The sequence below is a fragment of the Spirosoma terrae genome (genome assembly GCF_010435915.1).
GTDB lineage: Bacteria > Bacteroidota > Bacteroidia > Cytophagales > Spirosomataceae > Spirosoma > Spirosoma terrae.
The window spans coordinates 1-57,671 of the sequence record NZ_JAAFZH010000012.1 but is presented as its reverse complement, the minus strand read 5'-3'; the positions used below and the strand labels follow the sequence as shown (position 1 = coordinate 57,671).

Genomic DNA, 57,671 nt, shown 5'->3' with positions numbered 1-57,671 from the left:
CCCGGCGAGTGGAACAAAGGCCGTATTGTTGTCAATAACAATCACGTTGAGCATTACCTGAATGGTAAAAAACTGGTCGACTATCAGTATGGCTCCGACGAATGGAAGCAACTGGTCGCGAAAAGCAAGTTTGCGAATTGGCCGTATGCAACGCCCCACGCGAAAGGAAAAATCGCACTGCAAAACCACAGTCCTAAAGAACAGGTTTGGTACCGGAATATCCAGATTCGGGAATTATAAGCAGAAATAACGTATCGGAATAGCCGCGTTGGAGAACCACTTCGACGCGGCTATTCTGTTTTCGTATTATTGGGCGGCATGGCCGCAAAAGTGAGCTGCATTTTCGCTTGCAGGTAGTGAAGACTTTCCGACTCGGCTTTATCCCAGTAATGCGTATGCGATGCAAAAGGCAACGTATTGTGAGCCTGAGAAATCAGTTTTTTGTTTTCCACACCTGGCCCAAAACACGTAACAGGGCCACCAACGTAGTCATTGGTAAAAAACATATTCGTCCAGCGCGTCATAGCAAACGGAGCCGCCTGGTGTAAGGTCCGCTTGGAGCCATCGTCGGAGGCCGGATAGGAAAACCACGCTGTTTTATCTTTATTGATCAGCTTTTTCAGCTGCTTTGCCGTTGGGAGCTCAGTGCGGGGCGGATTGGTGGCAAATTCGCGTTCGCGTTGCTTCTGGGCTAGTTCTGCCGGATTGTTGGCCAGATGCAGGTCGGCAAAGGCCAGCGGGCTACCTACCGTAATGAGGTCACTAATTCGCCACGAGTGGTTGGTTTTATACTGCGATGCCCAGCAGGTAAACTGAGCTTGCCGATACGTAGCAAGACTTATTTCCTGTTTTTCTAAGGCGCTGGCAGCGGCTTCGATCGTATCGATGTCGGTAGGCTGTACATCAAGTTTGGGGCTGATTTCATTCCAGAACAGGCGGAGTATATCGTAGGCAATCACCGACCCGAGACTATGACCTACCAGGATAATTCGATCGTATAGATTACTGCCGTCAGGCGCGCGGGCATCGTGTAATTGCCTGAGCAGCGCCACCCCGGCTTTTCTGATTTTCTGACGTTCAGGGACATTGCGGGGGCGGGGAGTAAAGTACCGGACAGCATCCCCTAAATACGTCAGTAATATAATATTAACGGACAGGGAAAGAACGGCGAACAGAACCGATACGGTAGGTTTGAACCATGTCGTCTGAAAAAGACAACGTAGCGAAGTTGGTAAACAGGCTTCCCGGTAGTTGAATAAAATGATGAGACTACAAGCCAACACAATAAGCCCCCAGAAGAGCCAGAACAACCAGCGGAGCCGTTTTGGAATGCTCGACGGTCGCCGAAAGAACATAGCCCGTGCCCACCAGACAATATCCAGCAGTTCCGTTCCGGTCATCAGATGGGCCCAGTATAACTCAAAATAGTCTGTTTTGAACGTATTACGTTGCCGATGAGCGGTTAATCGACGTAGCTCAAAGGTGTCGGAAAAGTGATCCGGCTTGCTGAAAAAAGCGGGTTTGTCCGGATTTTGATTGGGAGGAGCAACGGCTTCGGCAAAACCACGTAGCGTATCCATGGGGTGTTGTTCGCCAATACCGTGGATAACGATGACCGCCTGGCGCGAAATGGCAGGTTTGGAAGGCATAGCAAGGTTTACGGATAGAAAGTCAGTAATCGATACGTTTGCGGCTGGCTTTTACGTCACTTTTGCGTTTTTTTCCGGCAATTCGTTCTTCTATGGATGCTTTCGACGGCTTGGTAGCCTTGCGCGGCTTTGTTGGTTCAAAGGCTTTTTCAATGAGCCGATAAAATTTAAGCGTCACCTTTTCCTTATTAGCCAGTTGCGTTCGCTCGGTTTGATGAGTGAGCACTAACTCGCCATCGGTGGTCAGCTTATTGGCCAATTTCTCTTCCAGAACGTTACGTTCTTCGTCGGTCAGCAGCGTTGACTGACGAACATTAAAACGTAGTTCGGCCTTTGTGGCTACTTTATTGACGTGCTGGCCACCGGCACCTCCGCTTCGGGCGAATTGAAAGTGGAGATCGGGTTGCAGACGGGTGGCATCCATAGGTGATTAATTTGGATTATATCGTTACTCGAAAAACTATCGACCAGTTGAACAATACGCAGGTGGATCGGTTCTCTTTGTCAAAACTAATCGATTCAATTCATCAACAAAGTGAATAAACAACAAAACCATGATTACTCAGGATCAACATCAGGCGTCACTTATTGAACAAACCGTGACTATGTTCGATGGCGCTATTACGGAAACGACAGCTGTTGACGGTCTGTTTATTATTGACCAGTGGCTAAACCGGCTAGATCTAACGGGTGATGAAGATACCGACGATATTGCGGATACACTGGAGCGTTTACGAGCCGAAGTACACGTAGCACTGCACAGCAAACAGCCCGATAACCAGCGCATTGCGACCATTCTTCAGGATCTGATTGAGCAGACTCAGAAAGTGGCCTCGCTGGCCGAAGCAAGTGCCGAACAGCAAGAATTAGCGCAGTTAATAGCCATGCTTCAACACCTGCATAGACAGGCGAACCAGACAATCGATTAACCCTAAACTTACTCATTATGGCCCTTAATCAGCATGCAGCAACATTGGTAGATATTACTGTTAATGCATTCAACGGCGATTCGTCGGCTATTGCCGACATGGATGGAATCTCGCTCGTTAACAGCTGGATCACTACGTTACGTAGCGGAGACTATAACACGATGGCCGTAGCGAACGGTCTGAGCGCCCTACGGGACGAGTTGCAGAGTGGAAATCCGAATGGATGGCACGTTCGTGGCATTCTGGAAAATCTGGTCAATCTGGTGAAACAGATGGCTACCTCAGAAGAGATGGATGTAAAAGCGAAATTGGCTCCTTTGGTCGATGCGCTGGAAGAGTTTAGCCATCAGCTGGGTGGTTCGGCAAAACCAGCCCATACCGCAGGAAACCGGGTGGTTAATATGGACGACACAACGGGTAGCAACGGTGATGTACATAGTCCATTCATACAGGGCGATGATTATTCGCCGGTGACTGGAACCTATTCATCGGGCGTATCGAGCGAACGAGCCCCTGATCATATTGGTAGGAGCGGATCAGGAAGTAACGAAACATACTCCGGTCCGAGCAAAGGCCGATCACAGTATTAACGATCTGACTAACAGGAGGGCTCCGCCGACAGGGGAGCCCTCCTGCCTTATTAGCCCAAACAAAGCACCAGCGAACGTGTTTTACCTAATAGAACCAGGTTGGTTTTCAGGACTGGTACTTGTCTGTGAGGCAGACACCGGCGTATGCCCAGAAAACGAAACCAGGAAACTACGACAACTAAACACATGGCTGGATCAAACATATTAGAAGAGCGGATGCTTCAGGATACGCTCGGCTTATTTCGGGATGGCAATCTGAAGGCTGTTTCTCCCGGTCAGGGCGTAATGCTGATCGATGGCTGGCTGCAGGCTTTGCAGGGTGATACCAATCTTGGCTCGCTTGAAACGAATCTGACGGACCTACGCACTGAATTACAGGCGCATCAGCCTAACCAGGAGCGGGTTAGCGCGTTGCTGACGATACTTGCCGACGAAACGCAGCGTATTGCCGAAGGACCAAGCGCCGAAGGAACCTGGACAGGGGGGCTGGAAAGTCTGTCGAAATTCCTTCGTGATTTAGCCAATCAATCTTAACCTATTTCTTGTAATAGTATATACATTAGTATCCAACAAATAAAATTTCACTACACACATGGAAGGGACACAAACATCACTGGAACGTAGAATGCTAACGGATACGCTGGGCGCTTTTGGCGAAGGCAGTGCTACGGTTTTAGAACCGGAACGGGGTATTCTTTTGCTGGAAGGCTGGATTAATGCGCTACGTGGCGATGTTGGCGCCGAGCGTATTTTAGCGGAAGCTGAAAAGCTACGCGATCTTCTCAAAGCCGATGATTTTGATACAGAAAAAATACGGCGCCTGCTGCTGAGTATGGCTAGTCATACGTCGACGTTATCCCATGAACCGTCTGTGGATGAGGCAACGGCAGGCCAGTTAAAAACGCTAGTAAATGCACTAAGAAACTTTAGTAGCCAACTCTGATTATTTATGCTATCACACGAAGAATCAACAGATCTGCTCGACTCCACCATGAACGTAGTGAGTGGAGATCTGACAAACGCGACTCCGCAAAGCGGAACGGGTGTTATTGACGAATGGCTGGTTGAACTTCGGAAAGCCGAAAATGCCAGTGAACTAACCGACACACTGGAACAGATAAAAACAGAGCTGGAAAGTGGTCAGGTTAATGCACCGGAATTGAGTCAGTTGTTCGATACACTGGCAACGCAAACGTTAGAATTCAGTACCCGAATGGGCTCGGAGGGCGATATTGCGCCCCGGCTCGAAGGGCTATCCTCGGCGCTACGTTCGCTGGCCGGGCAGATGAAATGAGTTTATAGTTTTTGGTTTATAGTGGCTGATGCAAAACACCTGCTGACGCGTCAGCCACTATAAACTGAAAACTATAAACTACTTAACCTGATTCCAGTAGATCAGTACGTTCAGCGTAGCGCGGCCGGAAGCAATCAGATCGAGGTCGCCATCGCCATCCAGGTCGGCAGCCTGTAGGTCTTCGCAGGCCATTCGAACGCTATCGTCTATCGAATAGCCCGATACGCGATCCATCTCCTGTGGCTTAAAAAGCCGAATGCCCACTTTGCCTTCAGCGTTCGGATTCCGCCAGCCTGCTACAATCTGATCGCTGCCTATTCCCAGAAAATCACCACACACCAGGGCGTGCCCCTGATTGAAGGTATCAGTCAGTACATTGATCTCTTTGTCTTCAGCTTTCGATTTTTTGATCCTGTACGACCCATTTTCTACCTGTAGTAAATTGCCGTGCATCGGTTGAATGGTAGCAATGAAAGCTCCACCGTCCAACCGACGTATTTCGCCGATTCCTTCTGCGCCTTTAGTCAGTAGGGGTAAAGAGTTTCTGGCCATTTCGTCATCGAATGGTTGCCATTTTTTCTTACGCCATTCGAAGATGTTGCCTCCTTCTTTCCCCGCAATAATAACGCCGGTCGATGTGCCGTTGGGTCCGTCTTCCCAAATTTCGAAATTGTGGGTCAGGTGCATGGTCGAATCGACCAGATGCCGTTTCCAGTTGCTGCGTGGGTCTTTCGGGAATTCATAACCCCAGATACGAACGCCCCGGCCTTCGCCATTTTTATTGCCTAAACCATGCAGAGGCACCACAATTAGTTGGTACATATCTTTGCCGGTTTTAGCCCATCGCATCCGGTGCGTGGTCACTTCGTGGGGCAAACGAACGGCTTCCCAGCGCTGGGTGGGATCCTGCGGACGGATCAGGTAAAAAACGGCCCCCGACTTGGTGCTATCGCTGGTTTCGGCCGGATTCCAGCCAGCGCCCACAGCTACCTCTACTTTACCATCGCCATCCAGGTCGCGGGCGGCAATGCAGACATTATCCTGCGGAGTCAGGTTAGCGGCCATAACGTAGCGTTTCCACGGGCTGGTTTTATCACCAGGGTTTTTATACCAGACAAATTCTTTCTGGTCGGCAAGGAGAATGTCCGGTTTTTTGTCGCCGTTTACATCGCCAATTGCCAGTCCATAGCCAATATTGATCTGATTATCGACCACCTGGACCGTGAATTTAGGTTCACTGAGCTGAGCATTGACACGTATTCCTACAAGGGATAACAGGGCAAATACTAAAACAGAAGTTTTCATGACGTTGTCTGATCTACAAGGGTTAATACAACTCGTATCGGGCGGCTCGATACATTATACATGGATACTGATGCGTTCGCCCAACTGCATCACGCGGTAAGGCGTATCATAGTGTTTACAGGCTTCAGCAAAGTCGGCTGGATCGGCTGTGTTAAAGTCAAACAGGTCATAATGATGCGGAATAACGAGCTTGGCGTCAATGTCGCGGCCTAACCGGGCGGCTTCGTCTGGATTGAGATTACCAGCCACCCGGCGTTCTGGTTTATTGCCGTTAATCGGAAGAAATGCTACGTCGACCGCGAACGGTTTCAGTACGTCGACCATTCCTTCGTACCACAACGTATCGCCGGAATGATAGATCCGAAACGGCTTTTGTTCATCCCTGACCAGTTCCACTACGTAGCCCATGAATTTACAGCGGCCTTCAGCATCGCGCTCAAGATCATTGTGCGCAGCCGGAACACCATGAAAAATAAAACTGTCGACTGTTTCGGTCTCATTATCCGTCAGGCCGATAGGTTTGCCTCGATCCATCATGTGGCCGAGCCGATCATACACAAAGTCGCGGTTAGCTTCTGGAATAACGAATTTTATGTTCCTGTTAGCCAGCAATAACGGTGCTAGGGTGTGATAATCCAGATGGTCGGTATGGTTATGGCTGGAGGTTACCACATCAACCATACCCAGGTGGCCAGGAAAAATAACCCGCTCGGACAGGCGAACGTGTGGCTTGTCGGTATGCGCGTATTTTTCGGTTAATGAATCAGACAGATACGGGTCAAAAAGCAGATGCTTCCCATGGTACTGAATCAGAAATCCACTTTGCCCAAGCCACCAGATATGCACCGTATCGGTTTGATGGCGAGCGACTTCGATATCCGCCAGCAGTACGTCGTCTTTTTGGGAAGCGGGTTTAAGCATAGGTGTCTTCGTTACGTAGTATAAACGGACAACATTCCCTTCTAAAAGCGGCATTTCACGGTTTATACCGTAAACCGCTGAGTCGCTCCAGGATTCGGTCGAACAGGCGATCGGGTAGTAAACGGGGTAAAATCCAGCTTGTCAGTTTATTCGGGACCAGGGCGTAGCGGATTTTCGGATTGGGGGTTTCATGAATATGAACGATCCGTTCGCCAAGGTAATCGATGGATAACCCACGCTCCTCGGCGGCCCGTGTTTGCTTAAGAAACCACTGCATAGCCGGGTAATAGGCCGTGTTTTCGTATGGGCTAATGTCGACACCTTTTTGCCAGATTGGTGTTTTAACCGAACCCGGTCCAACAATAACTACGTCGATGCCATACAGGCGTAATTCCCGGCGAAGGCTATGCGACATACCTTCCAGCGCATGTTTCGACCCAACATAAGCGCCCATAAACGGAATGGCTACCTTGCCATTAACGGAGCTGATGTTCTGTATGCGTCCGGGCTGAACGGAATGACCAGACCGGGCACCCAGTAGGGGCAAGAAAGCCTGAGTTACCCGAAAGAGCCCAAATACGTTTACGTCAAAATGATGCTGTATCGTTTCTATGGGCTGGTGCTGTAATGGGCCCCCAAAAGCAATGCCCGCGTTGTTGATCAGACCACCTAGTCCTTCATCTTTCAGTTGCTTCGTCAGCTGGCTGGCGGCTGCGTTAACGGCCTTTTCATCGGTTACGTCGAAGAGGAGCGGTGTGAAATTTTTACCGAATTCGGCCTGCAACCGATGGGCGTCTGCCTGATTGCGAACACTGCCAAATACGGTATAGCCGCGCTGAATAAACTGACGCGCAGCGCCATAACCTATGCCGGTCGATGCACCAGTAATGAGAATGTTTCTGCTGACGGGTTTCATCCTGTAAACATACCCATAATCTGGCTTAACAAACCGTCAAAAATTGTCGTTATGAATCCAAAAATGGACTAAATTGATCGGGGAGTTGTTTCAAAAATGGATTCACTCACGAACACCATCAAGCACTAGTCAATCATTATTATGCAGGATTTAGAACCCTTTTACGGCTGGGAAAAATATTATACATCGGCTGACGATGAACGGTCGCCGTTTCATGAACGGGAGTATAATATGCAGCAGTATGAAAATACCATTTACGGCTACTACATTCATCCACTCTGGGATGAAATTGGTTCGGAGACGCTCTATTGCAAAATTCTGTTCGCTAATTACGACCGGCAATTTGTGGTGATTGAGCTATTCGGCGAGTGGAACGATACGTTGCATAACGACATCATGTACCTGAAGCGCCAGGTTATTGATCCGTTGGTCAATGAAGGCATCAAGTATTTTGTTTTAGTCTGCGAAAACATTCTCAATTTTCATGGATCGGATGACAGCTACTATGAAGAATGGTTTGAGGACGTAGAAGATGGGTGGATTGCAGCTATTCATTCGCCCGAGTTTATTGAGCAGGAGTGGAAGAAGTACCACCTCGATTATTACATCAATTTTGGCGGAACGCTCGACATTGCCAACTGGCGAACACTCAAACCTGTTGCCTTGTTTGATCTGGTGAATGGGTTAATTGTCAGGCGGCTGGGGTAGCAACCGCACATGGATTCGTAGATGGTTTTGTCCTGATTTGACTCCGTTCGGCCTTTTCTGCTTGCCCGCTTTTTCTACTTTCTTACTTTTACTGCCAAACCAATACCGTACCATGGATAACAACGAAAAAAAGATTGCTGCCGAAGAGGTAAATGCAGCCAAAACAACAGCTGCCGAAAAATTTGAATCATTTAAAACCGAAGCCAGTCAGCATCTCGATGCGGCTGCGACCCAGTTGGATGAGCTAAAAGATAAACTGGTTGCGCAGGCGCAGGAATTCGGAAAAGATATTGATATTGACGGGGTCAAAGCGAAGGCATCCGAGCATTTTGAAGCCGCCAAGGCCTCTACAGCCGCCAATCTGGCCAATTTGCAGGCACAGGCCGAAAGCATCTTTTCGGCAGCGTCGGCTAAAGCGGATGCGTTGTCGGATGTGGCTGAGGATAAGTTCGATGAGCTAAAAGCCGAAGCGTCAGTACAGCTCGAAGCCGCACAGGTTAAACTCGATGAGCTGAAAGCCGAAGCTGCTTTGCAGATTGAAGAAGCCAAAGAAAAGGCCAAAAGCGTCTGGAGTCAGTTGTTCGGTAAAGAATAAACCTTTTCGTTCGGGAAGGCGAGAACATAGAAACGGCACGATAGTGAAGAGAAATTTCTCTGAAGACGTTGTGTCGATTCTGTGTTCTCTGCGTTTAGACGTAATTTTGTCTGTATGAGGCTACAACTGCGTAAACCGTTTCAGGTGCTCAATAAAGCATACGCCCGGCAAGCTCTTACGGAGTCGCAGCTTGACGCGTTCCGGGGGGCATTGTTACGTATGATTTCGCGGGTAGACGAAAAAGAATCCGAGGCCTATCAGCAAACGATTGTTGCCGGATTCCTGAAAGAAACGTTCTACGCTGATGGATTTAGCATAGACACGAACGGGGTCGTTGATTTAGTTATTCAGCCAGAATCGACTGACACACGTAGTGCTACGTCGGTTTGGATTGAAACCCGCAAAGTGTATGCGGGCGAAATGATAACCCCGCTCAAAAACAACGTAAAATCGCTGCATGAGCTGATCCTACGGTATTTTGAAGCCTGTGAAGAAGCCGCTCAACATGCTGTTTGCCAGCTGGTGATTACGGATGTCTACAACTGGTTTATATTCGAAGAGGCTGATTTCAGACGTTTTTTTATCGATAATCCTCGCCTAAAAAAACTGTATCAGATTAAGCTGCAGCAACAGAAAGACGATACGTTCTTTTACTCGGAAACGGCTCGTATTCTGCGGGAGTTGAATGCTACGGTCCCTGTTACGTATCTGAACCTTCGCGAAGCCGCTGATGCCCTCAAACGACCGTCGGAGCAAGGGAATCGGCTCCTGATTCCGCTCGTTAAGCTGTTTCGTCCGGCTCACTTTTTACATCTTCCGCCCGACAATACATTCCGTTCAGATTTTTATAGCGAACTGCTTCATATTATCGGAGTTCAGGAAACGGCTGTCAAAAAAGAAGCGATCCGATTGGAGCGACTTCCCGACGAGACGCGAAACCCGGCAGCGTTGCTGGAACAAACGATTGGTTTGTTAGAAAAAAGAAACCTGCTGGCGGCCATACGGGATGTTGATACATATGGCACTACGGATGAGGAGCAGCTGTTTACCGTCGCGTTTACGTTATGCGTTACGTGGATCAGTAGGGCGCTGTTTCTGAAGCTGCTGGAACGAAAGAATGAGGATGCTTCCCTAAGCTCGTCAGACGTAGCGCGGATGAGTCTGTCGGCTCTGCAGAATGTTAGCCATTCAGGCGATGCGTTTCGGAGTCAGCCATACGCCGACTTGCTTGACGAGACAGACCTCGAGCGCCAGACACTACGATTAGCCGATCTTTCCGATCCTGTTGAATTGCCCTTGTTTGGGCAAACAGTTTTATCTGGGGCCCAGCCAGATTCGATGTCAGCACCTTCTTATCTGTCGGCTTTTCTCAACGCCTATACGTTCTTGTTTGATAAGCCCGCTGCGATTTTATCCGCTGCTACGCCGTTCGTTACGTGTGCTGACGTAACGGATATGCTCACGAGACTCAGTTGTTACGATGGTCGATCGGCGGGACCGCAATCTGTTACGTCCTATCTGGTTCGTGTGGCACTTGGGCGCGTTGTGGTTGAGCGATTCAATGCGCATTTTGGCTGGCAGTGCGACGACTTGGACGCCCTACGTAGTGAAATCGATCATGTAGATCGCCTGGAGGCTAACAGGGTTTTCAATTCACTACGTATTGTCGACCCGGCGGCTGGTGGCGGCCAGGTTCTGACTACAGCCCTCAACGAATTGATCGCTATCAAAGCCAGACTGGGTATCCTGCTGGATGCGGGTGGTAGACGTTTACAGGCCTACGATGTTGCGGTTGTTAATGACGAATTAGTGGTTACCAATGACCTGGGTGAGCCATTTGATTTGGCCGATGCCGACAATAGCGAAAGCTGGACGTCAGGCCTTTCGGAAAAACAGCGAATTCAGACCGCTCTTTTTCTGGAGAAGCAAATCCTGCTGAAACATTGTCTGTTCGGCGCTGAAAGTAATCCGGCTGCGATTCGTATTGGTCAGATGCGGCTCCATATAGAGCAGTTGAGAAATAGCCCTTGGCCGATTGAGTCGGACCTGGAGTGTCCGGTAATTCCCGGTAATGCGTTGCTATCGAGGTTTAGTCTGGATTTTCGGATCGATAGCCTGAAAAAAAACGTTCGCGACAAGTTTCTGATCGATTTCAGGGAGTATACACAAGCCATTTCTGACGCTAATGAAGGCTTTGTACCAGAGCAGGTTAATCAGTATCAGCGCATGCTGGAGCAGATTGACAGCGGTCATCAGAAAGAACAATCGGCCATTCGCACGCTGGAAGCCAAATTAGCCCAATCGGTTCTTACGTTCGATGCTGAGGAGCAAAGTCAGCCGCAACAACTACAGAACGAGCTAGACGGCGCAAAGCGAGTGATGGCGAACAGGCAGCGTTTGTTTGCGCAGGCTGTTGAATGGCGGTTTGTTTTTCCCGACGTACTGGATAGCCATTATGCGTATGTTGGCTTCGATGTTGTTATGAGTCAGCCGCCGTCGATTTGGTCCGTTGATCGCACTACGTATCAGGGGCTTTTGCGGAGAGCGTTTCCGGGTACCTATTCGCGCCGGTCGAATCGCTACGCATTACAGGTGGAATTAGGATTGAATCTGCTCAAACCGGGCGGCCTGTTAGCCTATCTGCTGCCCCAGAAGTGGACGAAAGCCAGCGAGGATGCAAAGCTTCGCAACTGGCTCGACACAAAAGTCATCGAGCAGATAGCCGACTTTAGTGGCGCACCACTAACAGGAGAACAGGCCGGATGGCCCACTGCACTGATTGTACGTAACGCAGAAAAAGAAACGGAGAGCCACGTAACACCGAGTGATCAGGTGAATGTTACGTTGTCTGAACGGGTAGAAGGCGTTACGTCATCAATGCCCGTATCGGTCGGCTTCGTATCGCCGACAGCCTGGGGTTTCTCGGGTACGCATGATGAATAAAACGATTCTATCGATCAGTCTTACAGGGCTTTATTGCGACATATTGTCGACAAAATGTGTGTTGATATAAACATACTGGCTCTACAAACGATTAATGATTGGTAGATGACAGGTGGGCCAACAGAATAATTCTATCAATAAATTGAAGCTTATCAATAAAAAGTAAAACAAATCGGCCAATCTGCAATCTAATTGCATTCGCGGGAACACGTTCTGCGTATGACTGGTTATATTTGTAGACCTACCAATCAGAATTGGATGTATGGGTAAGCTTAAGCATCGGACTTTACTTCATCAGTTGATGGGCTTGTTGATGGCGCTACACGTCATCAATGTAAGTATCGATGCGCCAGGTCCATACGACGTTCCTACATACTTTGGTCAGCAGCATAAGGATTTAAGTATCAACGAAATAGAAAGCTTTAGTGAGCTTCTATTCGAAGAGTGTCTGGGGCTCGACGATGCTTTCCCCGAACATGATGACACGACCAATAATCATTCTGGCGTAGCCAGTGCTGAACAGGATTATTTCTTTCCCCAGCCCTTTGTATTTAGCGCACCACCTGTTAGCTATTGGTATTTAAGTAGGCAAGCCGTGCCGTTTAAGCCCGCACATGCGCCCATGCACGTGCCTGAAATTTCATCTCCTCCTCCCCAACGTCTGGTTTAAATAGACTTGTTGGTATTTTTTATACGTAGAAGCCTGGTAGGGCTTTATTGGTCTGGTTCTAAAGTGCCCGGCGACTGTGTCATAAGCAGCCGTTGAGGTAGCCGTACGGAACGACCTGCTTCGTTTTGGAATACTCTGTAATCGCCTGGAGGGCTGTCTTCGTAAGAAGAGAGTTCGCCATGATTACGCATATATATATCTACCTGAAATATGAGAAATTACACAATTTTATCCGCACTTCTGATTAGTGCGATGCTGTTTGGTTGTAACAAACAGGACGAACAAACCGACCAGCAGGAGAAGCTGAAGCTTCCCGTTGTTAAACTGGCTCGTCAATCCGCAACCCTTAAGAAAGAATATATAGGTACGCTGGAAGCGGTCCGTAACGTTGAAATTCGTGCACGCGTATCCGGTTTTCTGGAAAAAATCTTCGTCGATGAAGGGCAGCCCGTTCGGCAGGGACAGCTGTTGTTCAAGCTGAACGAAGCCGAGTATCGCTCTGAACTCGATAAAGCCAAAGCCAATTTTAAAAGTGCCGTTGCCACCGCTAAAACGGCTGAAGTTGAGCTGGGTCGCGTGAAATTGCTGGTCGATAAAAAAGTGGTGTCGTCGTCGGAGCTTGAGCTGGCTAAAGCAAAGCTGGACGTAGCGCGTGCTGCCATCGACGAAGCCAAATCCGCCGAAGACAAAGCCGCACTACGTTTGGCACAGGCTAACATCAGAGCCCCATTCGACGGCGTCATTAACCGTATTCCCTATAAAATGGGCAGTCTGATTGAGGAGGGTGCCTTATTAACAACCGTGTCGGATACCCGCGAAGTGTATGCGTATTTCGACGTATCGGAGAAGGAATATCTGGCTTATATCAAGAAAAATCGGAAAGATCCGAACAGTAACGTCCAAACCGTAGAAATGCTGCTGGCCGATGATACCAAGTATCCGCACAAAGGTAAAATCGAGACTATGGAAAGCGTATTTGAAGAAGGGTCGGGGACTATTGCGTTCCGGGCTCGCTTTCCGAATCCCGAAAAGCTATTACGGCATGGTTCGTCGGGGAAAGTACGGCTGGCAAACGATGTAGGCGATGCGCTGCTGGTACCGCAGAAGGCGGTGTTTGAAGTGCAGGACAAGAACTACGTGTATGTTGTTGATAGCGCCAACAAAGTGAAATCACGGAGTTTTGTGCCGCAAGGTCGAGTTGATCATTACTATCTGGTTCAGTCGGGTTTACAGCCTGGTGAGCGGGTCGTTTACGAGGGCATTCAGAATGTCCGCGACGGAATGCAGATCATTCCGGAAGCTGTCGTTACTGATAGCATACCTACCCAAAATGCACTCGCTCAACAATAACCTCAACCAAGTCGAGGGGGGAGTTTATAGTTTTTGGTTTATGGTTTATAGTGGCTGACGCAGAATCTTGCTGACGCGTCAGCCACTATAAACCATAAACTATAAACTATCCTCCCTGGCTACCAGCTAGAAATATGTTCGATCTATTTATCAAGCGACCGCTGCTATCGGCGGTTATATCGGTATTGATTACACTGCTGGGTGGGCTTGCTTTGATTGGTTTGCCGATCACCCAGTTTCCGGATATTGTGCCGCCTTCCGTAACGGTAACGGCGAAGTACACTGGTGCCAACGCCGAAGTGGCTACCAAAGCCGTCGCCATGCCTCTGGAACGAGCCATCAATGGTGTTCCAAATATGGAATACATGAACTCGACGTCTGGCAACGATGGGACAACGCTCGTTCAGGTTGTTTTTAAGGTAGGTACTGACCCCGACCTGGCGGCTATGAGCGTTCAGAACCGCGTAACAACCGTTCTGGACGAACTACCCCAGGAAGTGATCAAAGCGGGGGTGTCTACCGAAAAGGAGGTGAACAGTATGCTGCTCTACCTCAACATCTTCAGTGACGATCCGGCCGTAGACGAGAAGTTTATTTACAACTTTGCTGACATCAACGTACTGGCCGAGCTAAAGCGTATTGATGGCGTAGGGGTGGCTATGATTATGGGTTCCCGCGAATACTCCATGCGCGTATGGCTTAAACCCGACCGAATGACGGCCTACGGCGTTTCGGCCGATGAGGTAATCGAAGCGATTCGGTCTCAAAACGTCGAAGCGGCTCCCGGTAAAGCTGGCGAAAGCGCCGACAGAGCCCCGCAGATGCTACAGTACGTATTGCGCTACAGCGGTAAATTCTTCGAACCCAAACAATACGAAAATCTGGTATTACGGGCCGAGTCGGATGGATCGATACTCCGTCTGAAAGATGTGGCCGACATCGAGTTTGGTTCGCTGGATTATAACGTATTGTCGAAAACAGATGGTCGCCCTTCGGCGTCGATCATGCTGAAACAGCGGCCAGGGTCCAATGCGCAGGAAGTTATCAATACCATAAAAACCCGGATGGCCGAACTAAAGAAAGCCAGTTTCCCGCCGGGCATGACCTACAATTTCGCTTACGACGTATCGCGCTTTCTGGATGCGTCTATTCATGAAGTTATTCGTACGCTCATCGAAGCGTTTGTGCTGGTGTTTCTGGTCGTGTTTATTTTCCTGCAGGACTGGCGTTCAACGTTGATCTGTGCCCTGGCCGTTCCGGTTGCGCTTGTCGGCTCATTTGCATTTATGAGTGCGATTGGGTTCTCCATTAACCTGCTGACCTTATTTGCGCTGGTGCTGGCGATTGGTATTGTGGTCGATAATGCCATTGTGGTCGTAGAAGCCGTTCACGCGAAGATGGCGGAGGAGCATCTGTCGCCCAGGGCGGCTACGTTCGCGGCCATGAAAGAAATCAGTGGGGCACTGATTGCCATTACGTTGGTTATGTCGGCGGTGTTTGTGCCGGTGGCGTTCATGTCGGGGCCGGTTGGTATTTTCTATCGACAGTTTTCGCTGACGCTGGCTATTGCCATTGTGATTTCCGGTGTCAATGCCGTTACGTTAACGCCAGCCCTGTGTGCTATTTTATTGAAGCCAACCCACGGGCATCAGGCCAATGGTTTGCTGGGCCGTTTCTTTGCTGGCTTCAACCGGGGTTTTGATGCGCTAACCGGTCGTTATAATAAGGTTCTTCGGCGTATTGCCAGCCGGGGTGCAGTAACGCTGGCTATGCTGGCGCTGTTTGCGGCTGGAACCTGGGGTATTACGTCCATTTTGCCCAGTGGCTTCATTCCTACCGAAGACCAGGGAATGATCTATGTGAACGTAACAACGCCCGTAGGCGCAACCGTGAAACGGACGGAAGACGTAATGGATAAAATTGAGCGTATTGCGTCGGAACTGGAAACCGTTGAGAACGTATCGACACTGGCAGGATATAGCCTGATGACTGAGGGGAACGGTGCGTCGTATGGCATGGGCATGATTAACCTGAAAAGTTGGGAAGAGCGCACACAATCCGTCGACGATCTGATTGCCATTCTCCAGGACAAGACCAAAACCATTCAGGATGCCAGTATCCAATTCCTGCCGCCACCAACCGTTCCGGGTTTCGGTAATGCCAGTGGTTTCGAGTTACGAATGCTGGATAAAACCGGCTCCGGCGATCTTCAAAAAACGAAGAAAGTAGCCGATGATTTCATTGCTGCGTTGAAAAAACGGCCCGAAATCAATAGCGCCTTTACCAGTTTCGACCCCAGTTTTCCTCAGTATCTGCTCCAGGTCGATCAGGATAAAGCAGCCCAGAAAGGCGTATCGATTGATAACGCGATGAGTACGTTGCAAACGCTGATGGGTAGTTTCTATGCCTCGAACTTCATTCGGTTCAACATGATGTATAAGGTTATGGTACAGGCTTCGCCCGAGTACCGGACTAAACCAGAAGACGTATTGAACCTGCGCGTCAAAAATAAGGATGGAGAAATGGTGCCTTATTCCAACTTCGTCAGCCTGAAGCGCGTGTATGGACCGGAGCAGATTACCCGCTACAATATGTACATGTCGGCACTTATCAACGGCGACCCAACGCCCGGATACAGTAGTGGTGATGCCTTACGGGCCGTGCAGGAAGTAGCTGATCAAACGCTCCCTCGTGGCTATTCGTTCGAATGGTCAGGTATGTCGCGGGAGGAAGTACTTTCCGGCGATCAGGCCGTGTATATCTTCGCGATCTGTCTGGTTTTCGTGTACCTGTTGCTGGTGGCTCAGTACGAAAGTCTGTTCCTGCCGCTGGCCGTACTGCTATCGTTGCCTGCCGGTATTTTTGGTTCGTTCCTGTGTCTGCAATTGGCTGGCCTTCAAAATAATATCTACGCGCAAGTATCGCTGGTTATGCTGATTGGTCTGTTAGGCAAGAATGCCATCCTGATTGTTGAATTTGCCAACCAGCGCCAGCAGGAAGGGCTTTCTATTCTGGACGCTGCCATTGAAGGGGCCGTAACCCGATTACGGCCAATTTTGATGACCTCTCTGGCCTTCATTGCAGGCCTTATTCCGCTCTGTATTGCATCGGGTGCCGGTGCCATGGGTAACCGGTCGATCGGTACGGCAGCGGCAGGGGGGATGTTCATCGGTACTGTTTTTGGGCTGGTGCTGGTACCAGGATTATATATCCTGTTTGCCAAGCTGGCGCAACGGTTTGGATCTGGTCAGACACCAGACGACGATGAACGTAAGTCAACAACTCTATCTACTAAAACGAAAACCAACGGTGCATTTATTCACGAGTCATAAATTAACCTATTGCTTTGGGGTATTGGCGATTCTAACCAGTATGAGTGGTTGTAAAATCGTTCATACGCCTTCTCCAACACCTCGGGTTGCCATGCCCGAGGTATTTACAACCAGCCGGGATTCGGCCAGTATTGGGGATTTAAATCGGAAAACGCTGTTCACCGACCCCTATCTGATCAGCCTGATCGATACCGCTCTGGCCAGCAATCTCGATCTTAAAATAGCGTTGCAGCGTATTGAAGTATCGCGGGCTAATTTTCAGATCACCCAGGGAGCCTTGCTGCCCAGCGTCAATGGCGTAGCGGCAGCTGGTGTGGATCGGTATGGCCGATATACGATGAACGGTATCGGTAACTTCGATACGAATCTGTCGCCGAATATCGAGGGGCAGGGCCGTATTCCCAATCCTACGCCTGATTATTTCCTGGGATTCCGGAGTACCTGGGAGCTTGATATCTGGGGCAAACTTCGCAATCGTCGTCGGGCGGCTTTTACGCGGGTTCTGGCGTCGCAGGAGGGCCGTAATCTGATCGTAACGTCGCTTACTGCCGAGATTGCCCGGCTATACTATACGCTTCTTGCGCTGGATGCTGAGCTAACCATCATTCGGGAAAATGAGGAGTTACAACGGCGGGCTGTTGAGCTGGTCAACGTGCAGAAAGATGCAGGGCGGGTTACTGAGCTGGCTGTTCAGCAATTTACGGCTCAGTTGTTCAACACGCGGAGTCTGGAAGGCAAAGTGAAGCAGGAGATTGTGGAGGTAGAGAACCAGCTCAATACGTTGCTGGGTCGTTATCCACAGCCAATTTCGCGCGGTCAGTCGATTGAGGATCAGAAGATTCCCGCTACAGTAGCGGCCGGACTACCATCCCAACTGCTACGTCGCCGACCCGACATTCGGCAGGCTGAGCGAGAGCTGGAAGCGGCCAGTGTGGATGTGGCCGTAGCGCGGGCCGAATTTTTGCCTTCGCTAACGCTAACACCCTACGTTGGTTTTAACTCCTTCCGGACCGCTACGTTGTTTGATCCCGCTTCACTAGCGCTGGGGGCGCTGGGCGGTTTGGCAGCACCGATATTCAATCGACGGGCGCTCAAAGGCAATTATGCCGCTACGGTTGCTCAAAGTAAGGAAGCGTTCTATAACTACAGGAAAGCTATTCTGAGCGGAGTGAGCGAAGTGGTCAGCAATCTGAAGGGGCTGGAAAACTACCGTAACGTCGCCGATATTCAGGCGCAGGAAGTGGCTATGCTGCGGAAAGCGGCTACTACGTCGAACGAGCTCTTTACGAATGGATACGCTACGTATCTGGAAGTGATTACCGCGCAACGTAGCGTACTGGATGCCGAACTGAATCAGATCGAAACGAAGCGCACCCAATTCCTGACGCTGATCGAACTCTACCGGGCGTTAGGGGGTGGTTGGGAGTAATTCCGTTTTTTTACCCCCACGGCCGCGGCCGTGGGGTATTTTGTTTATCGGTTAATGATCGCAATCGTCAACCTACTTACGCAAACCAGTTTACCCTCATCGGTCGTGATTCGAATGTCCCAGACATGTGTCGTACGTCCGATGTGAATCGGTGTGCAACGGCCGTATACCCAGCCATCACGCACAGAGCGGATATGATTGGCGTTAATTTCCAGGCCAACGGCTAGTTGTTTCGTAGGATCGTCGAGCAGCATGTAAGAGGCCGTACTACCCAGCGACTCGGCCAGCACAACTGAGGCTCCCCCGTGCAGAATCCCGAATGGCTGATGGGTTCGACCATCGACTGGCATACGGGCGGTAAGATACCCTTCGCCTGCTTCTGTAAACTCAATACCCAGATGTTTGACAATGGAGTCAGCGTGAGCAAATTCAAGGTTACTCAGATCAAACCCTGCTTTCATAATGCCGCGAATTTTGTCTAATTTTGCAATCGAATACAACAGAAGACAAAGCTAAGCGCTTGCAACAAAAAACAATATATTTAATTCGTCACGGCGAAACCGATTATAATCGGCGGGGCGTGGTGCAGGGAAGTGGTGTCGACTCAGACCTAAACGATATGGGCCGTGCGCAGGCACTGGCATTTTTTCAGGCATATCAGCATGTTCCCTTCCGGAAAATCTACATTTCAGCTCTTAAACGGACGTACCAGACTGTTGAACCGTTTATCGAATTAGGTATGCCTTACGAAAAACTCCCCGGTCTTAACGAGATCAGCTGGGGCGTTATGGAAGGCAAAGTACCGGGCAATATTGATAACGAATATTACCGGAACCTGATCGAATCCTGGGCGGCTGGTAAAACAGATTTGCCCACCGATGGCGGAGAGAGTCCCGATGACGTTGTAAACCGACAAAAAGTCGCTTTTAAATCTATTCTGTCCCATACCGACGAAGAAACCGTGCTGGTAGCCATGCACGGCCGGGCAATGCGGATTCTACTGTGCTGGCTGACGAACAGGCCGTTGGCGCAAATGGATCACTTTGAGCATAGTAATCTTTGTCTCTACAAACTGATTTACACGTACGATACCAACGAGTTTTCTATTGAGTTAGCGAACGATACGTCCCACCTGCTCACATTGGCTTTGGCGTAACGCCGGAGGCAGGAGAAAGAGTGGCTGTCAAGTCCAGTATGTTCATCCGCTCTTTCTCCCTTTCCTCCTTTTCCTATTCCATTGGTGTAGATATCCATCCAATTGCCTTAAAATCTCGTACATTCGCTTACTATCCCCCAATGGGTGAAGAATGGAATGAGTACATCAAAGCGGAAAATATATTGGTTTTGCCAGCTTTTCGGCTGGTCGCTCCTCATACTGGTGGAGTACGTAGCGTATGTGCTGGAAGCCGGGTTTGACCCCGATGCGCTTTATCTGGCCATTGCCAACATTTTTTTAGGTATCACCCTAACGCATTTGTACCGGTTAGTACTGCGTCACTGGAACTGGGTACGTCTTCCGTTCTTTCAACTAGTACCCCGCGTTCTTTTCTCCGTTTTAGTGCTGGCCATGATTATGACGCTGGTCAATATTCCCATCGACCGTCGGCTATTTCCGCAATACTTTATTGAAGAGCCCTGGCCTACAATCGGTTATATGCTGACCTGGGGTAAGAATATGTTTGCCTGGGTACTGAGTTATACGGTGTATCACTACGTCGAAGAAAACCGTAATGCCGAAATCGAGCGGATCTTACTCAAAACCAGTATCCGGGAAACCGAAGCGAAAGTACTACGTTCACAACTCAACCCACACTTCGTGTTCAATGCGCTGAACAGCATCCGGGCGCTTGTGTACGAAAACCCGACCAAAGCGCAACAGGGCATTACCCAGCTCTCTAACCTGCTCCGTAACTCGCTATTGGCCGACCGCCGGAAAACCGTTGAACTTCGCGAAGAAATCCGCACCGTTGAAGACTATCTGGCGCTGGAAAAAGTCCGCTATGAAGACCGGCTGACCTCCTATATTGAATTGGATAATCGTACGCTTTACTGGCAGGTGCCGCCTATGATGCTGCAAACGCTGGTCGAGAATGCGATTAAACATGGTGTGTCAACGGCTGTAGGTGGTGGCTTTGTTGAGGTCAAATCGAGCATCGAAACGGATAAATTGCACATCATTATTCGCAATACGGGCGTTCTTGGCGACAAGAGTGCGTCCAATGGTTTCGGTCTGGCTAATACGGCTCAGCGTCTGGAGTTGCTCTATGGCCCTGAAGCCTCCTTTACTATTTTCCAGGAAGAAGATACCCCCACTAGTGGGCCCGTCGTTTGCGCGGAGATTTGTATTCCTGCCCAATCAGAAGGTATATTTCGACGGAAAGAAGAAGCGATAAAATAAATGAGTTTACAGTATATAGTAGCTGGCATACTGCTCTTCCTGTCTCAGTAAACAAGTGATTGGGGGATTGGATTGTCGCTGGCAGCATCCTGCTGCCGGACGTGCGATTGTCTTACTTACTCAGGCCAGCAATAAACTGAAAACTCTAAACCGCTCGGGCGGCCCTGTGAAAACTAAAAAAATATGAAGACCCTTATTGTTGACGACGAACGACTGGCCCGTAACGAACTTCGGCGGTTGCTTGAAAACTTCCCCAAAATTCAGATTGTTGGCGAAGCGGCCAATGCCGATGAAGCCTTGCCTATGATCGACGAGCTGGAACCGGAACTGTTGTTTCTGGATATTCAGATGCCGGGCAAAAATGGTTTTGAGCTGCTCCAGTCGATTGAAGGAAAAACGCCCGAGGTCATTTTTACAACCGCTTTCGATGAGTATGCTATCAAAGCGTTTGAATTCAATGCACTCGATTATCTGCTGAAACCGGTTGAACTGGCCCGATTGTCGGAAGCTATTCATCGGGTAGAAGAAGAGCAACAACATGCCGCTGATCCATCCGCAGGGCCCATCGCTGGTTCAACGAGCAAGGTACTGGGCGAAAACGACCAGGTGTTTGTAAAAGATGGAGAGAAGTGCTGGTTCGTGAAACTGGGTAAAGTCCGGCTGTTTGAATCGATGGGGAACTACGTCCGGCTGTATTTCGATGATCAGAAGCCGCTGGTTCTGAAGTCGCTGAATGCCCTGGAAGATCGGCTCAATCCGACTACCTTTTTTCGGGCCAACCGGAAGCACATCATCAACCTACAGTGGATCGAAAAAATTGAGCCCTGGTTTAGTGGCGGATTGCTGGTGACCCTACGGGGTGGCGATAAAATTGAAATTAGTCGGCGGCAGGCTATACGATTTAAAGACTTATTAAGTTTATAAGGAAAAGGGTTTGGATAAATTGTGATGCTGGAAGGCTGATTTTATTAGCCTAGTTGATTGGGTTTGTTACTCGTTCATCAACTTTGTATCATATATGCTGAGCCCGAGGTATTTAAAGTCGTTTGCATGAAGTATTTTTTCGCTGCTTTTCTTTTTTGCTCAACAGTATGGATAACGGCCTGTGATCGAGGCAATTCTGCTCCGCCGGTATTGGAACACAAACGATACGATCTTACCGGAGCGGGCCAGTGTGATACATCGACGAATAAAGGGGTGAACGTATCGATCGCCTATGTTCAGTTAAAAGATGATTCAAAAGCAGCCCGCGCCATCAACGATAGCATGCGTCAGTTGAGTATTGGTAGTATTGTGAGCTGGCTCGATAGTGCTACGGTGGCCAGTAATCCCGATGCGCAGACCGATATCAGTAAAGCCGCTTCGTTGTTTGCCGCCGATTATGAAGCCATCATGAAAGATATGGATAAACTGGGCGGCTGCTGGGAATTGAAAACGAGAGTCGATACTGTCTATACGGGCTCCAATGCCATTACGGTCAAGTTTGAGACCTACGCCTACACGGGTGGCGCCCATCCCAATTCGAATCTGGCTTTTTACACCTTTGATCGGGAAACGGGCCGGACTCTGGCGTTGAACGATATTGTATCGGACACAACCGCACTATTGGGCGTTGTTGAAAAAGCATTCCGAAAACAGCAGGATTTACTCCCGCAGTATAATCTCGAAGAGCGTGGCTATTTTCTCCGGGATGGCCAGTTTTTTCTACCCGCTAATGTTGGTTTAGGACGCAATGGCCTGATTTTCTATTACAATCCGTACGAAATTGCGGCCTATGCCGTTGGGCCAATCGAAGTAACCGTACCGTATGAGCAGCTGAACGGAATTCTGCGTGGCGACTGGTAATAAACGGTATTTGTTTGGTATAACGTGTAAAATGATATGACCTTCGAGCAATTTACCGCTACGTTGAGCCAGCCAGCGCCCCCGGCTGGTTTGCAGCCCTTGTTACAATCACTTTGGTACGATGCCAACGGCGACTGGGAAGCCGCGCACAGTATTGCGCAGACACGCGAAGGCGAAAAAGCGTACGATCGCATCCACGCCTATCTGCACCGCAAAGAAGGCGATCGCTTTAATGCCAACTACTGGTACCGTCGGGCTGGATCGTCATTCTTCGATGGTACGTTCGAGGAGGAGTGGGCCGTTCTTGTGAAGCAATTACTTAGCTGAGTAGTTTGCTTCCTGGCAAAATAGCGTCCAATCCGTTTGTAGCCAATTTTACTTCGTTTGTAGTTGGCGGGGGATATCTTGTAAGGCTTTCACGTGGATGCCATAAACCCCTTATTTGATCCGCTTTTTTACCCCTAAATCCCCTAAAGGGGACTTATTCAAGCGCGAGTAAAGTCCCCTTTAGGGGATTTAGGGGTGAAAAGCCAAGTAAAAATTGACCCTTTGGAATACTGAATTAAACTCTTTTCAAAACCCCTGCACGATTAGGTTTTAGGAGGGGCCAGGCCAGCGTTCTGGCAGGGGTGGTAAATAGCGTAAAAACAAACCTAATCCATCATCTACGTGAAACTCCTACTAGATTAGCTTTATGGGGAGGGCTTAAACACTTGGCCGTTACCGTGGAAGGTTATATCAACTACAGACAGGTCTCAAGCAAACACCTGGTTGTCTGTGATGGATGGTATTGCTATTTCTTATAAAGGTCATTATTAGTTTATGGATAGTAGAATATATATATAAATTATTCTTATAAATACTCATTAGGCATTGGATGTATCAACGACTGCGTTTACCAGCCTAAAAACGGGATTAAAATTTATAAATGCCTTTTTAGTCTATTAACTGCCTACTTTGATTTATTAGCAACCACGTCGTATATGTATAATCGTATTTTTTTTCTTTTTTGTAGTATATAATCGGTTGTAAGAAGTTGATACGACCAGCTTGTCTATACTAGCTTCCCCCGGATAATAAATTCGATTTATACGCTTCGGTAGGCGGGTAATTACTCAGGTGGATATTTAGTAAGTTTGTCTTAGGAAGAAAACCGTAACATCGATTAAGGAAGACTTCTACTAAACTATCCACAAGTCAAACTATAGGGAGTAATGACTAAACATCTTTCCCGAAGCCATGAATCTGACGTATCGGCGAATGTCGATTATTCCCTCAGATACTGGCCGGATTTTTAAACGTACAGGCTATACACGTCTTATTCTTTTTCGGAACAGGTATGTTTCAGCAGACAAAGCTATTCACTTGATAGTATAACGTCTTTAGGGGAAAGAATAGAGTAATCAGGTTTCGATTTGCCGCTATGCACAACTGCTGGCGTGGTGGAAAGCTATTGCCTGAATCGACCGTAACGACACTAATGAATACGTAGTTTCCAGTAAAACATAGCGCTTGGTGCGCTGAAAAATCAACCATTATTCATTAACCATTTTTGTATCGCGCTACTCATAACAACCTTTACATGAGAACTTCAACTCCGAAAATTAGGCTCCTGTTTTATGGTTTCTGCCTGGCTACTGTCCTCTACAACTGTAAAACGAAAGACGTAGCCGGTGTTACCCCGTTCACGTATACGTTTAAGGGAATCGACAATGTAAAATTACCGGAAGTAAAAGCCACCACCCCAGCCACTGTTACGGTAACGGCGGGTTCTGTGCAATCATCGACCGTTACGTCGGCCGTTACCAGCGGATTAGCCAGTCTGTCTTCTGGACAACCGTCCGCTGCTGTGCAACAGGCTACCGCAGACGTAGCGAAGGCTATCCCAGCGGATCAGGCTACGCAACTGGCGGCTGCGTTTACACCAGCTGTTGTTGCCAGCATCTCGTCTGGAGGTACTCTGCCTGCTAATCTAAAAGCACAAACCGACGCTCTGGCTAAAAACCCAGCGCTTCAGGCCTACATGCCTAAGTTTACCTTACCAACCGTGAATGGTAAACCCGTAGGCGGACGTATCGGTGCTGATGGAAATACCGTAGTACCGGTTACTGCCAATGCCACGACGAAGACTAACGACGCCTGCCAGGATGCAGCCAATGCGTCGTATAATACGGCAGTAGCCAACTTAACAGCTGCCCGTGATGCTCAGGCTAGCTCAGTCAATGCGGCACACCAGGCTCAATTGACAGCCGCTCAGCAGCAGGCGACATCATGTAATAACGATAAGAATGCGTATTATGCCAACTTGTTGAGCCAGGCTAGCAGCCAGTACAATGAAGCCAATACGGCCATCAGTGGAGCTGCGATTCCTGATTCTGATAAAGCCTTATTGAAAGTATTATATCTGGTATCTTATGTTCAGATTTCGGAACAGATCAGTACTGTGAAAGCGGCAGAAATTGTAGCCTGTAACGCTCAGGCAACGGCTGTGCAAAATGCTTCTACGGCTGATACGCAGGCTATTACGGCTAACTTCAATGCGGCTATGGCTGCGCTGAATGCTGCCCGGACACAGGCTATCAACAGCTGTCACAACCAGGGTGGTGGACGTATCGGAGCTGAATAAGTAATAGGATCTTTAACTCACCAGAATTTACTACGTTCAATCAAGATCATGAAAAAAAGATACCTATTCCTGTCCTTCTCGGCTTTTGTAGCGGGTTTATTCATAAAACCATCGACTGCCCAGGCACAGGTAAACTTAAAGAGCATCAGCGTAGGAGCCAGCTATTGGGGGCCATCTCTGGATTACTGGAATGAGCGTTCGTTCCTGACCGCCTACAACAACGATCAAGGGGCTAAACTGAATGGTAGCATTATGCCAACGGCTGCTCTGGAGATTGGCCTGGTCAAAGGACTCTCCGTTGGCGGACGGGTTGGTTTCTGGAGCAAGTCTGTATCCAGCTCGTTGAGCAGCGGGGGCATCAATCGCACGGAGAAATTAACGCTATCGATCATTCCGGTTTCCCTGGATCTGAAATACACGTTCGAGAAAGCCGCCGTTGCCAAAGAAGGCGAGGAAGCGCCGAAAGCTCCGTTCCTGACGCCTTATATCGGTGTTAGTGTTGCCCGCTATTTTGTCAATAACAAATTTAACCGGCAGGTAACGGGCGGAACGGGTTCCGTTGATGAAACACAGGCAGGCAACAACTACGGTATACAGCTACTGGTAGGGGCTGAGCGGCAACTGGTCAAGAAACTATACGTAGCCGTCGATGTACGCTATCATTTGGGGAGCTACAATCAGGTAGCTCGTACGGAAACAACCAGTACGACCGAAAAGGTTAGCCTGAACGGTGTTGAAGCGGGCTTGTCGCTACGGCTGAAACTGAAGTAAATGCTGGAACGCCAGCTTCGTAATACATACCAATGCAATTAATACGTATAGACTTATACGTTCAAGAATACAGTGCTCATGAAGACCGATAAAAAGGTTTTTTGGATAGGATTAGGGCTACTCTGTAGCCTATACTCCGGCCGACTTTGGGGACAGGTTAATGTTTCCGGTAAGTCTGGGCTACTGTATATCCCAACGGCAGAGGTACAGGAAGATGGTACGTTTTCGTTTGGCTACACGTTTAACCCATCGAACTATGCTTTCCGGTTTAATAAAAAAAATTCGGAAAGTATCAGTTTTGTGAATTTGGTTATACTACCTCGTCTTGAAGTGAATCTGAATTTGCTGAATCCTAATGGCCCAGTACGTTTTGCGGACAAAGGGATTGGCGATCGGCAGATTGATTTGAAATACGTAGTACTTACTGAGAAAGAAAAACGCCCTTCATTGGCTGTTATTCTTTCTGCGCCCTTCGGTATTGATAACTCACTGATAACAAATGCGCTGGTAGCTACCAAGCATGTGTCTTTGAGCAAATCGATCGAAACGGCTATTACGATTGGTATGGGCAGTCCGTACTCGTTGTATCGGGCGGAGGTCAAGAATAGTCAGAATGAGGATATCTTCTCTGGTTATACGCTGAAGGATAAACGAGATAGACCCTACCATTATTTATCCGGGCCTTTTGGTGGCGTTAAGTTGAGTTTTGCCAAAAAGGCTGGCGTAATGGTTGAGTGGGATTCGCAGCATCTAAACGCGGGAGGATACGTAACGCTCTTCAAACACTGGACCATTCAGGCTGGTTTGCTGAACGGCGATCAGTTTACGGCGGGTACGTCGTATTCACTACGTCTGTTTCAATTACCTAAACGACTTCGGAAGCATGAAGGTAATTGATCGGCGTATAGGGCGAGGGGCCAGGATGTATTGGTTATCGTGTATAGCGTGGCTATGGATGGTTCAGGTTTGTTCAGCACAGCAAAAAGACGTACTGACAAACTACGAGAATATGGTAATCGATAGTGGGCAGCACCGGGTGTATTACGAGCAGCGGCTTTATCGAAACCCTGGCATTGGCTTACTGGAATTGTCGGAGCCATTATCTGTACAAGGAATCAATGAGTTTGTTCCGCTCTATCAGGGAGTACCCATTGCTCACTATACGGTAACGCCAACATTCTCCGCTCGTTCGGTTAGCCAATCTGAACGGAAAGCCTTTGCAAAAGCCCATCCCTTTGATGGACGACGGTATAAACTGGATTTCAGATTGCAACCCGAGTTTATTGCTCAGTTTGGCTATCGGGAGAACCCAGTGGAAAGTAAAACAAACCTGTTGCTCCAGAGCCAGCTTTATCTGGGCCGAGGCTTAGTCCTAAACTGGGGTGTTCTATTTCCAATCGTGAACAGGCTGGATAATCAGGCGCTGAATGTACGACCCGCACCAACGTTTCTGAATCAGTTTCTGGCACTGGATGGAACGAATTTTATGAGTCTGTCAGCGGGATTGTTTTATAATGATCAGTATGGGGTTAATGTGCAATACCGTCACGCTGATCTGACCAAAAACTGGTCGTTTGGCATTGAAACGAGTTATACCGGCTTTTACTATTTCCCGAGTAATGGCTTCTATTATGAATCGTTGCAGCATCTGATGCTCCTGGCCGACGTAGCGTATCGAATCCCTTCGCGTGATCTAACACTGAAAGTATCGGGTGGGCAGTATATGTATCAGGATCGGGGGGCGCGAGTCGATGTGATCCGGCAGATGGGCAATGTGGAAGTAGGCTTTTTTGCCACAAAAACCACGAACGGTGGGACAGGCGGTTTCAGTTTTGCCGTTCCGATTCCGCCGGGACGTATTGCCCAAACGAAACAGTTGAGAGTACGGAGTACCGAAGAGTTCCGCTGGGAATATAATTACAGCCGGGGCTATCGAATAGGAAATCGGTACCGAGTGGGCTATCAGTTAGATGCACTGCTTCGGCAATACCATAGTAGTTATTTACAGAATCAATATCGCTTGTATTTACAATAGTCGCATGAAAGTACGTTTACGGTTAGCTCAGGGCTTTGTTTGGATAGTTGGATTGTGCGCCTGCCTGTCGAGCTGCATTTCCAGTAAAGAGTTGGTATTGTATCAGAAAACAGATTCCGATACGTTGGCGCTCGCTCCCCGATATATTCCAACCATTAAAGCTGGCGATGTATTGTCCGTTCAGGTAAGCAGTTTAAGTCCGGAAGCTACGGCCTTTTTTAATCCGTATGCCACCATTGCGATGGCCGAACGGGCGGGAGCACCAACTACTAACACGCCAACAACGCCAATTCCTTACACGCCTGGTTATCTGGTCAATGAAGAGGGGCAGATCGAGTTACCGTTAATTGGTAAACAGATGGTTCAGGGGCTAACGAATACGCAGGCAGCCGCCCAGATACGGCAAAAGCTACTGGACTATTTAAAGGAGCCAACCGTAAACGTTAGGAACCTGAATTTTCAGATTTCCGTGTCTGGCGAAGTGGCGCGTCCGTCGCTTTTCTCAATTCCGAATGAGCAAATATCCCTACCAGCTGCTTTGGGGTTAGCTGGTGACGTAACCATCTATGGACGTAGAGATAACGTATTGATCATTCGGGAGGAGAACGGACAACGCACATTTAATCGTGTCGATCTCACCAAACGGGACGTATTCAAATCGCCTTACTACTACCTGCGCCCTAACGACATTATTTATGTTGAGCCGGGTAAATCGCGGATTGCTAACGCCGACCGAACGTATCAGACATTACCCATTATTCTGAGTGCACTATCCTTTATCGCCATTATTGCTAGCCGTTTTTAACACATGAATATGACTACTAATCCATATACGCCCTACCAGGCCTATGAGGTTGAACCTCAGCCGAACCTGCGTGCTATCCTGATGCGCTATCTGCGTAACTGGCCCTGGTTTGTAGGCTCGCTGGTGGTGGCGCTGGCTGCGGCTTATATCTATCTGCTTTATCAACCGCCGATCTATAAAGTTCAGGCTAGTTTGCTGATTAAAGACGAGAAAAAAGGCATTGCGGAGCAAAGCCTGATGAAAGAGCTGGATCTGTTCAGCAGTAGCAAAGTGGTGGAAAATGAGATGGAAATTCTCAAGTCCTACACACTAATGGAGCGTGTCGTCAGCAATCTGGGACTGGATGTTCGGTATTATCACCCAACCACTACGTTCAAGAAAGAAATCTATAGTGAATCACCTATACGGTTACTGGTGGAAGAACCCAATTCACAGCTTTATACCGAACCGCTAACCATTACATTCGTTGATGCGAAAACAATCAAGCTGAATGGACAGGCCTACCCCGTTGACCAGAGTATAAAAACGACTTATGGCAAGCTGCGGGTATTTGCCCGTAAGCCGCTCACTAGTTCACAGGAATCGGTTATTGTTTCGGTATCGGATCATCGTGAAGCCGTCGAAGGCTTTCTGGCCAACTTAAAGGTTGAACCTACCGCCAAGCAATCGACCGTACTGGTGATGAATCTGGAAGAATCAGTACCGGATAAAGGAGAAGCGGTTCTAAACCAGCTAATTAGTGAATACAACAAAGAAGCAATTGTCGATAAAAACAAACAGGCGAATAATACGCTCAGCTTTATTGAAGAACGTTTAGGCTTAATTTCTGGTGAATTATCGACGGTTGAGAAAGAAGTTGAGCTGTATAAATCGACCCAGGGTATTACTGACCTCAGTGCACAGGCGCAAACGTTCCTGACAACCGTAAAAGAAAATGATACGCAGCTGAACGAAGTCAACATACGGTTAGGGGCTTTGAATGACGTAGAACGGTATATCAAAAACCAATCGGGCGACAAGAGTCTGGCACCTGCTACGTTGGGTCTAAGCGATCCAATTTTAATGGGCCTCTTAACGAAAGCCTCTGAACTGGAACTAAAGCGGGAAGAAGTGTCCCGGACAATGGCGCCCAATAGTCCAGCTTTCCAATCGCTGGATAGCCAGATTAAAACTATCAAAGCCAGCATCAACGAGAACGTAGCCACCATACGTCAGCAACTGACCACCAATAAAAATCAATTGCTGGTGAACAATAAGCGTATTGAAGGCATGATTCGCACGGTGCCTGGAAAAGAACGGGCTTTATTGAACATTAGTCGCCAGCAAGCTATTAAGAACGGACTATACACCTATCTGCTTCAAAAGCGGGAAGAAACAGCCTTATCAGCGGCATCTACCGTATCGGACAGCCGCACGGTGGATGCTGCCCGTACTGGAAGCAAACCTGTCAAGCCGGTTAAAATGACGATCTTTGGATTATTTGCCATTATCGGTTTACTCGTACCCGTAGGATTCATTTCTGCAAAAGATGCGATGAACAATCGCGTATTACGTCGGTCTGATGTGGAAGAAGCCACTCAGATCCCAATTTTAGGCGAGGTCGTTAAAAGCCGTCAGATGGATGCCGATAATCTGGTGTTCAAGCCCCGAATGCAATCAGTAGTGGGCGAACAGATACGGGCTTTACGTACTAACCTGCAATTCTTACGTAGCGATCCAGAGCAAAGCCAGGTGCTCTTATTTACCTCCAGTATCAGTGGCGAAGGAAAATCATTTGTATCCCTGAATCTGGGAGCCAGCCTGGCTTTAGTGGGCAAGTCTACCGTCATTCTGGAAATGGATATGCGGAAGCCTAAACTGCATAAAAGCTTACATATAGAAAACCGGGCGGGCTTGAGCAATTATCTAATCGGAGAAGCGACAGTGGATGAGTTGTTGCATCCAGTCTTAGGCTATGAAAACTATTACATTATAACGGCAGGACCGTTACCACCAAATCCCGCGGAACTATTAAGCTCTCCACGACTAGCTCAATTATTCAAAGAGTTGAAAGAACGATTCGATTACGTATTAGTCGATTCGCCACCCGTGGGTTTAGTAACCGATTCTCAATTAATTGCTCCGTTCGCTGATGCAACGATGTTCCTAATCCGCCACGATCATACGCCTAAAAACTACATCAAAATGGTGGATACACTTTACAAGGAGCATCGCTTCCAAAAGCTTAGTATTATTCTCAATGGGGTAGGTGAAGGTGAATCCTACTACTATAGCTATAACTATGGTGATTATTATGGAGAATCAAATAAAACACGTCGACTAGAGTAATAATTCTGACAGGATTAACATGATTAGCTCTAAATAATCAGCAAATAAATCCTGTCAATTCTGTAAATCCTGTCAAACACAACCTCCCTTATAAAATGCTTAGTCTAGAATCACATTACAAGCCGCTGTATGTGTATAAAGAGACACAGACTCGGCACAACGAGCTTAATTACCAACTGATTGGTAAACGGATTTTTGACATTTTTTTCGCTCTAACCGTAACAATTTTAGTTTTATCATGGCTAATTCCAATAATAGGAATACTAATTCGCTTAGGTTCAGTTGGACCAGTTCTATATATTCAAAAGCGGACAGGTTATCGTGGGAAACCTTTCAATTGCTTGAAGTTTAGAACAATGACTCATAACCCACAAGCTGTATTTGCGCAGGCTACAAAATTTGATAATCGCGTTACACCAATCGGTAGATTCTTGCGAAAAACAAATCTTGATGAAATGCCTCAATTCTTAAATGTATTAATTGGCGATATGAGTATCGTCGGCCCTCGGCCACACGCATTACAGCACAGTGCCCAATTCTGGAATACTATGCCTGAGTATAGAAAGAGATACAGAGTAAAGCCAGGGGTTACAGGGTTAGCCCAGGTGCGAGGATGTAGGGGGGAAACTGATCAATTAATAAAAATGCAACATAGAGTTAAGTATGATCGGTTTTATAATAGAAAAAAAAACCCATTTTTGGACTTATGGATATGTTGGCTTACTATTAAATCAATGATAAAAGGTAACGTAAACGCTTGGTGAGTTTTATGAGAGATCAAAAGTGTTTTTAAATCTAGCGATAGAAATAAATAATGGAAATATTAAAAGTTGATAGTTCTCTAGTTCAAAATTTTAGAAAGATAGTTGTCAATAAATTAGATACACGTTCAAAAAAAGTAATAGAAAATATTGGATTATCTTTTTTTGTGAAGATAATGAGTTTGGGCATTAATTTAGTATTAGTGCCTATGACTATAAATTATATAAACCCAGTTCAATATGGGATATGGCTAACAATTAGTTCAGTAGTTAGTTGGATGAATTTTTTTGATATAGGTTTGGGGAATGGTTTGCGTAATAAACTTACAGAAGCAATAGCGCTAAATGATATTGAAAAAGCGAAAATTTATTTAAGTACAACTTACGCTGTCTTGTTAATAATATCTATTGTAATATTTATTACTTTTTTTTCTTTAAATAGATTCATTAACTGGGGGGGGTTATTTGATAGTAATGTTGCGATGAATATTGATATTAATAATATATTATTGTTAATAGTGACTAGCTTTTGTTTTCAATTTGTTTTGCAAACAATAAATACTGTTTTGCTAGCTACACACAAAGCTTTTATGTCATCTGTTATCATGTTAATAGGTCAATCAGTGACAGTTTGTTTGCTGTATTTAGCGAAAAAAAGATATGTTGGTAGTTTAGAGTTACTAGTAATAGTATTAACAATACCTCAATCAATTACTTTACTCTTGGGGAGTATTTATCTATTTAAAAATAAAATGAGATATATAGCTCCTAATTTTAAGAGTATTAAATTTATGTACAGTAAAGAAATAATAAATTTAGGGGGAATTTTTTTTGTCATTCAGATTGGTTCTATAGTATTATTTCAAACTAATAATGTTATTATAGGGAAAATTTTAGGTCCATCTTATGTGACTAACTTTAACGTAACATATAAATTATTTTCAGTATTTAGTATTATATTATCCATAATAATTACTCCGTATTGGAGCGCCTTTACAGATGCTTATGTAAAAAAAGATTATGCCTGGATGAGAAAAAATGTAAAAATTATGAGATTGGTATGGCTGTTTTTAAGCTTTGGTGTTATAATAACATATTTTATCTCTGACTATATATTCAAAGTTTGGATAGGCAGAGAATTAGAAATTGAGGGAGGAATTGCATTAGCTATGAGTATATATACTATTATGTATATGTGGCAGACCTTACATACTTATATACTAAATGGAATAGGTAATTTGAAGATACAATTAATTGTAATTTCAATAAGCTCTTTTATAAGTATTCCACTTGCTATTATGCTAGGCCAAATTTGGGGATTATTAGGAATAATTATTTCTAGTTCTTTGATTGTATTTTTTATAAGTATTATACTTTCTGTACAAGTAAGGAAAATTATGAAGAGTTTTTAAGCCATTCGTTTATAAAAAGATAAAAGTTTTTTTAAGATGAGGAATTTTATTAAAATTATTAATAATATATATTTTTCTTTGAATTTTTATTCAATCTTTTTAATTATTACATGCATTCCTGATTTTTTAAATCTAAATTCAGTAATATTTGTAAATATATATTGGGTAACGAAAGTTGCTTTAGCACTTTTTGTTATCTATTATAATTTTAGTAGGCAATCCAATAAAAAGATAATAATAACAATTTTTTATTGGATTGTGATTGTGTATGTAATAAATATTTTTATTGATGTTTTTCTTGAATATGAAATAGAATTTAATAATTTATATAATATACATGGTGAAAGAGATTTATTAGGTTTTATTCTTGGTATTATAATTGCAATTTCATTTAAAAATTACAATCAGATATATAATAGAAATAGCTTTAATGTTTTCTATGTAACCCTTTTTATTGGTCTTTTTATTGCGTATTTTACATCTAAAGAAAATTTTTCATTAGACACATCTACAATAAGATTTGATGCAAATAGTACAATTAATTCAATTGTATATGGGCAATTAGGGTGTGCACTTTGTATAGTTTCAATATATGCATTAATTAATTTTAGTGTAGATTATAAGCGAAAAATACTTTTTGTTGCATGTTTTTTCTTAGGTTTATTGTCAATAATGAAAGCAAGTTCAAGATCGCCGTTAGCTGTTATAGTGATCGTTAATTTATTTTATTTGTTTTCGAACAAAGGATTTGTAAAAAGTTTAGTTTTATTGTTGGTTTTTTTTATAGCAATAGTTGTTTTTATTAATCCATTTATGGATTTTTTTTCTGAAGTGTTAGATAGCAACTTGGCTACTCGTACAGCGAGAGTCTTTTCAGAAAGAGAAACTAGCGGAAGAGATGAGATTTATTCTAATACTTATAAACTTATACAAGAAAATTTCTTATTAGGGTCGTATTATATAATAAAATCCGGTCCAGGGATTGGTAGTTATCCACATAACTATATATTAGAAGTCTTTATGACAAATGGAATAGTTGTAGGTATATTATTTTTAATTGTTATTTTTTATAGTCTTATGACTTCTTATAAAATTATTAAAATGTCACATCCTGCAACTTGGGTAATTTTATTATACTTACAAACCCTAGTTTATGGTATGTTTTCATCAAGTCTATATAGTGCTCAAGACTTTTGGGCATTACTTTTGTTTACAATTTCGCTATCAATATACAATTTAAAGATAATTAATAAGGAGGACAAATATCAACAGGAAATGAGAGTTTCTATTGTAACATAAAAAGCAGAATTATTGGTTAACTAATTAATTGAAGAACTAAGATTATTATTTACTACAATGAGCAGGTATTTTTTATGCACATGGTTATGTGCTGATTCGACTGGGGATGAAAGCACTTATTCGCAAATGGGATTTAAAGGCAAGTCTTCATCTCAAAGTTTTTTAAATGTTTATTGGAAAAATATTTGTACTCTATTTTTAACAAGTAAAAAATTTAATAAAGACTTAAATTTAATTTTTTTTACAAATACAGAAGTGCCAGAGACAGTTGATTCTGTTAATATACACTCCATGTTTGCGAAGTTGTCAGTGAAAATAATCCAGATTGATTTTGAATATAAGACACCTAGCAACTACTATGGCAGTTGGCGAAATACATTCTTCGAATTTTCGATCATCAAAAGTATGATAGATTTATCTAAAAATGATGAAGATGTTTTTTTGTTATTAGATTCTGATTGCATAGTAACTCAAGATTTAACATTATTATGGTCTATGGGGTTAAAAAATGGATTTTTAGGATATTCAATAGATTATCCTTTAGATCACGTTGTAAATGGTTTGTCTAGGCAAATGATGAAAGAAGTTTATGAAGAATTGGATTCGACTTCTTTAGATTCGATACCTAATTACTACGGGGGGGAATTCTTGTTATCTACAATTGCAAATCTAAAAAAGATATTTCTTGATTTTGAGGAGTTATGGCCAAAGCTTTTAATGAGAAATGAGAATAAACAACTGAAATTTAATACAGAGGAACATGTATTAAGTTATTTATTTTATAAAAACAAATTAGAGAATTCTTTAGCGAATAGATTTATAAAAAGAATGTGGACGCAGCCTTTTATACATAGGAATGTTGTTCCAAGGGATGAGGAATTTGCTATTTGGCATCTACCTCATGAGAAAAAGTACGGCATTATAACTTTATTTTCAATTTTGACTAAAGATATAAACCGTACACTTAATTTGCCAGATGAAGAATTTTTTGAATTATTAAAATACCATCTAACTATACCATCTATACCCAATTGGATTTATATATCAAGAATATTGCCAGTTCAAATTGTTAAAAAAATTTATTTAGCTTTTTCTAATTAATTTATAATTTATGGCTAATTCACCTGTTGCTATATTAGTTATTTGGATAGGCCCATTCCCTTCATCTTTTGATTTGTGGTTATTATCTATAAAAAATAGCCCCTTTGATTTTATTTTCGTTACTGACCAAAAACAACCTATTGAATGCACTCAATATAAGTGGTTAAACTCTACTTTAGAGGAGCTTTGTGCTCTTTTTTCGTCAACATTGGGATTTCAAGCTGCATTATCGTTTCCTTATAAATTATGTGATTATAGGCCACTTTATGGGGAAGCATTTAGTGATATTTTATATAATTATGATTATTGGGGTTATTGTGATTTGGATATGGTTTTTGGTGATTGCAGCTCTGTATTGGAACTTGTTGAAAATAAGACGATAACCAAAATTTTTCAAAGAGGTCATTTAAGTCTAATAAAAAACGATTCTAATATTAATTCTTTATATAGAAAGTCTAATTTAATCGATTATAAATATATTTATATGAATGAAAAGTCTTGTATGTTTGATGAATGGCACGGTATTGGTAAAATACTAAAATATGAAGGTTATGAAGTGTTTCATTCTGAAATTATGGTTGATATCAATCCTAATTCTCTTTATTTTAAACCTTCAAATATAAATTCTTTTAAGCATCAACTTTTTATATATAATAATGGAAGTATAAAGCATTTATATTATAAAGATGGGAGCTTATGTAAATCTGAATTTCTATATATTCATTTTCAAAAAAGAAAAATAGATTTTTCTTTGGTTGATACTGGAATTAATTCTTATGCCTTTATGCCGGATAAAGTGATTCCTTTTAATGAATCTGACTTTAGTAGTTCTGATCTATTAAAAATTAATGATCGTGATTATGTTCATTTTATTAACAGGCTTTTTGAAAGAATCAAAATTAAAATCAATCCTAATCTCAATAAGTTTGATCAATATGTTATGACCATTAAATAAATTTGCTATGAGTTTTGAATACGCCCCTATTTTGATTTTTACATATAAACGCATTGCTACTTTAAAGACTACGATCGATTGTTTAAAGAGAAATAAGTATTCAAGTCTTCATGAACTATATATTTTTTCTGATGGACCTAAAACGGACTCTGATGTTGACAGTATTAATGAAGTAAGGAAATTTATAAAGTCTGTTAATGGTTTTAAGAATATTTATATACGTGAATCAACTATTAATAAAGGTTTGGCTAATTCCATTATTGATGGTGTTTCTGAAATAATTAATATTTATGGTAAAGTAATCGTTCTAGAAGATGACTTGATGACTAGCCCTAATTTTTTGGCGTATATGAATCTCGGCTTAAATCATTATATAAATAACTCAAAAGTATTTTCAGTTTCTGGATTTACTATGCCCATAAAAGGATTACAACCTAATTCTATTTATTTCACAAAAAGAGCATCTTGTTGGGGATGGGCAACATGGGCTGATCGATGGGGAAATATAGATTGGGCTGTTAAGAATTATGAGGATTTTAATGCAGATAGTGTATTGAAAAATAGATTCAATGAAATGGGTTCAGATATGTCTAATATGCTGAATCGTCAAATGTCAGGAGAAATTAATTCTTGGGCTATAAGATGGTGTTTTCATCAATTTATGAATGATTTATATACTGTTTTTCCTGCTATATCTAAAGTTATTAACATCGGTTTAGAAGATCCTAATGCTACTCATACAAATGAAAAATTTAACCGCTTTAAAACATTTTTAGATTATACAAATAATGAACATTATCTGTTCACGGATAATGTCGAATTAGATGGTGATATTATTAAACAATTTATCAGACCTTATTCTATTCAACAACGAATTAAATATAAGATATTAAATGCATTGTTTTAGTTTATGAAAATATTAACAATTCACTCTTTTTATCAAGTTAGTGGTGGTGAAGACAGCGTATTCAAATTAGAGGCTAATTTGCTACGAAAAGGTCATTCTGTTAAATCTCTCTCTTTTTTTAATCGACCTGGTTTTGAAGGTGCTATACAGTTTTTTATATCGATTTGGAATCCTTTTTCTATTAATAGTCTAAAAGCTGTTATTTCGGATTTTCATCCTGATGTTATTCACATTCATAATTGGCACTATGCATCCGGCCCAGTTATTATAAGAACGCTTAAGAAGCTAGGGCTACCTGTTGTTATAACATTGCACAATTATCGTTTACTCTGCCCTTCTGGTTCCTTAATGGATAAAGGCCACCTTTTTATTAATAGTTTAAATGCCAATTTCCCGTGGGAGTCAATTCGAAGACGGGTTTTCCGTGATTCCTATTTAATGACTTTTTGGCTAGCATTCGTAATTTGGTTTCATAAAAAAATTGGAACTTGGAATGCAGTCGATAAATACATCGTATTAAGTGCTTTTGCTAAGCACTTATATACTTCGTCAACACTTAATATTGATTCTTCGAAATTTTGTATTAAGCCTAATTTTGTAGATCAAGGTCCTATCATCAATAAAGATAGGGAATCTTTTTTCCTATACGTAGGGCGCTTAAGTGAAGAGAAAGGCGCTGAAGTATTATTAGCTGCTTTTCAAAATTCTGATTTTCAGATCAAAATAGCTGGCGATGGTCCTTTGGCTGAGAAAGTAAAAAAAGCTAGTGTTGACAATAATAATATTGAGTATTTAGGAGTTTTGGGTAAGCGTGATGTTTTAGAATTAATGCAGCAATGCTCTGCGCTTATATTTCCTTCTATTTGGTATGAAGGAATGCCCATGGTTATTCTTGAAGCATTCTCGCTCGGCACTCCTGTGATAGCTAGTAATTTTGGAGCAATGAGTTCTTTGATCCAAAATGGCGTTAATGGCCTTCATTTTGAAGTTAATATGCCAGAGGCTTTACTTGATATCCTTACTGAGTGGAAAAATTATCCATTGACTGTAAAGCAAGCTTTTAGTCATAAAGCTCTTGAAACTTATGAACGTAATTATACACCAGAAGCTAATTATAAAATGTTGATCGATATATATCAATCAGTAATAAATAATACTATTATTGAGTATGAAGTAGAATGTCCTGCTTAGTAGTGACTTTAATCTGTTTTGTATTTTAAAGCAAAAAGAGGAAACTATTTATAGTTTCCTCTTTTTGCTTTAAAAGTTAAGAAAGCCATTGCTTCCCTAAATACCATCCATACAGACTATTTGTCACTGCGTAGCGTTTAAACAAACGTCTGGGTTCTAACGCTAATCTGTAAAACCATTCCATACCAATACGTTGTATCCATTGTGGGGGGCGGCTTTGCACTCCTGCCAGAATGGGTAAGCCACCCCCAATGCCCAGCATAACAGCCTGAACTTTCCCCCGCATTCTCGCCATCCAGCGTTCCTGTTTTGGGCAACCTAATGCTACGAATACTAAACGAGCGCCCGATTCATTTATCTGATCGATAATTTCCTCTTCTTCGTCGACCGTTAAGCTCCGAAAGGGTGGCGATAACGTACCGGCAATCTGAATGGCAGGGTAACGTTCACGGCAAACGGCTACTGCTTTAGCCAGTACGTCATCAGTTGAGCCGTAAAAGAAGATAGGCAATTGTTCTTCAGTAGCTCGTTTAACCATGTTATTTAGCGTGTCAGGCCCTGTAACGCGGTCCTGGTGTTTTTTGTGTAGTAAACGCATAGCCCAGGTCAATGGCAAGCCATCTGTACACACCCAATCGGCTGAGTTGACCACTTGGGCAAATTCAGGGTCGCGGTGTGCTTCAACGGCCATATGTACATTAGCAAAGCAGGCTGTTCTGGACTCACCCCGATGCGCTGCGTTAATTAAGGCATCCTGAAATTCCTGATAATTACCTAATGATACGTGTAAGCTTAAGATCGTAGCGCGCTCAGCTGGAGCTGCTGGCGTAATAGCTGTTGGTGTAGAAAAATCAGAAATCATACATGAAATCTTAGACTATTAATAGAAAAATAAAATACTTGGTTTATTGATTTTGCCAGGATTGGTATTGATGTGATTATATAGCTTGGATAGGCTTTTTTGTAGTATTACAATACCGAAGATATTAATGGTAGGCCTATTGGAGTAATCCATGAGTCGAAATCTCTAGCTATATTTTTTATCCGGGGTCAGGTTTTAATGGGGTACTTTTATAATGCAGAAAGTACGTTTTATAGTACTATTTATAGGATGTAAGCGTACTGATTGATTAGGTTGTAGTTGACAGAAGGGATCTGTCGAAGCACTAAAACGATGAGCTAATCCAATGAAAACCATTCTCTAGTGTAGACAGCAGGGTGCTGTCGGCTACACATTTAAGTTGTAGCTGATTCGTGCTATTTATAAATGATTTTTACGCTTAAAATTGCTTTGCCGACTACGCGTATGTTCTTTTGGCAGATGGGCAATTTGAAAAGGCAAAAAAATCATATATATTATACGGGTTTGAGCCTAGTTCTCTTCTAGCCGCCAAGACCGTAACGAACCGTATATGAACTATTTTTTGTCGATTCTGTCGCTTATAATTGTAAGCGCTTGTAAAGAATCGGTCATTGTTCAGAATCTGCCTGATAATGCCCTCATTAAACCCGGTGATTATAAGTTGACGGGTGCTACGTCTTATACTATTGAAGGCGTCACCTCGTCTGAGCCTGTATCGGGTACACTCACTGTATTTACCGGGCCTGAAGGGCAATACTATTTCCTGGAACGTATCGCAGGGAGATCGCCAATCGGGTTTCAGGTGCAGGTCAATAATTTGAACTTGTTGCTGCAATCGGTGCAGGACTATACCAAGGTGGGAAACACAGCATATTACGGATGGATGGACAAGGGGTGCACGGGTAAGTTAGAGTCGGAATCGATTGTGTATGATCGCTATGCGAATACGGAAGGGATTGGACTTACTACGCCGACTGGGGAGCAGATACGCTACACGAAGAAGATTCGTAAGCATGTTCACGTAGTGGCCGCCAGGTAGTTAGCTACAGCTACCTAGATACGCCATGTCTCTAAGACATGGCGTATCTCTATATTCATTAAACCGCGCTTACTCGGGGCGCGAAAACAGCCAGCGAATCTTTGCGCCATTCGCCACGGGCCGCCAGTGTTTCGGCGATAGGCTTCAGACGTAGAAAATCGGTACGGCTCATGGTGGTAGGGAGGGTACCTCGCGAGAAAAAGTAACTCGTTTCGTTCACAAACCGATGATATTGGCTTACGACGCCCTCTCGGGGGTCGTTCGGTTTAAAACTACGTAGCAGAAAGCGCGACCGGGCTGCTTCCAGATTGCAGTAGTTGATGACTTCGAGGTAACTTAATCCATCCAGCTGCGCTACGAATTTGTCAATTTTGTGGGTTTTGTTAATCGCCATTGTGTACAGTTACTGGTCTATATGTCAATCGAGTAGGTGTTCGTTGGGGGTACGTATTGGAGTAAACTATGTTGAGTGCTGGAGTCTCAGCTAGTCTAGCCTATTTTAGTTTGCATTTTTGTCTTGCTGACGTGTTTATGAGCATTCAGACAAGTAGTTAAATAGTATATCTTTTATACTTATCTGTTTATTTTTAGCCATATAATATCCTAATACGTATATCGAGTTTAATAGATAATCGATTTGATGTATTGAATGTATATAGTATGTTGGAGAGTTCAGGAACGTAGCGGGCTAAATTGTATAACCGGCATACCTGTCTTAATAAAGTCGCTCTATATGTATCTATTCTAGTATAAGTCATATAAATCCCAGCCGGATTTGGTGAATAAAATGCCCTTATCAGTTGGTCTACGGATACGTTTAGTAGCATGTAGTACTTTTTTTATGGAAAAATGAAAATTTACTATGTGACTTACAAGCCGCCCGAATCGTCGTAAGAATAACTACTTAAATCCGTAAGTATATATTCCTTCGTACATACGGGCTAACGACTTGGGGAATGAACTACAAAGGCTTTATTATCGAATCGCAATCCATTGACGAATGCGTCTGGCATTCAACAACAGGGGCCATGTCAATTGTTGGGACTAGAACCGTGTATGCGGTCAGAAGCTCCGTATCGAGCGTAGTGTTTGCCATCAAGCGCTCAGCCGAATTAGCCCGTACAGCGATCGATAAAAATGCCCATCGCTGGCTGAAAAGTTAATCATCTGGAAAGAGATGGATACCGTAGCGATACTACCGATAGCTAAGCAATCGGGACGTAGCGTTTCGGTTTTGTGTAATTTCCTGCCCTATACATTGACTTAGAAACATACGTGTAGAAATTAATTAGTAAGACGATGGACTATAAATCGTTTACCATTGAAGTAGAAACGGTTGATGAGTGCAGATGGGATGAGGAGACAGCTACCTTTCTAGTGGTAGGACAGCGAACAGTGTATAAAATTATTGGTATACAGGATCGGCTGGTGTACGGTATCCGGCAATCGATGGAAGCAGCGCAAAAAACCATCGACAAGCATGGGACCCGATGGCGGGCCCAGTAAGCAGGTAGTTATACTTAAGTCAAAACGATACGTTCACGTTTTCTTTCGTTATATAGTATATACTAATTGGTAAGTAGTAAACTGTATGGTATGGTTGTAGGGTGTTTGATTCAGAAGTCAAAGATTAAAATAAGATTATAACGTTAAAATATGGATATGTTTACTTTTTGTGTAATTAGTAACTTGTGTTGCAGTTAACTATAAATAGGACTCCTTAGTACAAAATTATTAGTTAGTTTACTTTTCGGTACATTGAGTTAGTAATCAAGTAGATAGTTTCAGTAGGATGTTCGTTAGGTGTATTACATTGACTAACTAGATTAATGTTATTACAGCTTTCAGCCTTATTTTGTTATGTCCTCTGCTGCTAAAACTACCTATGAAGGTCAATCCTGGTGCCGGTGTACGTCACACGTTCGATCTAAACCAAGTAATTGCCATTACTGCTGACATTAACTACAGCTACGTTCATATGCTGAACGGAAGTTGTTTACTTCGGAGCCGAACGTTAAAGTGGTTTTATGATCGATGGCCCGAGTTGCTACGTATCCACAAGAACGCGCTGATCAATCCTATTTTTGTTGAATACTATAGTGTTACCGGAGGAAAGCATCCATCGGGCTACGTGGTTATGAAGAATAGCTTACGCCTGGAAATTTCCCGCCGGAATGTGAAGTCGGTGGGCGAACAATTACGACTGCTTAGTGAGGCTAATTAGTGGAGCCGGTTAGTATACATCACCTTTTGTGCCTATTGAATGATAGCAAATCCGGGAGCGGGTGTTCGGCATCGGTTTGAGCCCGATAGAGTGATTGCCATCACGGCCGATGCCAACTATAGTTTTGTGCATTTGCTGAGCGGTCAGCGGCTGCATATGAGCCGAACACTCGGGTGGTTCAATCAGCGCTGGCCGGTGTTTCTGCGTATTCATAAACACACGCTGATCAACCCTGTGCACGTACGGGAATATAGTCTGAAAATGGGCCGACACCCGATGGGCTACGTGATTATGACGAATAACCTGCGGCTGGACGTATCGCGTCGGAACATTAAGCAAGTGCGGACTTATCTTGAACAGTCGGGCACTAATTCCTCCCCATCCTGATACGTATCGTTACGCTACAAGCAGGGAAGATTCATTGGCGTCAGGGCCGATTGGCTTTGCTGGGCCTGCCAGCGTTTACTCTGCGTATCGACAATTTTTTTAGCGCGTTCCAGGCTGGTCGTTACTACGTATACATAGCCGTCGATGAGGGACCGTACCTGGTACACAGTTCTGGAGCCGGTTATCGTGTATTCTTCGTTATCCTGCTGACCCGTGAGAGCCTCAATTGGCTCGATGCAATACCCTTTATACTCCATAGCGTTGTTATTATGGAGGTAAGATAGAGTTTTATATTTACATTTTTTTTAAAATGTATCTTTATTTATCGTATAGTTAGTCTTTTTTGATCGTACGTAGAATAATTCGTCTGGCAAATAGAAAAAGGCCGTTCCCTAAAGAACGGCCTGCGTTTGTCGATGAATTGGTAATATGTATAGAATCGGTCTTGCTTATTCGGCAAGGGCTTCTTCGGTTAAGACTTGATTGACAGGCGTTAAGGGCAGACCAAATGCGTCGGCTACGCCTTTGTACACCACTTTGCCATCGACCACATTCAACCCTAGTTGAAGGTCCATATTGTCGCGGCAGGCTTGTTGCCAGCCTTTATTGGCCAGTTGCAACGCATAGGGTAACGTAGCGTTGGTAAGCGCAACGGTAGAAGTGTAAGGAACGGCCCCTGGCATGTTGGCTACGCAATAGTGCACCACATCATCGATGATGAACGTTGGGTTTTCGTGCGTAGTGGGGTGACAGGTTTCAATACATCCGCCCTGATCCACGGCTACGTCTACAAGTACCGTTCCGGACCGCATCAGTTTGAGCATCTCACGGGTGATGAGGTGAGGAGCTTTCGCGCCTGGAATCAATACGGCACCAATAATCAGGTCACAGACTTTAATCATCTCCCGAATGTTGTATTCGTTCGACATCATTGTCTGTACGTTAGGAGGCATAATGTCGGACAGGTAACGCAGACGGGGCAGGCTAACATCCATGATGGTCACATGAGCACCCAGTCCTGCGGCCATCTTAGCGGCCTGTGTTCCAACAATACCACCGCCTAAAACCAGTACGTTGGCTGGTTTCACGCCTGGTACGCCACCCAGCAGGATACCACGTCCTTTCAGCGGTTTCTCGAGGTATTTGGCTCCTTCCTGAATCGCCATCCGACCCGCTACTTCCGACATAGGAACCAGCAGAGGAAGGCTACGATCAGGACGTTCTACGGTTTCATAAGCAAGGCAAACGGCACCTTTAGCCAGCATTGCTTTGGTGAGCTCTTCCGACGAAGCAAAGTGGAAATAGGTGAACAGCAGCTGACCTTCTTTGATCAGATCATATTCAGCCGCAATCGGTTCTTTTACCTTGATGATCATTTCGGCAATGCCGTACACTTCCTCAATGGTTGGAAGCATAATGGCACCTGCGTCAATATAGCCTTCATCGTCAAAACCACTACCTTCACCAGCATTCACCTGTACATAAACAGTGTGACCATACTTACGAAGTTCTGTGACACCGGCCGGGGTCAATGCGACGCGGTTTTCGTTGTTTTTGATTTCCTTGGGAACACCAATAACCATGGTAGCTGGTACTTTTAAGGTTGGTATTAAATGAATAGGACAAAGATAGAGTAGATGGATAAGTTTTCTGATAGACTGCTTTTTTTTGGGAATATTGGTCACGAATTTTATTTTTATCAGGAAAAAAGCCTACTGATGACCAAGTTAGCTCTCTATTGCCGTAAAAAATTCCAACATGACTCATCTGGATGCGATTGATCAAAAATTATTGGCACTCCTGCAGGAAGATGCCCGGCTAACCATTCAGGAGATCGGACAGCGAATCAATCTGTCAAAAACGCCGGTTCATGAACGTATCAAGCGGCTGGAGCGCGAAGGCATTATAGCGCGTTACGTTACCATTCTGGATAAGAAAAAGCTGGGTAACCTGCTGATGATCTATTGCCAGGTTACGCTGGACCGGCAGACTCGCGATGCCTTCGCTGATTTTGATGCGGCTATTCGTGAGCTACCCGAAGTGCTCGAATGTAACAGAGTATCGGGTACGTTCGATTATTTACTGAAGATTGTGAGCCGTGATATGGAGACGTATAATCGATTCTATCAGGAACGGCTGTCGGTTATTCCCGGTACGTTGCACATCAGCAGCTTTTTTGTGATGGCAGAAGTCAAAAACTCAACGATCATACCAATGAGTGGGAAATAATACATTACGTATTACTCCCTGCGCCCTGAAGGGGGATAAACTCGCGGATAAATTTCTTCCCCTTTAGGCCAATCTTGAGGGGGGGCACGTGGATGATATAAACCCCTTATTTGAGCCACTTTTTCACCCCTAATTCCCCTAAAGGGGACTTTATTCAAGCGCGAGTAAAGTCCCCTTTAGGGGATTTAGGGGTGAAAATCTAAGTAAAATTGACCCTTTGGAACACAGAATTAAGCTCTTTTCAAAACCCCTATAAGATTAGCCTTTGGAGGACGGGGTAATACGCGCAAAACCCAGTTTGAACTGCCATAAATCAGGGAATGAAAAACCGTCATGTCGAGTTCGGAAGCCCGACACAACGGCAGTCGATTGGGGGTTAATTACCCAATGCATTGTAGATTAACAGTTGATTGGTCGATACGACCCGGTCGCCGGGAGCCAGGCCGCCCGACAGGAATGTTTTATCACCAACGCTTTTGTAGACATCGACCTCACGCACGATCGGGTGATTCTCCCGATTGACAACGACAACGAAATTCCGATTTTTGTCAAAAACGACGGCTTTGGCCGGAATCGTGACGCGCTTATCGTGTCCGGCATACGTAATACTGACGTTGGCAAACATTTCCGGCTTCAGACGATAGTCGGCATTGTCGAGGGTTACGCGAACTTTCAGCGTTTTACTTTCAGCGTCTAATACGTTAAAGATTTTATCGATATGGCCGCGAAAGACTTTGTCGGGGTAGGAGAGGGTGGTGATGGTTGCCGGATCGCCTTCGTGGACATTGGCCAGATCCGATTCGTAGACATTGGCCATAACCCACACCCGATCCAGATTAGAAATCGTAAACAGATTTTCGGGATCGTCGGACCGGAGCTCCATGCCGGGTGAGGCCGCTTTCTCGACAATAAATCCGCTCATCGGCGCTTTAACAACGTATACAGAGCCGTTACCGCCCAGAATCTGCCGACGTTCATTCACCCGATTCACTTCCCCTTTGGCAGCCAGGAGCTGTTCTTTACTAGCGACGAGTTCGCGCTGGGAGCTTAAACCGGCATTCGCCATATCTTCGGTAACCTGGAGGTTTTTCTGAGCCACCGATAACTGACCGCGCGCAGCTATGCCCTGTTGCTCCAGATCGGCCAGATCGCCCGAGCGGATGATGGCCAATGTTTCGCCCTTGCGGACGAAATCGCCCAGATCGGCTTTGATGGATTCGATATGGCCACCCACCAGCGGAAATACCTTGACGACCTGGTCCTGATTAAAGGTAACTTTTCCGGTCAGGTTTAATTCATTGACTGCATTTTCGAAATGCGCGGTATCGACATGGGCGGTTGCCAGCAGATTTGTTTCATGCCGTTCCGTAGTTGTCGCTTCATCGGGTTGCGCTGAGGAACCACAACTGCTAAGCCCCGCCACCAGCAATAATCCGGTAACGGCGGCCAGCGCCCGTTGCCGCAGCCGACTGTCGGACGATGGGTGGATGAGCAGACCAAAGGAAGACGCACTGGATTTATTGGTACTCACTCCCAAACGGTCGCGTAGCTGAACAGGTCGTGAGCAGGGCAATACGAACAATGACTTTTTCATGATTAGTTGTTAAAGGGGTTTGTACCGACCGCAAATCGAATTTCTTCGAGACTCTGCATCCGGTCGTTCTGGAGTTGAGCGTACTGAATCTGACTGCTTTTGTAGGAGTCGAAAAAATCCAGAAACTCAACTACGTCTATATTCTGCTTTTTATAGTTCGTCGTTACGCCGTCGATCAGCCGACTGAAGTCGTCGTTAAAGCGCTGATCGAAGGTGCGGTAGAGTTGTTCCGTTTGTTGGGCTTTGATGTACGCACGCTGGACGTCGCTGTCTACCTGCAACGTATAGGCTGCTACGTTCTGTTGGCTGCTCTGGATACGTACGCGGGCGGCCTGGATGTTTCCCTGGTTTTTATTGAGTAAGGGTAAGTTTATGCCAATCCCCACACCGAAATAGTTCGGAATGTAGCTGCCATTACGGTCATACGTACCCTGGAGGGTCAGATCAGGCACGGCCAGGGCTTTTTGTAAGTCCAGATTTTGCTGCTCCTGTTTGGCCTGGTCCCGATAGCCTTTCAGATCAAAACGGTGCTCCTCTGCCAGTTGATAGAGCGTAGGCAGGGCCAGGTTATTGACAGAATACGTATCAATGGTTTCGGATGTTACAATCGGCAGAAAACTAGTTGATGGGCTGCGATTCAGAAGCACGATCAGATCGCCCTGGTCATCGGCAATCCGGTGAAGTAGCTGTCGACGCTCGGTCGTTAAGCTGAATAAGTAAGCTTTAAGACGAGTTAAATCCTTGAGTGGTACGTTGCCTTTGTCGTACTGTTGCTGATAGAGCGAAACGGTTTGCTGTAACGTAGCAATCTCCTGATTATAAACGGATAGCGACTGCTGGGCAAAGTATAAATCGTAGAACGTAGTGTGTAGTTGATACGTCAGAGTCCGCAGTAAATCATACAGGCGATCCGTTGCTAACTCTGTTCCGGTTTTGGCAATGGCTACCTGTTTGTTCCGTTTACCGGCCAGCCGGATGAGTTGCTGAACCTGAACAACCTGTTGCCCACTCGACTGACTGAAAGGGAGAACATCTCTGGTTTGCTGATTGTACGGCATCGTTTCTACGTAGACTGCCGGATTAACACGTAGTTGAGCCTGAATTTCGTAAGCTTTGTTCTCGGTGATGCCGAGTTGAGAGGCTAAAACGGTAAGGTTATGCGCGTTAAACTGTTCGTCAGCCTGAGCCAGGGTCAGGCGGATGGTGTCGGACGTAGCAAATGATGAGATATTATTGTTCTGTGCCTGAGCAGTGGGAAATGCTACGGGAAGCAGTACTACTAAAATCGTAACTAAATAAGAAAGGGAAGACATCGTACGAATAAACCGATTGCCAAAATAGATTGATGGCGTTTTCGTCAGTAAATGTCCTTAAGCGGAATTAAACCCTTCTTAAACAGAAATTAAAAGTCTATTAAAGCATTTTACTAGGTAATTATACGGCGAGTGGGTGAGTCAAAAATGAATTAATTTTAGTGTAAATAATTGATAGTGAGATTATTGTATTTTGTGGGGCTAGCTGAGGTCTTATATAGTATTGATGGCTATGTGATTATATAGCAAAATGGGCCGACCAGGAAATACCTAGTCGACCCATTTGAACTTTTCAAATACGTTGAGTAATCGAAGTCGGCTTATTAGCTGACTTTTACGCTATCTTTTGCATTTTCGACACCTTCTTTAGCGTCATCAGCCAGGTTGTTAACCGTGCTGTTATAATCAGACTTTAAGTTTTCTTTGCTTTTGTTAAAAGCTTCCTGAGCCTGATCTTTATATTGGCTATATTGTTCTTTCGCTTTATCAGCGTACTGATTCACTTGTGATTTCGCTTGCTCGAGGCCTTCTTTCACCTGCGAAACGCCTTTTTCCCACTGATCTTTCAGGTCGCCAGAACGTTTATTGGCTTCTTCCGTTAATTTATCACGGGTTTCTTTACCGCTGCGGGGAGCCGTTAGAATGCCAATAACTACGCCTGTGATAATACCTGCTAAAAAATCGCGTGTGCTTCTCATTGTCTTGTTCGTTTTAGGTGATTGGTGATTCGTATTAAAACTTAGCTTTTCGCTTCGTTTGGGCGACAACGTCTTTGGCTTTTGCCGATGCATTGTCTACATAGTCTTCGTATTGGTTGCGGATGCTGTCAAGTCCAGTTTGCAATTGATCCTGGAGATCCTTAAAGAACGAATCGGTCTCAGATGAAATCCGTTTGCGGGTTTTCTTTCCACTCTCAGGAGCCAGTAAAACACCAACAACGGCACCTAATGCCAATCCTACTAATATTCCGGGTAACGATTTCATGATTGCTTGATTTAGTGTGTGATTCATTACGTCGTTCTACTAGAAAATTTTATACCAGAACGCTTTATTAATACTAAATGGCTGGTAGATAGTAAGTTGACCGGTAGTAAAGCGTAGTGGTGTGTCAGTACAGGTGAGGAGGAATTTCCACAAATGGCCCCAATTGTTCCTCAATTGATCGTAAAGGTACTAAAAAATGAAAATAGTTGACGTAGCGCATTGTTGCCCATGACTGGCGAGATAGCTACCAATAAAAATCCCTGCGCTCAAATTGACGCAGGGATTCCGTACCCACCGTAACTTGTACTTAACCTAAAATGAAACCACCTAAACCTAAATGTACCACCTTGTTAGGTATGTTATGTATTTCTTTATCAATGTTGAGCTCATTGAGAAAAGGTCTGTTTTGATGTCTCGCCTTAAACCCCTCTTCCCTGTATCAGGCGTAGGATAATTACTATTATGGCGATAACCAGTAGAGCGTGAATCAAATTACCTAACCCGAAGCTGTTAAATCCTAAGAAGCCCAGTAGCCAGATGATGATAAGCACAACCGCTATCGTGTATAGCAAATTTCCCATAACGTCGTTTGAGTAAATCAGAACAGATAGTCTCGTATTCGTCAATGTTTGTAGAAAAAGTTATGCCAAAAGGATCACATACATCTAAAAAGATGTAAAACAAATCTTAGTAGCTTGGAAATGAGGTTATATATAGAAATTCTATTAGGCCAGTTAGCCTAGACACTTGGAAGATTAGAATAGATTGATTGTGGAATAAGTTCTACAGTTGTAGAAATAGCGTAGAAAAAAGGCCCGCTCTGTTCCTCAGTTTTGGGGACATTTTATGGGCTGTCTGGTAGGGTTAATTTATCTATTAATGGCGCTAACATGCGCATTATCTGGGTTTTAGTAAGTATATATACGCCAGTCATTTACAGAAAATAATTATCCGGCACAAAATTTTATAGATACCTGGTTGAATAGTACAGCGGATAAATAGTTGGAAGCGTAATGATGGGAGTTAGCACTAGACCGCAATTTAAGCCGGCCCTGATGAATACAGTAAGTTCCCCTAAACGGGTATTAATCGTTGATGATGAGGCAGATATATGTTTACTGCTGTCGGGTCTACTTCGTAAACTAGGATATATTCCAACGTGTGCGCATTTTATTGAAGAAGGGCGCCAATGCTTGAATACCCAACAGTTCGACGCTGTATTCCTGGATCTCAATTTGCCGGATGGATTAGGCTTTGACCTTTTGCCATTCATTAAACAAGATCAGGCAGAGGCTAAGATCATTATGATAAGCGCGTTTGATGGGCAGGCCGAACGTCGTCGGGCCACGGAACAGGGCGCCGATTATTTTGTTGGAAAACCATTCACCCGCCGGTCGGTTGAGCAGGCATTGCAAACCATTCAGGTTTAAAGTATCTTTGTTTATGCAGCCGGCTAGTACCTTAGTACGTGCTTTTTTCGTTATCTAGCTGGCATTGTTTGCCTGAATCGGCTGCTACTACTTCATGGAAAAGATTTTAATCGTTGACGATAACAATGATATATGCCTGCTTCTGGAGCGTTTCCTGAGTAAGCAGGGTTATAAAACGGCGTCGGTCCAACGGGGTGAGGAAGGCCTTGCACTGTTACGGAAAGAGCCAGTCGAGTTAGTCATTTGTGATTTCAAATTACCTGATATTGACGGTCTGGAAATGCTGCGCCGAATAAAGGTGTTGCACCCTTCTACGGCCGTCATTATTATTACTGGTTATTCTGACGTGCGTATAGCCGTTCAGACGGTAAAACACGGGGCTTATGATTATGTAACGAAGCCGTTGTATCCCGATGAGATTCTCTATACGATCAAAAGCGCTCTGGAGCGCCGTAGCCAGTCGCTGAACCAGCCGTCTGATACGTCGGCACCATCTGCTACGTCTGGATCTGCTTCAGCTAAACCCGCTTCCACTAAATCTACTGCTAATAAAACGGCTATTGCCCCCGATGGCAAACGATTTATTTTCGGCAAAAGCCGGGTAGCCGAGCAACTGCAGAAGCATATCGACCTGATTGCGCCAACCGATATGTCGGTTATTATAACCGGAGAAACCGGTACGGGTAAAGAGTTTGTCGCTAATGCTATTCACCTGAAGAGTAAACGGGCAGATAAGCCCTTCGTGGCTATCGACTGTGGTGCTTTGAGTAAAGACCTGGCCGGAAGTGAACTGTTTGGACATGTGAAAGGTGCCTTTACCGGCGCTATGGCCGACAAGGCGGGTAGTTTCGAGTTTGCTAACGGGGGCACGCTGTTTCTGGACGAAATCGGAAACCTCTCCTACGACAATCAGATTAAGTTGCTTCGGGTATTGCAGGAACGTAAAATTCGTCGGATCGGCTCTAATCAGGACATTGCTGTTGATGTACGGATTATTGTAGCCACCAATGAGGATTTGCGCGAAGCAGTACGTCAGGGCCGGTTCCGTGAAGATATTTATCATCGAATTGCTGAGTTTGAAATTCATCTCTCTCCCCTCCGTGAGCGCAAAGCGGATATCATGATCTTTGCCGAGCATTTTCTGGAATTAGCTAATGTCCAGCTGGAAAAAGATATCATTGGCTTTAATGATGAAGCCAAAGAAAAGCTGAAAGAGTATTTCTGGCATGGTAATCTGCGCGAATTGCAGAACGTAGTAAAACGCTCCGTGTTGTTAACTCAGGGCGATTATATTGAAGCTGATGTATTACCGCAGGAAATTATTATGCCGCAATATTTGACGCCGGAAGATACAACAGGAGTGCAGGTAAATTTTGATCCGGCCCGCCCCGGAATACCAGTCATCAGTCAATCGGCGGCTAACCTTAAATCCGTTTCTGAGAACGCAGAACGCGCGGCTATTTTAAAAGTTCTTGAAAAAACAGGATACAACAAAACCAAAGCGGCTGAAGTGCTCAACATTGATCGTAAAACGCTTTATAATAAACTAAAGGCTTACGACATTCATTTGTAAACGATGATCGTATACGTAACAGAAAGGGCGCTCCAGTGGAGCGCCCTTTCTGTTACGTATACAGTTAGCAGTTAAGCGTAGATTAATTGAAGCTAAAGCCTACTGACAGAAGACCGACACCATTCTTAGCATTTCCTAAAATGGTCTGAGCTGCTCCGCTGTTTGCTATATTTTGCAAACCCTGCGCATAACGGGCGCCAACAAACGCCTTTCCAAAATAAATATTCAGACCACCCGCCAGACCATAATCGATCTTGTTGAAATTATCACGATTAATAGCCGTCGTGCCTGTACCAAAATCCCCGTTCGAATTCACATCAGAGTTCAATAAATACGATACGTAGGGACCTGCCTGTAGTTCAACAGCCTGACCTAACTTAAATGTTGCCAGAACCGGTAGTTCGGCGTAGTTCAAACGAAAGGTGTTTTTTCCGTTAAAACCCAGTACATTATAATCTGCCGAAGCACCTTTTGTGGTATATAACAACTCGGGCTGAATGGCAAAAAACTCACCCAGTGGAGCCTGGGCAAAAATACCAGCGTGAAAGCCAATCCGTTCATTTTTGTTGCTTACACCCTGACTGTCGTAGTAAAGAGAACTTGCGTTTAAACCACCTTTTAGACCCACTCGGGTACGGCCCTGAGCCAACGTGTCGGTTGAACCTGAAACAATAGCACCAGCTGTTAAAAAGGCAGCCGCCAGCAAAGCATTCATCTTGTTTTTCATAGCGTTGAATGTTGGATTATACAGTCGATAAATCGATCGCTGTTGCATTTTTCCATCAAATATTCGTGCCAGAACAGCCATCTGTATGAATGAGAATACGTATAGGGTTGACTTTCAGTAGTTTTTAGGTGGCTATGGCCTTGATCAAACGGTTTATGGTATACGTGTACTTTTACGTATTTTGCGGACTGAGTTCCACAAAATGGGGAATAAAACGTTCATGATGCCTTTACAGACCTTGGTAGGATGATTAAATGCCCGTCAACTTTTTTTGTTCTCTAGTAAAACTCTATAGTTGAGCGAATTTTATTTATTTTTGATAGCTATAAGTTTGGACACTACCTCGACAAAAATCATTGTATCATCAGTTAGTTATACCACCGTTCGTACAGGATGATGCAATGATACGTATAGCGGGTAGCACCTGATCGTAACGACTACTTTATCTAACTATGCAACGTAAGATTACCGCAATGACCGTTCTTATTGCCGATGATGATGCCGACGACCGAATGTTTCTTGAGCAGGCTATGCGACAGAATGGATATACTCAGTCAATAGAATTCGTTGAAAATGGCGAGCAATTGATGGAATATCTGCGCCAGGAAGGTCGTTATAATGAGCAAAATGCGCCCTGGCCAAATTTGCTTATTCTTGATCTGAACATGCCCCGTAAGAATGGTTTTCAGGCCTTGAGCGAAATAAAAGATGATCCCAAACTTCGTCGATTACCGGTTATCGTGATGACGACCTCGTCGACCGATGAAGATGTTATCAAAACCTACAATCTGGGGGTGAATTCGTTTGTAACAAAACCCTTTAATTTTAATCGTTTAGTCGAAATAATAGGTGCCTTGAAAACATATTGGATGGATACCGTTAAATTGCCCTGACAGATACCATCTGATTACGTATAGACCGTACTATTGTGACTGGTAAGCCTACTTATATTTATACATGCTAACTCGTTACTTCTCAATATGATAGTAGAACCTGCACTCGACGTTTCTGAAAAAACTAGCAACATTCGCGTACTGTTGGTCGAAGATGATGAAGACGACTATATGCTTACCCGAGCGCTGGTATCGGCGCGGGAGAATGCTAATATCAAACTCGATTGGGTAGATAGTTATGATAAAGCCCTTGACGCGGTCAAAAAGAATGAACACGATGTGTATCTGGTCGATTACCGCCTGGGCTATCAAACCGGTATTCACCTGATTCAGGAAGCATTCCGGCTGGGTTGTCAGTCGCCCATGATTCTGCTGACCGGCCAGGACGATCTAACAATCGATCAGTCAGCCCTTGAGCTTGGCGCTGCCGATTACCTTGTGAAGGGACGGATTGATGCGCAACTGCTGGGACGTAGCATTCGATATGCTCTCCGACAGTCCAGCGTACTGGCTGAAGTAGCCGAAAAGGAAAATAAATACCGATCTCTTTTTGAACGATCCATTGACGCCATTTTTGTGGCCGACGAGCAGCTGCGTTTTCAGGATGCCAACCCATCCGTAGAGCGCCTGCTGGGTTATAGCCGTAGCGAGTTGCAGCGGATTAATCCGGCTCGGTTATTTGCCGATTTTGATCACTTGCGTGAACTGCGCTTCAATGTGCGCGAATACGGTCAAATTAAAGATTTTGAAACAGTCCTGATCAGTCAGAATGGCCGTAAACGCATCTGTCTGGTGTCTGTCTGGGCAGTGGAAGACCGGGTAGGGCTACCGCACTGGTATCAGGGCATTGTTCGGGATATAACCGATCAGAAGCGGGCGCAGCAGGATCTGATCCTGGCTGAAAAATTAAGCATGACGGGTAAAATTGCCCGTAGTATTGCCCACGAGGTTCGGAACCCGCTCACTAACCTCAGTCTGGCACTGGAGCAGCTTAAGGATGAGCTGGACGTTGACAATGAATACATAACAATGTTTACGGACATTATCGGACGTAACGTCGATCGTATTGGTCAGCTCATTACCGAAATGCTTAATTCGTCCAAGCCCCGCGAGCTGGAGCGGAAACGGCAGGATTTCAATACGGTTGTGAAGGCAACTATCCAGCTGATTGCTGACCGTATTAAGCTGAAGCGGATGCGGCTGGAGTCGTATTTCTCCACGGACGATTGTGCCGCTTTGCTGGATAAAGAACAGGTCAAAACGGCCTTATTGAATATTCTGGTGAACGCCGTCGAAGCTATGGAAGAAGGCAAAGGCATACTGGTCGTGAAAACGTTCTGCACCGACGATAATCGTGTTTGTGTTGAAGTAACCGACAATGGCGGAGGCATTAGCGAAGCGGACCGCAAACGATTGTTCGACCCCTTCTTTACTGGTAAATCGGGTGGGATGGGCCTGGGCTTAACGGCCACTCAAAATATTATCAATAGCCATAAAGGCTCGATTGAGGTTGAAAGCCAGGTTGGCGAAGGCACTACGTTCCGGTTGTATTTTCCCAAGTAATAGCTTTGTTAGTCACTAACGAAAAGAGGGCTGGTGCATGCACCAGCCCTCTTTTCGTTAGTAAGTTTTGCTACGTAGCGGCCAGACGACTAAAAGCTAAACCGTGCACCAAGCTGAACCTGGAAGGGGTCACCTGAAGGCGTAACAGCGCCCGAGTTATTAACCCGGTAGTTATATTGTGGAACTGACGCGGTAAAGCCCGGTAAGGCCGCGCTGGTGCTGGTAGCCGGAACCCCCAGTGCATAAAGAGCCTGCGTGCCCAGCGACAGATTGGTGCCCCGATTGCGGTTCAGCAGGTTAGCGAAGTTGAATACGTCGGCCGAGATTTCCAGGGCGTATGTTTTACCAAACCGGAACCGCTTCAGGGCCCGTATGTCAAGCACACCATAGAAACCATTGATACCGCCATTCCGCTCGGCAATCCGTCCTGAATATGCGTTGATGTAGTTTTTCAGGCTCTGGCTAGCATCCGGATTATCGAGCAGCGTTTGCAGACCCGTCCGTATAGTAGCAGGTACTTCCGGGCTATTTCGATCGAAAACAAAAGCCAGGTCGTTTGTCGCTACAAAGTCGCCGTTGGTATTGGCCCCTGACAGTAGCGAATAACGTGTACCACCAATGCCCGTATACCGGAATCCTAGTGTGATGCCGTAGAATGACGGTGCCGTACCGTATATGACCACTTTGTTGCGGAAATGATTATCGGAATACGTCATGTTACTCAGGTTGCGTGGATCATCTTTCACCGGTAGCACCAGCGTAGCAGTGTTGGCTACGTTACCATTGTAGGTCACATTATCGCGGGTATCGTTCCAGGTGTAGCTGGCTGTAATCTCGCCGTCACGGAAATACTGCCACGTAGCGTCAACGACGGCAGCAAACTGATTGACCCGCCCTTCACTAGTCAGTTCCAGGACCCGCCCCAGCCGATTGCTGATACGGCCCAGTTGCCAGTCACCTACGCCACTTGTTGGCATAGTTGCCAGTGGTACATATACCCCCCGGTTGGCCTCATTGGCCAGTCGGAAGAAGGGTTCAGACACCATGTTGCGGTCGACGTACATGTAATTGTTACGTCCCAATGACATATAACCCGAAATACCTACTTTCAACTTGTCGGTCAGGAAGCGCGAGTACGATACGTTGGCTTTGTAGAGGACCGGTATCTTAGCGTCTGGGCCAGTCATGTTGATCGTTGGCACCTGGAACTGGGCTAGTGTTGGAATACTGGATGCGTTTTGCCGATAGGCCGCAAAATCGGGCGTCGGTACGTTGGCTCCCCGTACGTCGACGGTAGCAAAATGCTTGCCATCGAAGGTCAGGTTGTTAATCAGCATGTAGTTGTTGATGTCTGAGGCAAAGACTCCAGCTCCCCAACGGATAAAGGTGCGGTGTTCATTGTTTACGTCCCAGTTGAACTGAATACGCGGCTGAGGAATAAACGTTTTAATCTGGTTATCGGTACGTAATTTCAGTTCATCGAACACCACCTGGTTAAACTGAGCTTTCGGATAAATGGCATAGTCGAAACGCAACCCGGCGGTCATTTCCAGATCTGGCCGTAGGTGTGTAGTCAACTGCCCGTACGCGCCCAGATTGACAATGTTACCATATACGGTTGGATCCGCTACGAGTGGCACTTCCCGATAAAATCGGTATGGCTGCAGGTTGTTAAAATTGTCCAGCGCGGATATGGTTGTTACGACGCCATTGTTATTTACGGTGCTTTCATTGAAGTGAAAGCGGCCATTTACCTCGCTCCCGTACAACGACTTGGCGTGGGTATAC

The 57,671-nt window shown here is 45.0% G+C and carries 57 protein-coding genes and 1 pseudogene (1 of these 58 running past the window's edge); 41 read left to right on the top strand and 17 right to left on the bottom strand.

The window, feature by feature from the left end:
- On the top strand, positions 1-240 hold the 3' end of the coding sequence (locus GK108_RS22140) for a 3-keto-disaccharide hydrolase (RefSeq protein ID WP_163953231.1). It extends 447 nt beyond the left edge of the window; 240 of the gene's 687 nt are visible here — the last part of the coding sequence; the start codon falls outside the window, past its left edge; the stop codon is at positions 238-240.
- Between the two features lie 50 nt (positions 241-290).
- On the opposite strand, the gene GK108_RS22135 is transcribed toward GK108_RS22140, so the two are convergent.
- Together GK108_RS22135 and arfB are read right to left on the bottom strand one after the other, a co-directional pair.
- Entirely contained in the window at positions 291-1,649 is a 1,359-nt protein-coding gene (locus GK108_RS22135) for a hypothetical protein (RefSeq protein WP_163953229.1), read from the bottom strand.
- Positions 1,650-1,671: 22 nt separating this feature from the next.
- Positions 1,672-2,073: an alternative ribosome rescue aminoacyl-tRNA hydrolase ArfB gene (gene arfB, locus GK108_RS22130; protein ID WP_163953226.1), complete on the bottom strand. Its 402-nt coding sequence runs from the start codon at positions 2,071-2,073 to the stop codon at positions 1,672-1,674.
- A 130-nt stretch (positions 2,074-2,203) separates the two neighbouring features.
- On the opposite strand from arfB, the gene GK108_RS22125 reads away from it, so the two are divergent.
- The 5 genes from GK108_RS22125 (at position 2,204) to GK108_RS22105 (ending at position 4,462) form a co-directional block, all read left to right on the top strand.
- Positions 2,204-2,578 (top strand): hypothetical protein, encoded by a 375-nt coding sequence (locus GK108_RS22125; protein WP_163953224.1) that lies wholly within the window; start codon positions 2,204-2,206, stop codon positions 2,576-2,578.
- 17 nt (positions 2,579-2,595) lie between these two features.
- Entirely contained in the window at positions 2,596-3,168 is a 573-nt protein-coding gene (locus tag GK108_RS22120) for a hypothetical protein (protein ID WP_163953222.1), read from the top strand.
- A gap of 186 nt (positions 3,169-3,354) precedes the next feature.
- Positions 3,355-3,702 carry a hypothetical protein gene (locus GK108_RS22115; protein WP_163953220.1) on the top strand — a complete coding sequence of 116 codons (348 nt, stop codon included), beginning with the start codon at positions 3,355-3,357 and terminating at the stop codon, positions 3,700-3,702.
- A gap of 58 nt (positions 3,703-3,760) precedes the next feature.
- Complete coding sequence (locus GK108_RS22110; protein WP_163953218.1) at positions 3,761-4,111, top strand: hypothetical protein; 351 nt, start codon at positions 3,761-3,763, stop codon at positions 4,109-4,111.
- A gap of 6 nt (positions 4,112-4,117) precedes the next feature.
- Positions 4,118-4,462, top strand: coding sequence for a hypothetical protein (locus tag GK108_RS22105; RefSeq protein ID WP_163953215.1), 345 nt, complete (start codon positions 4,118-4,120; stop codon positions 4,460-4,462).
- 78 nt (positions 4,463-4,540) lie between these two features.
- On the opposite strand, the gene GK108_RS22100 is transcribed toward GK108_RS22105, so the two are convergent.
- The 3 genes from GK108_RS22100 to GK108_RS22090 are packed head-to-tail and all read right to left on the bottom strand — an operon-like array spanning position 4,541 to position 7,604.
- Complete coding sequence (locus GK108_RS22100) at positions 4,541-5,767, bottom strand: FG-GAP repeat domain-containing protein (RefSeq protein ID WP_163953213.1); 1,227 nt, start codon at positions 5,765-5,767, stop codon at positions 4,541-4,543.
- Positions 5,768-5,821: 54 nt separating this feature from the next.
- Positions 5,822-6,688, bottom strand: coding sequence for an MBL fold metallo-hydrolase (locus GK108_RS22095; protein WP_163953461.1), 867 nt, complete (start codon positions 6,686-6,688; stop codon positions 5,822-5,824).
- 55 nt (positions 6,689-6,743) lie between these two features.
- Entirely contained in the window at positions 6,744-7,604 is an 861-nt protein-coding gene (locus GK108_RS22090) for an SDR family NAD(P)-dependent oxidoreductase (RefSeq protein WP_163953211.1), read from the bottom strand.
- Between the two features lie 141 nt (positions 7,605-7,745).
- Here GK108_RS22090 and GK108_RS22085 point away from each other — a divergent pair, with 141 nt between their 5' ends.
- From GK108_RS22085 to GK108_RS22055, 7 genes are all read left to right on the top strand, one after another.
- Positions 7,746-8,312 (top strand): hypothetical protein, encoded by a 567-nt coding sequence (locus tag GK108_RS22085; protein ID WP_163953209.1) that lies wholly within the window; start codon positions 7,746-7,748, stop codon positions 8,310-8,312.
- Positions 8,313-8,424: 112 nt separating this feature from the next.
- On the top strand, positions 8,425-8,907 hold the full coding sequence (locus GK108_RS22080) for a hypothetical protein (RefSeq protein ID WP_163953207.1): 483 nt from the start codon (positions 8,425-8,427) through the stop codon (positions 8,905-8,907).
- Between the two features lie 114 nt (positions 8,908-9,021).
- Positions 9,022-11,850 (top strand): DUF7149 domain-containing protein, encoded by a 2,829-nt coding sequence (locus GK108_RS22075; RefSeq protein WP_163953205.1) that lies wholly within the window; start codon positions 9,022-9,024, stop codon positions 11,848-11,850.
- A gap of 262 nt (positions 11,851-12,112) precedes the next feature.
- Positions 12,113-12,520 carry a hypothetical protein gene (locus GK108_RS22070; protein ID WP_163953203.1) on the top strand — a complete coding sequence of 136 codons (408 nt, stop codon included), beginning with the start codon at positions 12,113-12,115 and terminating at the stop codon, positions 12,518-12,520.
- A gap of 210 nt (positions 12,521-12,730) precedes the next feature.
- Positions 12,731-13,870, top strand: coding sequence for an efflux RND transporter periplasmic adaptor subunit (locus GK108_RS22065; RefSeq protein ID WP_163953201.1), 1,140 nt, complete (start codon positions 12,731-12,733; stop codon positions 13,868-13,870).
- A gap of 134 nt (positions 13,871-14,004) precedes the next feature.
- Entirely contained in the window at positions 14,005-17,202 is a 3,198-nt protein-coding gene (locus GK108_RS22060; protein WP_163953199.1) for an efflux RND transporter permease subunit, read from the top strand.
- The gene (locus GK108_RS22055) at positions 17,135-18,631 is read left to right on the top strand and encodes a TolC family protein (RefSeq protein WP_246225073.1); all 1,497 of its coding nucleotides are present in this window, start codon (positions 17,135-17,137) and stop codon (positions 18,629-18,631) included. The genes GK108_RS22060 and GK108_RS22055 overlap by 68 nt, the downstream gene beginning before the upstream one ends.
- A gap of 44 nt (positions 18,632-18,675) precedes the next feature.
- Here GK108_RS22055 and GK108_RS22050 read toward each other — a convergent pair whose 3' ends face one another.
- Positions 18,676-19,092 carry a hotdog fold thioesterase gene (locus GK108_RS22050; RefSeq protein WP_163953197.1) on the bottom strand — a complete coding sequence of 139 codons (417 nt, stop codon included), beginning with the start codon at positions 19,090-19,092 and terminating at the stop codon, positions 18,676-18,678.
- A gap of 59 nt (positions 19,093-19,151) precedes the next feature.
- On the opposite strand from GK108_RS22050, the gene GK108_RS22045 reads away from it, so the two are divergent.
- The 18 genes from GK108_RS22045 (at position 19,152) to GK108_RS21960 (ending at position 39,065) form a co-directional block, all read left to right on the top strand.
- Entirely contained in the window at positions 19,152-19,787 is a 636-nt protein-coding gene (locus GK108_RS22045; RefSeq protein WP_163953459.1) for a histidine phosphatase family protein, read from the top strand.
- Positions 19,788-19,943: 156 nt separating this feature from the next.
- Positions 19,944-21,029: a sensor histidine kinase gene (locus tag GK108_RS22040; protein ID WP_163953195.1), complete on the top strand. Its 1,086-nt coding sequence runs from the start codon at positions 19,944-19,946 to the stop codon at positions 21,027-21,029.
- Between the two features lie 183 nt (positions 21,030-21,212).
- A complete protein-coding gene (locus GK108_RS22035) occupies positions 21,213-21,953 on the top strand; it encodes a LytR/AlgR family response regulator transcription factor (RefSeq protein ID WP_163953193.1) in 741 nt (246 codons plus the stop codon).
- 126 nt (positions 21,954-22,079) lie between these two features.
- Entirely contained in the window at positions 22,080-22,874 is a 795-nt protein-coding gene (locus GK108_RS22030; protein WP_163953191.1) for a DUF3298 and DUF4163 domain-containing protein, read from the top strand.
- A gap of 36 nt (positions 22,875-22,910) precedes the next feature.
- Positions 22,911-23,201: a hypothetical protein gene (locus tag GK108_RS22025; RefSeq protein WP_163953189.1), complete on the top strand. Its 291-nt coding sequence runs from the start codon at positions 22,911-22,913 to the stop codon at positions 23,199-23,201.
- 1,255 nt (positions 23,202-24,456) lie between these two features.
- A complete protein-coding gene (locus GK108_RS22020; protein WP_163953188.1) occupies positions 24,457-25,500 on the top strand; it encodes a hypothetical protein in 1,044 nt (347 codons plus the stop codon).
- A 48-nt stretch (positions 25,501-25,548) separates the two neighbouring features.
- Positions 25,549-26,271, top strand: coding sequence for a hypothetical protein (locus tag GK108_RS22015; protein ID WP_163953185.1), 723 nt, complete (start codon positions 25,549-25,551; stop codon positions 26,269-26,271).
- Between the two features lie 78 nt (positions 26,272-26,349).
- Positions 26,350-27,168, top strand: coding sequence for a YjbH domain-containing protein (locus tag GK108_RS22010; protein WP_163953183.1), 819 nt, complete (start codon positions 26,350-26,352; stop codon positions 27,166-27,168).
- Complete coding sequence (locus tag GK108_RS22005; protein ID WP_163953181.1) at positions 27,155-28,306, top strand: YjbH domain-containing protein; 1,152 nt, start codon at positions 27,155-27,157, stop codon at positions 28,304-28,306. The genes GK108_RS22010 and GK108_RS22005 overlap by 14 nt, the downstream gene beginning before the upstream one ends.
- A gap of 4 nt (positions 28,307-28,310) precedes the next feature.
- Positions 28,311-29,111 carry a polysaccharide biosynthesis/export family protein gene (locus tag GK108_RS22000; RefSeq protein WP_163953179.1) on the top strand — a complete coding sequence of 267 codons (801 nt, stop codon included), beginning with the start codon at positions 28,311-28,313 and terminating at the stop codon, positions 29,109-29,111.
- 3 nt (positions 29,112-29,114) lie between these two features.
- Positions 29,115-31,439, top strand: a complete 2,325-nt coding sequence (locus tag GK108_RS21995) for a GumC family protein (RefSeq protein ID WP_163953177.1) — start codon at positions 29,115-29,117, stop codon at positions 31,437-31,439.
- A gap of 95 nt (positions 31,440-31,534) precedes the next feature.
- Entirely contained in the window at positions 31,535-32,203 is a 669-nt protein-coding gene (locus GK108_RS21990) for a sugar transferase (protein WP_163953175.1), read from the top strand.
- A 50-nt stretch (positions 32,204-32,253) separates the two neighbouring features.
- The gene (locus GK108_RS21985) at positions 32,254-33,612 is read left to right on the top strand and encodes a lipopolysaccharide biosynthesis protein (protein ID WP_163953173.1); all 1,359 of its coding nucleotides are present in this window, start codon (positions 32,254-32,256) and stop codon (positions 33,610-33,612) included.
- 36 nt (positions 33,613-33,648) lie between these two features.
- Positions 33,649-34,911: an O-antigen ligase family protein gene (locus tag GK108_RS21980; RefSeq protein ID WP_163953171.1), complete on the top strand. Its 1,263-nt coding sequence runs from the start codon at positions 33,649-33,651 to the stop codon at positions 34,909-34,911.
- A gap of 57 nt (positions 34,912-34,968) precedes the next feature.
- Positions 34,969-36,012, top strand: a complete 1,044-nt coding sequence (locus GK108_RS21975; protein ID WP_163953170.1) for a hypothetical protein — start codon at positions 34,969-34,971, stop codon at positions 36,010-36,012.
- A gap of 10 nt (positions 36,013-36,022) precedes the next feature.
- Positions 36,023-36,967, top strand: coding sequence for a DUF6625 family protein (locus tag GK108_RS21970; protein ID WP_163953167.1), 945 nt, complete (start codon positions 36,023-36,025; stop codon positions 36,965-36,967).
- Positions 36,968-36,974: 7 nt separating this feature from the next.
- Positions 36,975-37,874 carry a glycosyltransferase gene (locus GK108_RS21965; protein WP_163953166.1) on the top strand — a complete coding sequence of 300 codons (900 nt, stop codon included), beginning with the start codon at positions 36,975-36,977 and terminating at the stop codon, positions 37,872-37,874.
- 3 nt (positions 37,875-37,877) lie between these two features.
- Positions 37,878-39,065: a glycosyltransferase family 4 protein gene (locus GK108_RS21960; protein WP_163953164.1), complete on the top strand. Its 1,188-nt coding sequence runs from the start codon at positions 37,878-37,880 to the stop codon at positions 39,063-39,065.
- Positions 39,066-39,141: 76 nt separating this feature from the next.
- On the opposite strand, the gene GK108_RS21955 is transcribed toward GK108_RS21960, so the two are convergent.
- Complete coding sequence (locus GK108_RS21955) at positions 39,142-39,927, bottom strand: WecB/TagA/CpsF family glycosyltransferase (protein WP_163953162.1); 786 nt, start codon at positions 39,925-39,927, stop codon at positions 39,142-39,144.
- A gap of 550 nt (positions 39,928-40,477) precedes the next feature.
- Between GK108_RS21955 and GK108_RS21950 the strand changes: the two genes are divergently transcribed.
- Positions 40,478-40,966: a hypothetical protein gene (locus GK108_RS21950; RefSeq protein ID WP_163953160.1), complete on the top strand. Its 489-nt coding sequence runs from the start codon at positions 40,478-40,480 to the stop codon at positions 40,964-40,966.
- A gap of 58 nt (positions 40,967-41,024) precedes the next feature.
- Here GK108_RS21950 and GK108_RS21945 read toward each other — a convergent pair whose 3' ends face one another.
- Positions 41,025-41,360 (bottom strand): hypothetical protein, encoded by a 336-nt coding sequence (locus GK108_RS21945; RefSeq protein ID WP_163953158.1) that lies wholly within the window; start codon positions 41,358-41,360, stop codon positions 41,025-41,027.
- Positions 41,361-41,922: 562 nt separating this feature from the next.
- Between GK108_RS21945 and GK108_RS21940 the strand changes: the two genes are divergently transcribed.
- The 4 genes from GK108_RS21940 to GK108_RS21925 all read left to right on the top strand — a co-directional run bounded on the left by GK108_RS21940 (position 41,923) and on the right by GK108_RS21925 (position 43,577).
- Positions 41,923-42,129, top strand: coding sequence for a hypothetical protein (locus GK108_RS21940; RefSeq protein WP_163953156.1), 207 nt, complete (start codon positions 41,923-41,925; stop codon positions 42,127-42,129).
- Between the two features lie 136 nt (positions 42,130-42,265).
- Entirely contained in the window at positions 42,266-42,472 is a 207-nt protein-coding gene (locus tag GK108_RS21935) for a hypothetical protein (RefSeq protein ID WP_163953155.1), read from the top strand.
- A 379-nt stretch (positions 42,473-42,851) separates the two neighbouring features.
- Positions 42,852-43,190: a LytTR family DNA-binding domain-containing protein gene (locus GK108_RS21930; RefSeq protein ID WP_163953153.1), complete on the top strand. Its 339-nt coding sequence runs from the start codon at positions 42,852-42,854 to the stop codon at positions 43,188-43,190.
- Between the two features lie 39 nt (positions 43,191-43,229).
- Positions 43,230-43,577, top strand: a complete 348-nt coding sequence (locus tag GK108_RS21925; RefSeq protein WP_163953150.1) for a LytTR family DNA-binding domain-containing protein — start codon at positions 43,230-43,232, stop codon at positions 43,575-43,577.
- A 14-nt stretch (positions 43,578-43,591) separates the two neighbouring features.
- On the opposite strand, the gene GK108_RS21920 is transcribed toward GK108_RS21925, so the two are convergent.
- Entirely contained in the window at positions 43,592-43,834 is a 243-nt protein-coding gene (locus GK108_RS21920) for a hypothetical protein (protein ID WP_163953148.1), read from the bottom strand.
- Between the two features lie 192 nt (positions 43,835-44,026).
- Positions 44,027-45,160 carry an alanine dehydrogenase gene (gene ald / locus GK108_RS21915; RefSeq protein WP_163953146.1) on the bottom strand — a complete coding sequence of 378 codons (1,134 nt, stop codon included), beginning with the start codon at positions 45,158-45,160 and terminating at the stop codon, positions 44,027-44,029.
- A gap of 175 nt (positions 45,161-45,335) precedes the next feature.
- Between ald and GK108_RS21910 the strand changes: the two genes are divergently transcribed.
- Complete coding sequence (locus GK108_RS21910; protein ID WP_163953144.1) at positions 45,336-45,806, top strand: Lrp/AsnC family transcriptional regulator; 471 nt, start codon at positions 45,336-45,338, stop codon at positions 45,804-45,806.
- 376 nt (positions 45,807-46,182) lie between these two features.
- Here the strand turns inward: GK108_RS21910 and GK108_RS21905 are convergent, their stop codons facing one another.
- The 5 genes from GK108_RS21905 to GK108_RS21885 all read right to left on the bottom strand — a co-directional run bounded on the left by GK108_RS21905 (position 46,183) and on the right by GK108_RS21885 (position 50,278).
- The gene (locus GK108_RS21905; RefSeq protein WP_163953142.1) at positions 46,183-47,400 is read right to left on the bottom strand and encodes an efflux RND transporter periplasmic adaptor subunit; all 1,218 of its coding nucleotides are present in this window, start codon (positions 47,398-47,400) and stop codon (positions 46,183-46,185) included.
- 2 nt (positions 47,401-47,402) lie between these two features.
- Positions 47,403-48,713, bottom strand: coding sequence for a TolC family protein (locus tag GK108_RS21900; RefSeq protein ID WP_163953140.1), 1,311 nt, complete (start codon positions 48,711-48,713; stop codon positions 47,403-47,405).
- Between the two features lie 323 nt (positions 48,714-49,036).
- Positions 49,037-49,411 (bottom strand): YtxH domain-containing protein, encoded by a 375-nt coding sequence (locus tag GK108_RS21895; RefSeq protein WP_163953137.1) that lies wholly within the window; start codon positions 49,409-49,411, stop codon positions 49,037-49,039.
- A gap of 34 nt (positions 49,412-49,445) precedes the next feature.
- Entirely contained in the window at positions 49,446-49,697 is a 252-nt protein-coding gene (locus GK108_RS21890) for a YtxH domain-containing protein (RefSeq protein WP_163953134.1), read from the bottom strand.
- A gap of 419 nt (positions 49,698-50,116) precedes the next feature.
- Positions 50,117-50,278 (bottom strand): lmo0937 family membrane protein, encoded by a 162-nt coding sequence (locus tag GK108_RS21885; RefSeq protein ID WP_163953132.1) that lies wholly within the window; start codon positions 50,276-50,278, stop codon positions 50,117-50,119.
- Positions 50,279-50,752: 474 nt separating this feature from the next.
- Between GK108_RS21885 and GK108_RS21880 the strand changes: the two genes are divergently transcribed.
- Entirely contained in the window at positions 50,753-51,127 is a 375-nt protein-coding gene (locus tag GK108_RS21880) for a response regulator (protein WP_163953129.1), read from the top strand.
- A gap of 94 nt (positions 51,128-51,221) precedes the next feature.
- A complete protein-coding gene (locus tag GK108_RS21875) occupies positions 51,222-52,700 on the top strand; it encodes a sigma-54-dependent transcriptional regulator (protein WP_163953127.1) in 1,479 nt (492 codons plus the stop codon).
- Between the two features lie 82 nt (positions 52,701-52,782).
- On the opposite strand, the gene GK108_RS21870 is transcribed toward GK108_RS21875, so the two are convergent.
- Positions 52,783-53,427, bottom strand: a complete 645-nt coding sequence (locus tag GK108_RS21870; protein ID WP_163953458.1) for a porin family protein — start codon at positions 53,425-53,427, stop codon at positions 52,783-52,785.
- 452 nt (positions 53,428-53,879) lie between these two features.
- On the opposite strand from GK108_RS21870, the gene GK108_RS21865 reads away from it, so the two are divergent.
- Together GK108_RS21865 and GK108_RS21860 are read left to right on the top strand one after the other, a co-directional pair.
- Positions 53,880-54,320: a response regulator gene (locus GK108_RS21865; protein WP_246225071.1), complete on the top strand. Its 441-nt coding sequence runs from the start codon at positions 53,880-53,882 to the stop codon at positions 54,318-54,320.
- An 87-nt stretch (positions 54,321-54,407) separates the two neighbouring features.
- Positions 54,408-55,883, top strand: coding sequence for a hybrid sensor histidine kinase/response regulator (locus tag GK108_RS21860; RefSeq protein WP_163953125.1), 1,476 nt, complete (start codon positions 54,408-54,410; stop codon positions 55,881-55,883).
- An 89-nt stretch (positions 55,884-55,972) separates the two neighbouring features.
- Here GK108_RS21860 and GK108_RS21855 read toward each other — a convergent pair.
- Positions 55,973-57,671, bottom strand: a pseudogene (locus tag GK108_RS21855) (TonB-dependent receptor); the annotation flags it as partial.

Coding starts and splice junctions, on each gene's coding strand:
- GK108_RS22135 (WP_163953229.1), bottom strand. CDS start 1,649: ATGCCTTCCAAACCTGCCATTTCGCGCCAGGCGGTCATCGTTATCCAC.
- arfB (WP_163953226.1), bottom strand. CDS start 2,073: ATGGATGCCACCCGTCTGCAACCCGATCTCCACTTTCAATTCGCCCGA.
- GK108_RS22125 (WP_163953224.1), top strand. CDS start 2,204: ATGATTACTCAGGATCAACATCAGGCGTCACTTATTGAACAAACCGTG.
- GK108_RS22120 (WP_163953222.1), top strand. CDS start 2,596: ATGGCCCTTAATCAGCATGCAGCAACATTGGTAGATATTACTGTTAAT.
- GK108_RS22115 (WP_163953220.1), top strand. CDS start 3,355: ATGGCTGGATCAAACATATTAGAAGAGCGGATGCTTCAGGATACGCTC.
- GK108_RS22110 (WP_163953218.1), top strand. CDS start 3,761: ATGGAAGGGACACAAACATCACTGGAACGTAGAATGCTAACGGATACG.
- GK108_RS22105 (WP_163953215.1), top strand. CDS start 4,118: ATGCTATCACACGAAGAATCAACAGATCTGCTCGACTCCACCATGAAC.
- GK108_RS22100 (WP_163953213.1), bottom strand. CDS start 5,767: ATGAAAACTTCTGTTTTAGTATTTGCCCTGTTATCCCTTGTAGGAATA.
- GK108_RS22095 (WP_163953461.1), bottom strand. CDS start 6,688: ATGCTTAAACCCGCTTCCCAAAAAGACGACGTACTGCTGGCGGATATC.
- GK108_RS22090 (WP_163953211.1), bottom strand. CDS start 7,604: ATGAAACCCGTCAGCAGAAACATTCTCATTACTGGTGCATCGACCGGC.
- GK108_RS22085 (WP_163953209.1), top strand. CDS start 7,746: ATGCAGGATTTAGAACCCTTTTACGGCTGGGAAAAATATTATACATCG.
- GK108_RS22080 (WP_163953207.1), top strand. CDS start 8,425: ATGGATAACAACGAAAAAAAGATTGCTGCCGAAGAGGTAAATGCAGCC.
- GK108_RS22075 (WP_163953205.1), top strand. CDS start 9,022: ATGAGGCTACAACTGCGTAAACCGTTTCAGGTGCTCAATAAAGCATAC.
- GK108_RS22070 (WP_163953203.1), top strand. CDS start 12,113: ATGGGTAAGCTTAAGCATCGGACTTTACTTCATCAGTTGATGGGCTTG.
- GK108_RS22065 (WP_163953201.1), top strand. CDS start 12,731: ATGAGAAATTACACAATTTTATCCGCACTTCTGATTAGTGCGATGCTG.
- GK108_RS22060 (WP_163953199.1), top strand. CDS start 14,005: ATGTTCGATCTATTTATCAAGCGACCGCTGCTATCGGCGGTTATATCG.
- GK108_RS22055 (WP_246225073.1), top strand. CDS start 17,135: ATGAACGTAAGTCAACAACTCTATCTACTAAAACGAAAACCAACGGTG.
- GK108_RS22050 (WP_163953197.1), bottom strand. CDS start 19,092: ATGAAAGCAGGGTTTGATCTGAGTAACCTTGAATTTGCTCACGCTGAC.
- GK108_RS22040 (WP_163953195.1), top strand. CDS start 19,944: ATGAGTACATCAAAGCGGAAAATATATTGGTTTTGCCAGCTTTTCGGC.
- GK108_RS22035 (WP_163953193.1), top strand. CDS start 21,213: ATGAAGACCCTTATTGTTGACGACGAACGACTGGCCCGTAACGAACTT.
- GK108_RS22030 (WP_163953191.1), top strand. CDS start 22,080: ATGAAGTATTTTTTCGCTGCTTTTCTTTTTTGCTCAACAGTATGGATA.
- GK108_RS22025 (WP_163953189.1), top strand. CDS start 22,911: ATGACCTTCGAGCAATTTACCGCTACGTTGAGCCAGCCAGCGCCCCCG.
- GK108_RS22020 (WP_163953188.1), top strand. CDS start 24,457: ATGAGAACTTCAACTCCGAAAATTAGGCTCCTGTTTTATGGTTTCTGC.
- GK108_RS22015 (WP_163953185.1), top strand. CDS start 25,549: ATGAAAAAAAGATACCTATTCCTGTCCTTCTCGGCTTTTGTAGCGGGT.
- GK108_RS22010 (WP_163953183.1), top strand. CDS start 26,350: ATGAAGACCGATAAAAAGGTTTTTTGGATAGGATTAGGGCTACTCTGT.
- GK108_RS22005 (WP_163953181.1), top strand. CDS start 27,155: ATGAAGGTAATTGATCGGCGTATAGGGCGAGGGGCCAGGATGTATTGG.
- GK108_RS22000 (WP_163953179.1), top strand. CDS start 28,311: ATGAAAGTACGTTTACGGTTAGCTCAGGGCTTTGTTTGGATAGTTGGA.
- GK108_RS21995 (WP_163953177.1), top strand. CDS start 29,115: ATGAATATGACTACTAATCCATATACGCCCTACCAGGCCTATGAGGTT.
- GK108_RS21990 (WP_163953175.1), top strand. CDS start 31,535: ATGCTTAGTCTAGAATCACATTACAAGCCGCTGTATGTGTATAAAGAG.
- GK108_RS21985 (WP_163953173.1), top strand. CDS start 32,254: ATGGAAATATTAAAAGTTGATAGTTCTCTAGTTCAAAATTTTAGAAAG.
- GK108_RS21980 (WP_163953171.1), top strand. CDS start 33,649: ATGAGGAATTTTATTAAAATTATTAATAATATATATTTTTCTTTGAAT.
- GK108_RS21975 (WP_163953170.1), top strand. CDS start 34,969: ATGAGCAGGTATTTTTTATGCACATGGTTATGTGCTGATTCGACTGGG.
- GK108_RS21970 (WP_163953167.1), top strand. CDS start 36,023: ATGGCTAATTCACCTGTTGCTATATTAGTTATTTGGATAGGCCCATTC.
- GK108_RS21965 (WP_163953166.1), top strand. CDS start 36,975: ATGAGTTTTGAATACGCCCCTATTTTGATTTTTACATATAAACGCATT.
- GK108_RS21960 (WP_163953164.1), top strand. CDS start 37,878: ATGAAAATATTAACAATTCACTCTTTTTATCAAGTTAGTGGTGGTGAA.
- GK108_RS21955 (WP_163953162.1), bottom strand. CDS start 39,927: ATGATTTCTGATTTTTCTACACCAACAGCTATTACGCCAGCAGCTCCA.
- GK108_RS21950 (WP_163953160.1), top strand. CDS start 40,478: ATGAACTATTTTTTGTCGATTCTGTCGCTTATAATTGTAAGCGCTTGT.
- GK108_RS21945 (WP_163953158.1), bottom strand. CDS start 41,360: ATGGCGATTAACAAAACCCACAAAATTGACAAATTCGTAGCGCAGCTG.
- GK108_RS21940 (WP_163953156.1), top strand. CDS start 41,923: ATGAACTACAAAGGCTTTATTATCGAATCGCAATCCATTGACGAATGC.
- GK108_RS21935 (WP_163953155.1), top strand. CDS start 42,266: ATGGACTATAAATCGTTTACCATTGAAGTAGAAACGGTTGATGAGTGC.
- GK108_RS21930 (WP_163953153.1), top strand. CDS start 42,852: ATGAAGGTCAATCCTGGTGCCGGTGTACGTCACACGTTCGATCTAAAC.
- GK108_RS21925 (WP_163953150.1), top strand. CDS start 43,230: ATGATAGCAAATCCGGGAGCGGGTGTTCGGCATCGGTTTGAGCCCGAT.
- GK108_RS21920 (WP_163953148.1), bottom strand. CDS start 43,834: ATGGAGTATAAAGGGTATTGCATCGAGCCAATTGAGGCTCTCACGGGT.
- ald (WP_163953146.1), bottom strand. CDS start 45,160: ATGGTTATTGGTGTTCCCAAGGAAATCAAAAACAACGAAAACCGCGTC.
- GK108_RS21910 (WP_163953144.1), top strand. CDS start 45,336: ATGACTCATCTGGATGCGATTGATCAAAAATTATTGGCACTCCTGCAG.
- GK108_RS21905 (WP_163953142.1), bottom strand. CDS start 47,400: ATGAAAAAGTCATTGTTCGTATTGCCCTGCTCACGACCTGTTCAGCTA.
- GK108_RS21900 (WP_163953140.1), bottom strand. CDS start 48,713: ATGTCTTCCCTTTCTTATTTAGTTACGATTTTAGTAGTACTGCTTCCC.
- GK108_RS21895 (WP_163953137.1), bottom strand. CDS start 49,411: ATGAGAAGCACACGCGATTTTTTAGCAGGTATTATCACAGGCGTAGTT.
- GK108_RS21890 (WP_163953134.1), bottom strand. CDS start 49,697: ATGAAATCGTTACCCGGAATATTAGTAGGATTGGCATTAGGTGCCGTT.
- GK108_RS21885 (WP_163953132.1), bottom strand. CDS start 50,278: ATGGGAAATTTGCTATACACGATAGCGGTTGTGCTTATCATCATCTGG.
- GK108_RS21880 (WP_163953129.1), top strand. CDS start 50,753: ATGAATACAGTAAGTTCCCCTAAACGGGTATTAATCGTTGATGATGAG.
- GK108_RS21875 (WP_163953127.1), top strand. CDS start 51,222: ATGGAAAAGATTTTAATCGTTGACGATAACAATGATATATGCCTGCTT.
- GK108_RS21870 (WP_163953458.1), bottom strand. CDS start 53,427: ATGAAAAACAAGATGAATGCTTTGCTGGCGGCTGCCTTTTTAACAGCT.
- GK108_RS21865 (WP_246225071.1), top strand. CDS start 53,880: ATGCAACGTAAGATTACCGCAATGACCGTTCTTATTGCCGATGATGAT.
- GK108_RS21860 (WP_163953125.1), top strand. CDS start 54,408: ATGATAGTAGAACCTGCACTCGACGTTTCTGAAAAAACTAGCAACATT.